This window comes from Salinimicrobium sediminilitoris (assembly GCF_020866905.1).
GTDB lineage: Bacteria > Bacteroidota > Bacteroidia > Flavobacteriales > Flavobacteriaceae > Salinimicrobium > Salinimicrobium sediminilitoris.
The window spans coordinates 333,708-391,378 of sequence record NZ_JAIVCC010000001.1 but is presented as its reverse complement, the minus strand read 5'-3'; the positions used below and the strand labels follow the sequence as shown (position 1 = coordinate 391,378).

Annotated in this window: 54 protein-coding genes and 3 tRNA genes (2 of these 57 cut by a window edge); 26 read left to right on the top strand and 31 right to left on the bottom strand. The window is 41.5% G+C overall.

From position 1 onward, the window contains the following. Positions 1-567, bottom strand: the 5' portion of a protein-coding gene (locus LA313_RS01700; RefSeq protein ID WP_228912874.1) for an FKBP-type peptidyl-prolyl cis-trans isomerase. It extends 339 nt beyond the left edge of the window; only the first 567 of its 906 coding nucleotides appear in the window; its start codon is at positions 565-567; its stop codon lies off the left edge, out of view. Positions 568-644: 77 nt separating this feature from the next. On the opposite strand from LA313_RS01700, the gene LA313_RS01695 reads away from it, so the two are divergent. Next, positions 645-1,025 (top strand): RNA-binding S4 domain-containing protein, encoded by a 381-nt coding sequence (locus tag LA313_RS01695; RefSeq protein ID WP_228912873.1) that lies wholly within the window; start codon positions 645-647, stop codon positions 1,023-1,025. A gap of 42 nt (positions 1,026-1,067) precedes the next feature. Further along, positions 1,068-1,571, top strand: a complete 504-nt coding sequence (locus tag LA313_RS01690) for a phosphoribosyltransferase family protein (protein ID WP_228912872.1) — start codon at positions 1,068-1,070, stop codon at positions 1,569-1,571. On the opposite strand, the gene LA313_RS01685 is transcribed toward LA313_RS01690, so the two are convergent. After that, positions 1,563-2,084, bottom strand: a complete 522-nt coding sequence (locus LA313_RS01685) for a shikimate kinase (protein ID WP_228912871.1) — start codon at positions 2,082-2,084, stop codon at positions 1,563-1,565. The genes LA313_RS01690 and LA313_RS01685 overlap by 9 nt on opposite strands. Positions 2,085-2,216: 132 nt before the next feature. Here LA313_RS01685 and LA313_RS01680 point away from each other — a divergent pair. The 4 genes from LA313_RS01680 (at position 2,217) to LA313_RS01665 (ending at position 3,330) form a co-directional block, all read left to right on the top strand. Then, positions 2,217-2,289 (top strand) — tRNA-Lys (locus tag LA313_RS01680). Positions 2,290-2,309: 20 nt separating this feature from the next. Continuing rightward, positions 2,310-2,382, top strand: a tRNA-Lys gene (locus LA313_RS01675). Between the two features lie 252 nt (positions 2,383-2,634). After that, a tRNA-Leu gene (locus LA313_RS01670) sits at positions 2,635-2,718 on the top strand. Between the two features lie 189 nt (positions 2,719-2,907). Then, positions 2,908-3,330 carry a hypothetical protein gene (locus LA313_RS01665; RefSeq protein ID WP_228912870.1) on the top strand — a complete coding sequence of 141 codons (423 nt, stop codon included), beginning with the start codon at positions 2,908-2,910 and terminating at the stop codon, positions 3,328-3,330. A gap of 198 nt (positions 3,331-3,528) precedes the next feature. Here LA313_RS01665 and LA313_RS01660 read toward each other — a convergent pair whose 3' ends face one another. Further along, positions 3,529-5,796, bottom strand: a complete 2,268-nt coding sequence (locus LA313_RS01660) for an aconitate hydratase (protein WP_228912869.1) — start codon at positions 5,794-5,796, stop codon at positions 3,529-3,531. Positions 5,797-5,971: 175 nt separating this feature from the next. Between LA313_RS01660 and LA313_RS01655 the strand changes: the two genes are divergently transcribed. Then, positions 5,972-6,133: a hypothetical protein gene (locus LA313_RS01655; RefSeq protein ID WP_228912868.1), complete on the top strand. Its 162-nt coding sequence runs from the start codon at positions 5,972-5,974 to the stop codon at positions 6,131-6,133. 181 nt (positions 6,134-6,314) lie between these two features. On the opposite strand, the gene LA313_RS01650 is transcribed toward LA313_RS01655, so the two are convergent. Genes LA313_RS01650 through LA313_RS01640 form a run of 3 tightly spaced genes read right to left on the bottom strand, consistent with a single transcriptional unit; the run spans position 6,315 to position 9,556 of the window. After that, a complete protein-coding gene (locus LA313_RS01650) occupies positions 6,315-7,268 on the bottom strand; it encodes an AAA family ATPase (protein WP_228912867.1) in 954 nt (317 codons plus the stop codon). 16 nt (positions 7,269-7,284) lie between these two features. Continuing rightward, a complete protein-coding gene (locus LA313_RS01645; protein WP_228912866.1) occupies positions 7,285-8,733 on the bottom strand; it encodes a peptidylprolyl isomerase in 1,449 nt (482 codons plus the stop codon). Further along, positions 8,696-9,556, bottom strand: coding sequence for a peptidyl-prolyl cis-trans isomerase (locus tag LA313_RS01640; RefSeq protein WP_228912865.1), 861 nt, complete (start codon positions 9,554-9,556; stop codon positions 8,696-8,698). The genes LA313_RS01645 and LA313_RS01640 overlap by 38 nt, the downstream gene beginning before the upstream one ends. Before the next feature lie 137 nt (positions 9,557-9,693). Here LA313_RS01640 and LA313_RS01635 point away from each other — a divergent pair, with 137 nt between their 5' ends. Beyond that, positions 9,694-9,939, top strand: coding sequence for a hypothetical protein (locus LA313_RS01635; RefSeq protein WP_228912864.1), 246 nt, complete (start codon positions 9,694-9,696; stop codon positions 9,937-9,939). A gap of 72 nt (positions 9,940-10,011) precedes the next feature. Continuing rightward, positions 10,012-10,521, top strand: a complete 510-nt coding sequence (locus LA313_RS01630; RefSeq protein ID WP_228912863.1) for an OmpH family outer membrane protein — start codon at positions 10,012-10,014, stop codon at positions 10,519-10,521. 275 nt (positions 10,522-10,796) lie between these two features. On the opposite strand, the gene guaB is transcribed toward LA313_RS01630, so the two are convergent. From guaB to LA313_RS01590, 8 genes are all read right to left on the bottom strand, one after another. After that, positions 10,797-12,269 carry an IMP dehydrogenase gene (guaB, locus tag LA313_RS01625; RefSeq protein WP_228912862.1) on the bottom strand — a complete coding sequence of 491 codons (1,473 nt, stop codon included), beginning with the start codon at positions 12,267-12,269 and terminating at the stop codon, positions 10,797-10,799. Between the two features lie 101 nt (positions 12,270-12,370). Beyond that, a complete protein-coding gene (locus tag LA313_RS01620) occupies positions 12,371-14,803 on the bottom strand; it encodes a TonB-dependent receptor (RefSeq protein ID WP_228912861.1) in 2,433 nt (810 codons plus the stop codon). Next, positions 14,781-16,145, bottom strand: a complete 1,365-nt coding sequence (locus LA313_RS01615; RefSeq protein ID WP_228912860.1) for an HTTM domain-containing protein — start codon at positions 16,143-16,145, stop codon at positions 14,781-14,783. Before LA313_RS01615 ends, LA313_RS01620 begins: the two co-directional genes overlap by 23 nt. A 3-nt stretch (positions 16,146-16,148) precedes the next feature. Next, positions 16,149-17,264, bottom strand: coding sequence for an imelysin family protein (locus LA313_RS01610; protein ID WP_228912859.1), 1,116 nt, complete (start codon positions 17,262-17,264; stop codon positions 16,149-16,151). A gap of 115 nt (positions 17,265-17,379) precedes the next feature. Beyond that, entirely contained in the window at positions 17,380-18,591 is a 1,212-nt protein-coding gene (locus tag LA313_RS01605) for a DUF4856 domain-containing protein (RefSeq protein ID WP_228912858.1), read from the bottom strand. Between the two features lie 128 nt (positions 18,592-18,719). After that, on the bottom strand, positions 18,720-19,583 hold the full coding sequence (locus LA313_RS01600; RefSeq protein ID WP_228912857.1) for a hydroxymethylglutaryl-CoA lyase: 864 nt from the start codon (positions 19,581-19,583) through the stop codon (positions 18,720-18,722). 535 nt (positions 19,584-20,118) lie between these two features. Then, a complete protein-coding gene (locus LA313_RS01595; RefSeq protein ID WP_228912856.1) occupies positions 20,119-20,736 on the bottom strand; it encodes a LysE family translocator in 618 nt (205 codons plus the stop codon). Further along, positions 20,733-21,755 carry a quinone-dependent dihydroorotate dehydrogenase gene (locus tag LA313_RS01590; RefSeq protein ID WP_228912855.1) on the bottom strand — a complete coding sequence of 341 codons (1,023 nt, stop codon included), beginning with the start codon at positions 21,753-21,755 and terminating at the stop codon, positions 20,733-20,735. Before LA313_RS01590 ends, LA313_RS01595 begins: the two co-directional genes overlap by 4 nt. Before the next feature lie 110 nt (positions 21,756-21,865). Here LA313_RS01590 and pepT point away from each other — a divergent pair, with 110 nt between their 5' ends. Next, the gene (pepT, locus tag LA313_RS01585; protein WP_228912854.1) at positions 21,866-23,113 is read left to right on the top strand and encodes a peptidase T; all 1,248 of its coding nucleotides are present in this window, start codon (positions 21,866-21,868) and stop codon (positions 23,111-23,113) included. 132 nt (positions 23,114-23,245) lie between these two features. Further along, positions 23,246-23,836 (top strand): YdeI/OmpD-associated family protein, encoded by a 591-nt coding sequence (locus LA313_RS01580; RefSeq protein WP_228912853.1) that lies wholly within the window; start codon positions 23,246-23,248, stop codon positions 23,834-23,836. A 166-nt stretch (positions 23,837-24,002) separates the two neighbouring features. Here LA313_RS01580 and yajC read toward each other — a convergent pair whose 3' ends face one another. The 4 genes from yajC to LA313_RS01560 form a co-directional block, all read right to left on the bottom strand. Further along, positions 24,003-24,299: a preprotein translocase subunit YajC gene (yajC, locus tag LA313_RS01575; RefSeq protein WP_228912852.1), complete on the bottom strand. Its 297-nt coding sequence runs from the start codon at positions 24,297-24,299 to the stop codon at positions 24,003-24,005. A gap of 28 nt (positions 24,300-24,327) precedes the next feature. Beyond that, positions 24,328-24,780, bottom strand: coding sequence for a DUF1573 domain-containing protein (locus LA313_RS01570; RefSeq protein WP_228912851.1), 453 nt, complete (start codon positions 24,778-24,780; stop codon positions 24,328-24,330). 49 nt (positions 24,781-24,829) lie between these two features. Further along, complete coding sequence (locus LA313_RS01565) at positions 24,830-25,768, bottom strand: transcription antitermination protein NusB (RefSeq protein ID WP_228912850.1); 939 nt, start codon at positions 25,766-25,768, stop codon at positions 24,830-24,832. Positions 25,769-25,855: 87 nt separating this feature from the next. After that, positions 25,856-26,953, bottom strand: a complete 1,098-nt coding sequence (locus LA313_RS01560; protein WP_228912849.1) for a Glu/Leu/Phe/Val family dehydrogenase — start codon at positions 26,951-26,953, stop codon at positions 25,856-25,858. A 124-nt stretch (positions 26,954-27,077) separates the two neighbouring features. On the opposite strand from LA313_RS01560, the gene LA313_RS01555 reads away from it, so the two are divergent. The 3 genes from LA313_RS01555 (at position 27,078) to LA313_RS01545 (ending at position 31,895) form a co-directional block, all read left to right on the top strand. Continuing rightward, positions 27,078-28,835, top strand: coding sequence for an ABC transporter ATP-binding protein (locus LA313_RS01555; RefSeq protein ID WP_228912848.1), 1,758 nt, complete (start codon positions 27,078-27,080; stop codon positions 28,833-28,835). 75 nt (positions 28,836-28,910) lie between these two features. After that, positions 28,911-29,300: a PUR family DNA/RNA-binding protein gene (locus tag LA313_RS01550; RefSeq protein ID WP_228912847.1), complete on the top strand. Its 390-nt coding sequence runs from the start codon at positions 28,911-28,913 to the stop codon at positions 29,298-29,300. 81 nt (positions 29,301-29,381) lie between these two features. Then, positions 29,382-31,895: a M14 family zinc carboxypeptidase gene (locus LA313_RS01545; protein WP_228912846.1), complete on the top strand. Its 2,514-nt coding sequence runs from the start codon at positions 29,382-29,384 to the stop codon at positions 31,893-31,895. 331 nt (positions 31,896-32,226) lie between these two features. On the opposite strand, the gene LA313_RS01540 is transcribed toward LA313_RS01545, so the two are convergent. The 5 genes from LA313_RS01540 to LA313_RS01520 form a co-directional block, all read right to left on the bottom strand. Next, positions 32,227-32,871 (bottom strand): cation transporter, encoded by a 645-nt coding sequence (locus LA313_RS01540; RefSeq protein WP_228912845.1) that lies wholly within the window; start codon positions 32,869-32,871, stop codon positions 32,227-32,229. A 297-nt stretch (positions 32,872-33,168) separates the two neighbouring features. Next, entirely contained in the window at positions 33,169-35,352 is a 2,184-nt protein-coding gene (locus tag LA313_RS01535) for a TonB-dependent receptor (RefSeq protein ID WP_228912844.1), read from the bottom strand. Between the two features lie 55 nt (positions 35,353-35,407). After that, positions 35,408-35,704, bottom strand: a complete 297-nt coding sequence (locus LA313_RS01530) for a DUF6660 family protein (protein ID WP_228912843.1) — start codon at positions 35,702-35,704, stop codon at positions 35,408-35,410. Between the two features lie 28 nt (positions 35,705-35,732). After that, complete coding sequence (locus LA313_RS01525) at positions 35,733-36,074, bottom strand: tRNA-binding protein (protein WP_333473541.1); 342 nt, start codon at positions 36,072-36,074, stop codon at positions 35,733-35,735. A 387-nt stretch (positions 36,075-36,461) separates the two neighbouring features. Beyond that, entirely contained in the window at positions 36,462-36,920 is a 459-nt protein-coding gene (locus tag LA313_RS01520; RefSeq protein ID WP_228912842.1) for an Mpo1 family 2-hydroxy fatty acid dioxygenase, read from the bottom strand. An 88-nt stretch (positions 36,921-37,008) separates the two neighbouring features. Between LA313_RS01520 and LA313_RS01515 the strand changes: the two genes are divergently transcribed. After that, positions 37,009-37,578 (top strand): thioredoxin family protein, encoded by a 570-nt coding sequence (locus LA313_RS01515; protein ID WP_228912841.1) that lies wholly within the window; start codon positions 37,009-37,011, stop codon positions 37,576-37,578. A gap of 207 nt (positions 37,579-37,785) precedes the next feature. Continuing rightward, the gene (locus tag LA313_RS01510; protein ID WP_228912840.1) at positions 37,786-38,421 is read left to right on the top strand and encodes a peroxiredoxin; all 636 of its coding nucleotides are present in this window, start codon (positions 37,786-37,788) and stop codon (positions 38,419-38,421) included. Between the two features lie 93 nt (positions 38,422-38,514). Here LA313_RS01510 and LA313_RS01505 read toward each other — a convergent pair whose 3' ends face one another. From LA313_RS01505 to LA313_RS01495, 3 genes are all read right to left on the bottom strand, one after another. Beyond that, positions 38,515-39,447: a peptidylprolyl isomerase gene (locus tag LA313_RS01505; RefSeq protein WP_228912839.1), complete on the bottom strand. Its 933-nt coding sequence runs from the start codon at positions 39,445-39,447 to the stop codon at positions 38,515-38,517. Positions 39,448-39,641: 194 nt separating this feature from the next. Further along, on the bottom strand, positions 39,642-40,103 hold the full coding sequence (gene tnpA / locus LA313_RS01500) for an IS200/IS605 family transposase (RefSeq protein WP_228912838.1): 462 nt from the start codon (positions 40,101-40,103) through the stop codon (positions 39,642-39,644). Positions 40,104-40,447: 344 nt separating this feature from the next. Further along, the gene (locus LA313_RS01495) at positions 40,448-42,649 is read right to left on the bottom strand and encodes an ATP-dependent DNA helicase RecQ (protein ID WP_228912837.1); all 2,202 of its coding nucleotides are present in this window, start codon (positions 42,647-42,649) and stop codon (positions 40,448-40,450) included. An 85-nt stretch (positions 42,650-42,734) separates the two neighbouring features. Here LA313_RS01495 and LA313_RS01490 point away from each other — a divergent pair, with 85 nt between their 5' ends. From LA313_RS01490 to lptB, 5 genes are all read left to right on the top strand, one after another. Further along, positions 42,735-43,700, top strand: a complete 966-nt coding sequence (locus tag LA313_RS01490; RefSeq protein WP_228912836.1) for a KpsF/GutQ family sugar-phosphate isomerase — start codon at positions 42,735-42,737, stop codon at positions 43,698-43,700. Further along, on the top strand, positions 43,700-44,533 hold the full coding sequence (gene tatC, locus LA313_RS01485; RefSeq protein WP_228912835.1) for a twin-arginine translocase subunit TatC: 834 nt from the start codon (positions 43,700-43,702) through the stop codon (positions 44,531-44,533). The genes LA313_RS01490 and tatC overlap by 1 nt, the downstream gene beginning before the upstream one ends. After that, complete coding sequence (locus LA313_RS01480) at positions 44,530-44,889, top strand: carboxymuconolactone decarboxylase family protein (RefSeq protein ID WP_228912834.1); 360 nt, start codon at positions 44,530-44,532, stop codon at positions 44,887-44,889. Before tatC ends, LA313_RS01480 begins: the two co-directional genes overlap by 4 nt. A 90-nt stretch (positions 44,890-44,979) precedes the next feature. After that, positions 44,980-45,351 (top strand): four helix bundle protein, encoded by a 372-nt coding sequence (locus tag LA313_RS01475; protein WP_228912833.1) that lies wholly within the window; start codon positions 44,980-44,982, stop codon positions 45,349-45,351. A 142-nt stretch (positions 45,352-45,493) separates the two neighbouring features. Next, positions 45,494-46,234 (top strand): LPS export ABC transporter ATP-binding protein, encoded by a 741-nt coding sequence (lptB, locus tag LA313_RS01470; RefSeq protein ID WP_228912832.1) that lies wholly within the window; start codon positions 45,494-45,496, stop codon positions 46,232-46,234. A 402-nt stretch (positions 46,235-46,636) separates the two neighbouring features. Here lptB and LA313_RS01465 read toward each other — a convergent pair whose 3' ends face one another. Next, positions 46,637-47,410, bottom strand: a complete 774-nt coding sequence (locus tag LA313_RS01465) for a CDP-alcohol phosphatidyltransferase family protein (RefSeq protein ID WP_228912831.1) — start codon at positions 47,408-47,410, stop codon at positions 46,637-46,639. A gap of 408 nt (positions 47,411-47,818) precedes the next feature. Between LA313_RS01465 and LA313_RS01460 the strand changes: the two genes are divergently transcribed. From LA313_RS01460 to lnt, 3 genes are all read left to right on the top strand, one after another. Continuing rightward, positions 47,819-48,118 (top strand): GIY-YIG nuclease family protein, encoded by a 300-nt coding sequence (locus tag LA313_RS01460; protein WP_228912830.1) that lies wholly within the window; start codon positions 47,819-47,821, stop codon positions 48,116-48,118. A 555-nt stretch (positions 48,119-48,673) separates the two neighbouring features. After that, entirely contained in the window at positions 48,674-48,973 is a 300-nt protein-coding gene (locus tag LA313_RS01455; protein WP_228912829.1) for a GIY-YIG nuclease family protein, read from the top strand. Between the two features lie 507 nt (positions 48,974-49,480). Continuing rightward, positions 49,481-51,070, top strand: a complete 1,590-nt coding sequence (gene lnt, locus LA313_RS01450) for an apolipoprotein N-acyltransferase (protein WP_228912828.1) — start codon at positions 49,481-49,483, stop codon at positions 51,068-51,070. 1,570 nt (positions 51,071-52,640) lie between these two features. On the opposite strand, the gene LA313_RS01445 is transcribed toward lnt, so the two are convergent. Further along, positions 52,641-54,119: a sugar transferase gene (locus LA313_RS01445; protein ID WP_333473540.1), complete on the bottom strand. Its 1,479-nt coding sequence runs from the start codon at positions 54,117-54,119 to the stop codon at positions 52,641-52,643. A 663-nt stretch (positions 54,120-54,782) separates the two neighbouring features. Beyond that, complete coding sequence (locus LA313_RS01440; protein WP_228912827.1) at positions 54,783-55,646, bottom strand: glycosyltransferase family 4 protein; 864 nt, start codon at positions 55,644-55,646, stop codon at positions 54,783-54,785. A 577-nt stretch (positions 55,647-56,223) separates the two neighbouring features. Between LA313_RS01440 and LA313_RS01435 the strand changes: the two genes are divergently transcribed. Together LA313_RS01435 and LA313_RS01430 are read left to right on the top strand one after the other, a co-directional pair. Continuing rightward, positions 56,224-56,475, top strand: a complete 252-nt coding sequence (locus LA313_RS01435) for a ribbon-helix-helix domain-containing protein (protein ID WP_228912826.1) — start codon at positions 56,224-56,226, stop codon at positions 56,473-56,475. Beyond that, a complete protein-coding gene (locus tag LA313_RS01430; protein ID WP_228912825.1) occupies positions 56,462-56,629 on the top strand; it encodes a type II toxin-antitoxin system RelE/ParE family toxin in 168 nt (55 codons plus the stop codon). The genes LA313_RS01435 and LA313_RS01430 overlap by 14 nt, the downstream gene beginning before the upstream one ends. A gap of 240 nt (positions 56,630-56,869) precedes the next feature. On the opposite strand, the gene LA313_RS01425 is transcribed toward LA313_RS01430, so the two are convergent. Both LA313_RS01425 and LA313_RS01420 read right to left on the bottom strand, forming a co-directional pair. Next, positions 56,870-57,250, bottom strand: a complete 381-nt coding sequence (locus LA313_RS01425) for a four helix bundle protein (protein WP_228912824.1) — start codon at positions 57,248-57,250, stop codon at positions 56,870-56,872. 336 nt (positions 57,251-57,586) lie between these two features. Next, on the bottom strand, positions 57,587-57,671 hold the 3' portion of the coding sequence (locus LA313_RS01420; protein WP_228912823.1) for a glycosyltransferase family 4 protein. Its footprint extends 932 nt past the window's final position; 85 of the gene's 1,017 nt are visible here — the last part of the coding sequence; the start codon falls outside the window, past its right edge; the stop codon is at positions 57,587-57,589.

Below are 57,671 nucleotides of genomic sequence, written 5' to 3'. Positions count from 1 at the left end.
ACCAATACCGTAATCATTGCTCCATTCCACGCTATTATCCGGCAATACCTCAAAACTTGAGGCGCCACGAAATTCGGTCATGGCCTGTCCAAAACCGGGAATTGTCTGGGTGAGATCGAACCAAACAGGACTTTGAGAAGAATCGAAAGTCTCCCTGTTAAGTAAAGACCCTTCATAGGAAACATAAGTTGAATCACTGAATTTTGGTTGCGGCTGCTCACTTGCACCTTCACGTACCTTTAGAACATAGTAAGTATACTCTACTCCTTCATAATTAAACTTCTTTGTCTCCAGCAGCGGTGACTCGCTTAAAGGAGTTTTACCGGCATTATCGGCATTTATGGTATCAATTTCTATCCTGTAGTCGAAACCTTCGGGGGCGTTCTCAAACTCCTCGTAATTATAAAAATGCGTATCAAGATATTCATCCAATGCGGCCTGATCTGTCAACTCCTGTTCTCCCCTGTCTCTTGGAGGAACAACTTCGGGACCATCATCATCCTTATCACATGAAAGCATAAACACAGCTGCAAAAAGATATAAAAACAAAAATTTATTCAGTTTCATCAATAGGTAATTTAGGGCCGCAAGATACAATATTCTTGTATTTTTGCTGAAGATAGACCGATTTTTACTGTACAAATATGAGAGTAGATAAATTTTTATGGTGTGTGAGATATTTTAAAACCCGAAGTGTTGCCACAGAGGCATGCAAACAGGGTAAAGTAAGAATGAATGACGCCATAGTTAAGCCATCCAGGGAAGTTTATCCTGCAGATAAGATACAGGTAAGGAAAAATCAGATCAACTACCAGATAGATGTACTGGATCTTCCAAAGAGCCGGGTGGGAGCAAAACTGGTGAATCTATATATCAACGATATTACTCCCAAGGAAGAACTTGAGAAAAGAGAGCTCCTTAAATATTCACAGGATTATTACCGGAAAAAGGGAACGGGAAGACCAACCAAAAAAGACCGCAGGGAATTGGATGACTGGTTCGATCCCGAAGCTGATGAGGATTGATAAAATTTCATGTCCAATTACTATCTTTGAAAAAAACACCCCATGGAGAATAATTCTGTTTTAATCCTGAACAATGAGCAGATCAACCATAAAATCAAGAGGATCGCTTACCAGATCTACGAAAGCAATGTAGACGAAGAACAGATTATCTTAGCTGGGATCGCTAAAAGTGGTTTTGAGCTTGCACAAAAACTACAGGCAGAACTTGAGAAGATCTCAGACCTTGAAGTTTTGCTTTGCGAGGTTAAAATAAACAAGAAGAAGCCGTTAGATCCCATTACCACCAGCCTGCCGCCAGAGGATTACCGTGACAAGGCTCTTGTATTAATTGATGATGTACTCAACTCGGGTACAACTTTGATCTATGGAGTAAGACACTTTTTGGATGTTCCCCTTAAAAAATTCAAGACTGCAGTTCTCGTGGACCGGAGTCATAAAAATTATCCCGTAAAAGCCGACTTTAAAGGTATCTCTCTCTCCACATCTATTCACGAGACGGTTAAGGTGCATTTCAATAAAGATGCCGCCAGAGTGGAACTAATTTAGCTTTTCGCTTATTTCCTGCACTACCTGTTCTATAGATTTATCATCGGTGGAAACCGTAAGATCATTTTGGTTATAATAGAAGGTGCGCTCAAATAAATGTTTCCTGATAAAATCTTCCAGGACCTCGGGAGTCTTAAGATCCTTTATTAATGGTCTGCTATCCTTTTCTTCAGTTAATCTTGCCTTTAGCTGTAGCAAGCCTGTTTTAAGATATATTAAAGTAGTTTCGGATGCATCTTTAATAAGCTGAAGATTCTTTCCATAACACGGGGTTCCGCCTCCCAGGGCAAGAATGAAACTTCTTTCCTGCTCCAGCAGTTTTTTTAGCACTTCTGCTTCCCTTCTTCTGAAGTAAATTTCACCCGATGCCGAAAAAATTTCGGGAATTGTTTTATTTTCTTCTACACTTATTTCATTATCCAGATCAATAAAATCCATCGACAAATGAGCGGAAAGAGCCTTTCCAACCGCTGTTTTACCGGATCCCATATAACCTGCAAGAATTAATTTCATACTTAAATATATGATTTATAAGGAGTTTAATCTCAAGTTTAAATTGATGGTCAAATTTATGTCAATTTGTTCTTGAAAAATAAATAAATGTGGGTATATTTGCACCCGCATTAGCAAAAATGCAACAAAGAAGATCTGGTAGCTCAGTTGGTAGAGCATCTCCCTTTTAAGGAGAGGGTCCTGGGTTCGAGCCCCAGCCAGATCACAACAAGTTCTTTACATATTGACCTGGTAGCTCAGTTGGTAGAGCATCTCCCTTTTAAGGAGAGGGTCCTGGGTTCGAGTCCCAGCCAGGTCACTTATTTAACACAAGATTCTGTAAGATATTTCACGACTCACTATTCGAGCACGCTTTTAGTTATAGAAGATCTTCTGGAAGGTAAACCTCCAGATCTTTAGGTGAAACGAAATGATCTTTTATGAATCAATTTACTCTAGTTGTTTTACAAATCTCCTTTGTTTTTCAACTAAAAAAGTTCAAGGTCACTTTATTTATTATTTGATTTCTTAAAAATACCCCTACGGGTTTGTTAATGAAATCTTAAAGAATGCCCAGGTGCTGGAACTGGTAGACAGGCATGGTTGAGGGCCATGTGTTCATTAGAGCGTGCGGGTTCGAGTCCCGCTCTGGGCACTTTCTACAGATTAAAAATACTCCCCCCTTTTCTTAATGGATTTTCTTCAATTCGTTAAGATTTTCACGTTTCTTACTCAACTTCTCACACAAAGCATAAAATTCTGTTAATCACATTATTAGCATCTTCAAGAGAAGAAATAAAGATTACATTTATCATAGATAATTTACTCTTTTAAGTAAAGGAAGATGCAATTTCAATTATACTCTCAGCTATTAAAATTAGATCTGTCAAATGATGATCTACTTCAAATGTATTATGTTCTTTATTACGACCTGAAGCAGGAAGATAAAGACATGGCCGAGAATATTGCGAAATTGATAGAGATTAGAGAAAAAGCCAAACTGGAGTTAAGAAAGCTTCTTTTTAATATTAAAAATTCAATCCAGACATCCACTGTTGGAACTGCAGTATTAAATTTTTTACCTGTCTTTCTTAAGCTGGATTACCTGGCCCGCAACACCTTCAATAATTTAAATTTGAAGGCATGTTATGAAAAAGAGAAAAAAAATATTAAATTGTACTACGAAACACTTTATAATCAGGATATTCCATCCTCAACTCTTGATGTTCTTTTTAAACACAAGAATAAGCTGGAATCCTTACCATAAATTAAATAGATGAGAACAAATAGTAATTTTTACTGGGGGGCAAAAATTACTTGATGAATCCTCCGGAATTAAACCTCCGGAGTTCTCATCTACTTTTTAAAAGCAATTCTTCGGAGTTGCTTTTTTCTTTTATATACTTTTTAAAAAGAAAAACTCCCGCGGTGACGGGAGTTTTGTTTATATCCTTAAATCATCTTCTTAAGCAGCATTCTGCTTTTTAATAAGGTTAAGGGCAGATCCTTCCTTGTACCACTCGATTTGAGGCAGGTTGTAGGTATGATTCGCCTTTATAGTATCCTTTGAGCCATCGGCATGAACGATCTCAATCGTTAGTTGCTTATCTGGCGCAAAATCTTCAAGATCTATGAAGTTGAAGGTATCATCCTCCTGGATAAGGTCGTAATCACTTTCATTGGCAAAAGTTATCCCGAGCATACCTTGCTTTTTAAGGTTGGTCTCATGTATCCTGGCAAAAGATTTCACCAGCACTACTTTTACTCCCAGGTGCCTTGGCTCCATCGCGGCGTGCTCTCTGGAAGATCCCTCTCCATAGTTGTGATCTCCAACTACTACAGTCGGAATTCCTGCTGCTTTATATTTACGCTGAGTGTTTGGCACTCCATCAAACTCGCCGGTGATCTGGCTCTTTACGAAATTTGTTTTCTTGTTAAAAGCATTTACAGCTCCAATCAAACAATTATTTGAAATGTTATCCAGATGTCCTCTAAAGCGTAACCATGGTCCGGCCATAGAAATATGGTCTGTCGTACATTTTCCAAAGGCTTTGATAAGGAGTTTAGCCCCCATCAGGTTTTTACCGTCCCACGGCTCAAATGGCTCGAGCAACTGTAACCTTTCAGAAGTTGGACTAACTTTCACCTCAACACTCGCACCATCTGCCGTTGGGGCAAGATAGCCGGGATCTTCAACATCAAATCCTTTTGGTGGCAATTCTAATCCTGTCGGCTCATCAAGCTTGACATGTTCCCCATCTTCATTAAGTAAAGTATCTGTAGTTGGATCAAAGTCCAGTCTACCCGAAATTGCAATTGCCGCCACCAGCTCAGGGGAGCCAACGAAAGCGTGAGTATTGGGGTTTCCATCTGCTCTTTTTGAGAAGTTTCGGTTAAAGGAATGCACAATAGTGTTCTTTTCCTCTCCCTTACGGTCGCTTCGATCCCACTGTCCAATACAAGGTCCGCAAGCATTTGTGAAAATAGTAGCATCAAGATCTTCGAAAATTTTCAAAAGACCATCTCTTTCCGCAGTAAAACGAATTGTTTCAGATCCGGGATTGATCCCAAAATCAGACTTTGCTTTTACTTTCTTATCTACTGCCTGTTTGGCAATAGAAGCGGCACGGGTAAGATCTTCGTAAGAGGAGTTGGTACAGGAACCAATTAGTCCCCAGTCTACATTGATAGGCCAGTCATTCTTTTTAGCTTTCTCTCCCATTTCTGAAATTGGAGTAGCAAGATCTGGAGTGAAAGGTCCATTAAGGTGCGGTTTCAATTCTGAAAGATTGATCTCGATCACCTCATCAAAATACTGCTCAGGGTTTGCATAAACCTCATCATCTCCCGTAAGGTGTTCCTTTACTTCGTTGGCAGCATCTGCAACATCTGCACGATTGGTCGCTCGCAGATATCTCGCCATTGACTCATCGTAACCAAAAGTAGAAGTGGTTGCCCCAACTTCTGCCCCCATGTTACAAATAGTACCTTTTCCTGTGGCCGACATTGATTGTGCGCCTTCCCCGAAATATTCTATAATTGCACCGGTTCCTCCTTTAACGGTAAGGATACCCGCAACTTTTAAAATAACATCTTTTGGAGCAGTCCAACCAGAAAGTTTTCCGGTAAGCTTCACCCCTATTAATTTTGGAAATTTAAGTTCCCATGGCATTCCTGCCATCACGTCAACAGCATCTGCACCACCAACACCAATAGCGACCATTCCAAGTCCTCCGGCGTTAACTGTATGCGAATCTGTACCAATCATCATTCCTCCCGGAAAAGCATAGTTTTCCAATACTACCTGGTGAATGATTCCAGCTCCCGGCTTCCAGAAACCAATTCCGTACTTATTTGAAACAGACTCAAGGAAGTCAAAAACTTCATCACTGGATTTTTTTGCACTTGGCAAGTCAAATTGAGCTCCAAGTTTTGCCTGGATAAGGTGATCACAATGAACGGTGGTAGGAACTGCAACATTCTTCTTTCCTGCCTGCATAAACTGCAGTAAAGCCATTTGTGCGGTAGCATCCTGGCAGGCAATCCTGTCTGGTGCAAATTCTACATAATCTTTACCCCTGGTAAATTTCTGAGAAGGTTTTCCATCCCAAAGATGGGAATAAAGGATCTTTTCTGAAAGAGTCAAAGGTTTTCCAACGATCTCACGTGCAGTGTTCACCCGCTCGCTCATCTGGCTGTAAACCTTCTTGATCATATCAATATCGTAAGCCATATCTTGTTTAATTTTTTATTCTGAAGTGTTGCAAAATTACAAATTCCCGCCCGAATTAAAAAATCATTACAAAACATGAAAATTACCTAAAGATAATTTAATGATTCCTGAAAATAGGATGCAGAAAAATAAGCTAATGACACAAAATTAGCATTAAAATAAGAAAATGATAAAAATGAAGAATTATTTAATCTTTTCTAAAGATCGAAGTTCTAATATGCTGCAGCTTTTTCCGTTGAAAGAGATATACAGCAGGCGCAATCCATGGCATGATAAGCATAGAGATCAGCCAAAAGGTTTTGTTGAAGATTTTAGTATTGATCATGTCGAACAATAGAAAAAGCCAAAACCCGGTGAGAAAAATAAAGCTCATTGAGGATAGGAAGGTGAAACTTTGCCAATCAAGAAAATTGGCGCCAGATCTATACCACAAGAACTGGCAGGCAAAGAAAACTACGATCACAGGTATTTTAAACTTCGCCAGAAAATTTATCATGGAATAAATATAATAAAAGATCTTAAAATAAGCTCTTTATGATCTCTTCTTCAGAAATTCCTTCTGCTTCGGCCTTGTAATTCTTGATCACCCGATGCCTTAGTATTCCGTAAGCCACTGCCTGTACATCTTCAATATCGGGAGAAAATTTACCATGAACCGCTGCATTTGCTTTGGCTCCTAAAATGAGGTTTTGAGAAGCTCTTGGCCCCGCACCCCAATCCACATACTCTTTTACAAGCGCCGTTGCTCTTTCTCCTGCAGGACGCGTTTTCCCAACAAGGTTAACCGCATACTCCACCACATTGTCGGCTACGGGAATTCTTCTAATCAAATGCTGAAAATCCACGATTTCCTGAGCGGTAAAGAGGGAGTTGATCTCTGTCACCTCATCACCGGTAGTACTTTTCACTACCTCTATCTCCTCTTCAAAAGAGGGATATTCAAGCTTGATCGCGAACATAAATCTATCGAGTTGAGCCTCGGGTAATGGATAAGTCCCTTCCTGCTCAATAGGGTTTTGGGTAGCCAATACGAAGTAAGGAAGATCCAGCTTATAATGTTGTCCCGCTACCGTCACTGCCCGTTCCTGCATGGCTTCCAATAATGCCGCCTGTGTCTTGGGAGGAGTCCTGTTGATCTCATCGGCAAGGATAATATTACCAAAGACAGGACCTTTTATAAATTTAAAATGCCGGTTTTCATCCAGGATCTCAGATCCAAGGATGTCGCTCGGCATTAAATCTGGTGTGAATTGAATTCTTTTAAAGTCAAGTCCCAATGCCTGTGCAATGGTATTGACCATAAGGGTTTTTGCAAGCCCGGGTACTCCAATAAGCAACGAATGACCACCTGAAAAAACAGATAAAAGGATCTGATCTACCACCTCCTGCTGACCCACAATCCTTTTGGCAATTTCCTGCCTTAATTGTTGGTGCCTGTTGACCAGATTCTTTACTGCCTCTACATCTGTCATAATTGCCAATAGTAGTTTAGTTCTTTAGCCAGTTGCTGGAGAATTCGCAATTCCTGTATTCCCCGTTCACCTTCACATAAGTTTCTTCAATCTTCTCCTTTTGCCATTTTTCAATAGCTTCCAATTGCTTGTCCCTTAAGGCAAGTTCCTTGATCTTGTTGTAATCCTGTGCATAATTAGCCTTATGTTCAGAATACCTGTTGGTCACGGTGATGATCTTGTAAAAAGGGCGACCGGTATTATCTTGATCTGTCAGAATGGTTGAAACCTCTCCTTCTTTTAGGTTAACGACCTTCTCATAAAGCAAAGGATCAATTTTAGTAAGTTCAAATCGCGTATCTCCGGTGGTAGGATTTACTAATTTTCCGCCACTCTCACGGGTTTCCTTTTCATCGGAAACTTCTTTTGCTGCATCGGCGAAAGAGATCTCATCATTAATGATACGTTCTCTAACATTATCGATCTTGTCAAAAGCCTCTTGTTTTGTTTCTTCGGTAACATCGGGAATTAAAAGGATGTGACGTACATCTACCTGCTGTCCACGAATCTTATCTACGGTTAAAATATGATAACCAAATTCTGTTTGGAAAGGTTTACTTACCTCTCCTTCCTGCATTGAAAAAGCAGCATCTTTAAATTCCTTTACAAAAGGATCCTTACGGGTTAAAGAAATTTTTCCTCCGGAAGATCTTGAACCGGGATCCTGAGAATATAACACAGCCTTAGTAGCAAAACTGGCTCCATTCTCAACAACATCTGCCCTCATTTTATTGAGGCGGTTTAGAATCTCCGTAATTTCTTCCTGCGGAATTTCAGGCTCTACCACAATTTGAGAGATCTCAACCTCATCTCCAAACACCGGAAGTTCATCTTCAGGTATATCGGTAAAAAAGGCTCTCACTTCTTCAGGAGTTATTTCCACTGCATCAACAATTTTGCGTTGCATTTCTGAGGCAAGTCTGTTTTGCTTATTGATCTCAAATAGTTCGGCTCTAAATTCAGCTTCACTATCCTTCTTATAGAATTCAAGAACTTTTTCAAGAGAACCTACCTGCTGGGTCATGTAAGCCAGCTGTTGATCTATATTGGCATTGATCTCGGCATCAGAAACCAGGATACTGTCCTGTATTGCATGATGTGCATACAGCTTGTTCTCCATTAAACGTCCCGCAAGATTACAGTTAGTAACATCTTCGGTGGAAACACCCTGGCTTTGAAGTTCAAGGTACATCTTGTCTATATCGCTTTCAAGAACCACAAAATCTCCTATCACCGCTGCCACGCCATCTACTTTAAAGCGACCGCTCCTGTCATTTATTTTTTCCTGGATCTCAGCTTCGATCCCAATAGAAGTACTATCGGTAACTATCACTTCCTGCGCCTGTATGTTGCCCCCGCTAATAATAAGCAGCAACAGTCCTAATGATTTAATTATAGATTTCAAATTCGTCATTTTTAATAGCATCTTGTGTAATGTCTTTTTCTAATTTCTTAATAAGATCCAGCTTTCTTTTATTAAGCAGTATCTGTTTTATACCCGGCAAAGAATATTCTATCGGCGCCTGTTCATTGCGCAGTCTAACATCCTCAACAGAGATCAAATATACTCCTAATGAGTCTTCAAGCTGCATAAAATTCTTATTTTTTAAGAATTCGGGATCGTCCTGAGGGGTCAAAGGTCGTATTTTATCGTAAACCTGTTTTGTCTTCACCCAAACCGAATCATTCAATGAATAGGAATTAAACTGGATGGCCATTTCGAGAAGGGCTCTTTTATCCTCCTCATCAAACCTGCGGAAGCGGGTTTTAATGGTTTCAAAATCACTGTTATTCTTGGTAATATTGATATATCTCACTTTTACAAGGTTCTCATTGAGAATAAAATTCTCCCCATTCTCCTCGTAGTATGCTTCGGCTGCGGCACGGGTTATATTGGTATCCAGTTCGCGTCCCACAATCGCATCTGTATAAGCCTTTGCATATAGTTCATTCTTATAGTTCTGCACCAGGCGATCAAATTCGGCCTGCTGTTCTCCGCTAAGGTTTACCCTGGCCCTGTCAAGAAGTAGCTTCTGAGTGGCCCAACGGGTAATAAAATTATTTATAAGTAAGGTGCTGTCTTCGGGTGAAGTATTTTCGGAAACCAGGGGGGCAACATCATCCCTGTAAAGATAGGCATCATTCACGCGAGCGATCACTTCCTTTTCCTCGGGTTCATTCAGGAAATTGCAGCTTCCGGTCAAAAAGCCCAAAAAAACAAGTGAGAAAATTCCTTTTTTTATTAACAAAGTATTTAGAAATATTGTGAATTGCCAAAAATACAAATTCCAAAGAGTATACCAACCTGCACGTCAAACGAAAGAAAATTAGAAAAAGTATATTTTTGGCCCGGCTTTGGTAGAGAAGCAAACCTAAAACAACAGCAATGCCCGAAGAAAGAAAATTAAAACTCATCTGGGATTTTCGCGGACCCGATGCCGAATCGACTGCCGCCCATCACGCCATTCACCTGCAGGAATTTGTAAATACCTCTCAATTAACAATGAATGTTGTTGGTTCAGAAAAGATCTCTGAAGCTCATGTCATTGCTTTTCTTGTAGTTACCGATAGTGAAATGCCTCCTGTACGGGATGCTTTAAAACCCCATCGCGGACAGCTATATGAAGAATAGAAAAAAAATAATTTCTTAAAATCTTCATAAATGCCTCTGCTCCTTTATATTTGCGAAAATCAAAATCAAACCATGAAAAAATATCTTTTAGTTTTAAGTTTTGCCTTTTTAAGTATTTCAGCTTTTGCCCAGTCAAAGATCGGAACCATAGATGCCGAGTACATCCTTAACCAAATGCCCGAGATGGCCCAGGTTAATGAAGGCCTAAAGACCTATAATACCGACCTTCAAAAAGAGCTGGAATCGAACGTTGCAACATATGAAACCCTGGTGACGGATTATCAGGCGAACAGCACCACCCTTTCTGAAGAAGATCGAACAGCCAAAGAATCTGAGATCATTAATCTTGAAAATGATATTAAGAATTTTCGGCAAAAAGCCACTGTAATGATCCAAATGAAGAGAAATGAACTTACCCAGCCTCTTTACGAGAAGATCAATGAAGCCATGATGAAGGTGATCCAGGAAGAAAACTATACGCAGATCTTCCATGCCGGCGGAAATGACCTGGCTTATTCTTCTCAGGATTCTGATATCACCCTTAAGGTCCTGAATATTTTAGGAATTGAAGAAACGGAATAAATTTAGTAGTCAGTGGTCAGTGGTCAGAAGTGAATGATGTGCAGGCCAATAACTGAAAGTAAACTATTGCAATCAGTGACATTGCTAAAAAAAGGAGGGTCTCAAAAATGGCATTTTTGAGACCCTCCTTTTTTATTTTCTTAAAATTCGCTCCTGGTCAGATCAACTTCGATAGAGGAGATTTATCACTACTACCGTATCAAAAAACCCAAAACAAACTTCAAATATTTAAGTCCTGATTCTTGGCTCTTGGCTCTTGGTTCTTTATTCTTAAACTACCTGCTGTAGTTTGGAGATTCTTTAGTGATAGTCACATTGTGCGGATGACTTTCATTAATACCTGAAGCAGTTATCTTCACGAATTTTGCAGTTTCCTGAAGCGTGGCGACATCTTTTGCACCGCAGTAACCCATTCCGGCTCTAAGGCCGCCAATGAACTGGTGAATACTTTCATAGAGGTCTCCCTTATATGGAACGCGTCCCACGATCCCTTCGGGTACCAGCTTTTTAATATCATCTTCCACATCCTGGAAGTAACGATCTTTAGATCCCTGCTTCATGGCTTCCACAGAACCCATTCCGCGGTAGGATTTAAATTTTCGTCCTTCGTAGATAATGGTTTCTCCCGGGGATTCTTTTGTACCAGCCAACAGCGATCCAAGCATCACACAATCTGCCCCTGCAGCAAGAGCCTTGGGAATATCACCGGTATATCTTATTCCCCCATCGGCAATCACAGGAACTCCACTTCCTTTAATAGCTGCTGCTACTTCAAGTACAGCTGAGAACTGTGGAAAACCAACTCCCGCCACTATCCTGGTTGTACAGATAGATCCCGGTCCTATTCCAACTTTTACGGCATCTGCCCCGGCTTCTACAAGATATTTGGCAGCTTCGGCAGTTGCGATATTTCCAACAATAACTTCAAGGTTGGGAAATTTTTTCTTCACTTCTTTCAGCACAGTAACCACGCCCCTGGTATGTCCATGAGCAGTGTCGATTACTATAGCGTCCACTCCGGCATTTACCAAAGCTTCAGCTCTTTCAACAGCATCACCGGTCACGCCAATAGCGGCTGCAACACGAAGCCTTCCGTAGGTATCTTTATTGGCAATTGGTTTTTGAGTGAGTTTAGTGATATCCCGGAAGGTTATTAGCCCCACCAGTTTATCTTCAGAATTTACTACGGGAAGTTTTTCGATCTTGTTCTGTTGTAATATCACTTCGGCCTCTTCAAGGGAAGTCCCTTCGGCTACAGTAACAAGATTTTCAGAAGTCATCACTTCTGAAATTGGCCGGTCATTGTTCTTTTCAAATCGAAGGTCACGGTTTGTAACGATGCCCAACAATTTTCCTTCTTTGTCCACAATAGGAATTCCCCCAATGCTGTGCTCCCGCATATTTTCCTTTGCATCACGCACCTTTGCAGTTATAGGCAAAGTTATGGGGTCTATGATCATCCCGCTCTCGGCGCGCTTCACTTTTCGCACCTTAAGCGCCTGCTCTTCGGCAGTCATGTTCTTATGAAGTACTCCAATTCCTCCTTCACGCGCCATGGCAATAGCCATACGTGACTCGGTAACTGTATCCATAGCTGCGGAAACTATAGGCACATTTAACGTGATGTTGCGGGTGAATTTCGACTGGATTTTAACTTCGCGGGGAAGGATTTCTGAAAAGGCAGGGACTAAAAGTACGTCATCGTAGGTAAGTCCTTCGCCCAGTATCCTGGAGGTGTGTGCGATCATAGCAATTAAGATTTAATTGCGTGCAAATATACACCCTTTCCGGCACAAAGTAGAAGTAATCTAATTTTAATTTGCTTTTATTCAACCGGAAACAGAAGTCACTACAACTTCATCTGCAGAGAAGTGTACCAGGTCAAGGGTTGCGCCGGAATAATTCCCGGGCCCGGGTATCCTGTCGCCCTGTTTGTAAAATAGGAATTATCGAGCAGGTTGTTAATTCCTGTTTCCAACCTGAAGATCTTATACTTATAAGATAGCGATAAATCCAAAATACCATAAGCAGGAATAGCTCCTTCGATCCCTCTCTGGGAGTCACTCTTTACCTGGGGCGCATTGGTAGCGTCTGTAAATTGTTTCGACAAATAGGTATACTGAAGGCTTCCCAGAAAATTCCTAAACCCAAAATCCACTCCTGTTTTAAGGTTTACGGCAGGTATAAATTCTACCTGTTTTCCTTCCACATTGTTCCTTTCTGAACTTGTATATTCAGATTCGGTAAAAGCCGCATTCAAAAATGCTCCGGCTATATAATCATCTGCCCCCTTAAAAAAGGTGTTTTTGATGTTCCAGTCTGCAAAAGTTTCAAGCCCGTAAATAAAGGCATCTCCAATATTTCCGCGGAAACGTACCGCTGTTGCAGGCACAAAATCTTCGCCTATCCTTTCGTTGTATTGAAGGGCAAAGACACTAAGATCATAGGAAAGATATTCTTTCAATCTCCCCCGCACCCCAATATCGGCCGTAAAGCCTTCTTCATCACTAATATCCGGATCCAGTTTAAAAACCGGATTTACCACCCGGATATCATTAAAAGTCACAGATCGATAATTTTGAGAAATATTCCCGTAGATCTCTGCTCCCTCCAATTCATAACTGGCTCCAAGTCCCAGCAAAACAAAACTCCGTTCAAACTGTCTGTTGTCCTGCAGCGTTTCATTCTTTAAAATATTCCCGGCAAGGTCCAGCTGAATATCTTTGTAGCTTCCTTCGCTTTGAGTGTTTATATACTCAAACCTAAATCCAGGAGTTACAGAGAATTTTCCGGTTAAGTTGAAGATGTTCTCTCCAAAAAACGCAATGTTCCTGTTTGGGAAAACAAATTCGGATTGTCGTGTGTAATTAGGAAATTCTTCTGCTGCGAAGGTAAAATCCGGACCTGAAGCTGCAGTTCCCGGGCCTTGCCGCTGCTCATTTTCGGCAGTGTAGTATTTACTTCCTAAAAGCAGAACCGACTCCTCATCAAAAAAGTCATATCTCGTGAGAATTCTTGCTTCTGCCCCCCAATTGTTGAAATTGTCTGTCAACAGCTCTCTTGGCTCCACCGGATCATCTGCCTGGGAAACCCTGTTTTGGCGAAAACCAAGAGCCATTCTCGAAGCATCCAATCCGAAAAAATTCAGTGTGAAATCGGTTTTTTGGGAGAATTTATGTTCAAATTTAAGAGCCCAGAGGTTCCAGTTAACATCAAACCAGTTTCTCTCCCTGTTACTGAAATCGGGATCTTTATAAAATTGAAAATCGGTCAAACCTCCTGGTTGTTGCGCGAGATAATCGAGAAAAGTGTACTCAAAAGAAACTTTTGTATTCTTGCTGAATTCCCATCCCAGATGGGCAAATGCGTTGTGGGATTCATAACCTGAATTCTCTCTAAAGCCATTCCCGGACTTGTAGTTGTAATAAGTATAGTAACTGAATTTCCCAACAGTCCCGCTAAGGCTATTAAAGCTGGTGAAGAGGTCATAGGAGCCGACAGATTGCCGCGTCACCAGCTCGATCTTTTTATAAGGGTTGGGCTTCCTGAATTTGAAATTTATAAGTCCGCCGAACTGCGTTCCATACTGCAGGGAAGCGGCGCCACGAATCACCTGGATTTCACTGAGGGCTTCTGCGGGAGGAGTGTAATAACTTTCGGGGTAACCCAAAACATCTGCAGAAATATCATAGCCATTTTGCCGGGTATTGAAGTTCTGGGTTCGATTGGGATCCAATCCCCGCCCTCCAATATTCAGCTGTAAACCGGCGTCTCCATTGTCATAAATATTAAGTCCCACCACCTGATTGTAGATCTGCCGGGAGTTGTTGGCAGCAAGATTTCCGGTGATCTCTTCCATAAGGACAACTTCAGATTTCTTCCCTGCATAAATGGCTGTACCTTCAACCTTTTTAAGATTACGAAGCGCAAAAATCTCCTTTCGCCTTTCTATGAGGACTACTTCAGAAAGAGTTTCTGCCAGGGGAGCAAGTTCGAAAACAATCTCCCTGTCTTCTGAAAGTTCAATTTTTCTCTCCAGTACTTGAAATTGATAACTAAAGATGGCCAGATCATAATTCCCGGCGGGTAGATCTTCAATAACAAACCTTCCGTTTTCATCGGTAGAAATAAGATTTCCTGTAGTTCGGTTATAGATCTCTGCATCGGGCACAGGAGCCTGGGTTTCTGAAGAGATAATTTTTCCGCTTAAAGAAAACTGCGCCACAGCACTAAGGGAAAATAGTGAACAAAGTAAAAAACTAAAGACCTTTGATGGTATCATTAAATGGTAAAATAAAGGTCTTTTGCCTGAACGTGTCCTGATGTTCAAGCAAATTGACCCGGGGGTTTATAAAGGGGGTACTTTTTCTTCCATTGAGGGCGACGTGGCTATCCACATAAACCTCAACCTGCTCAATTCCTTTTTTTCTATAATGATCGCCAAGAAAATGAGCGTACTGAAGAATAAAATCGGGCTGAAAAGACATTTGTTTTTCCTGGAAAGGAGTTAGAAAATTGCCATTATTGACATAGAAGCTTTTTCCATTCTCCCTGTCGATGATCCTAAACTGAGCATAACCGGCTTTTTCCATCAACATCACTCTCCAGGAAAACCTGAAGCCTTCTTCTGTCCAGAACAGCTCTCCCGGATATAACAGGTAACGCCACGGGAAAAGGAACTGGATCAAAAAGAACAGGCTGAGAAAAGAAAGCAAAATTTTTCGCTTTTTTGGAAGGTATTGGAGGCTTTTGGCATTGTCAAAACGAGCTTTAGAAATTTTGATCAAGCCAGAAATTTTTTGAAGGATCTTATGGTGTAAACCGGCATCAAAGAAGATAAGGGCACTCACGATCATGATATACGGAAACATACCAATTGGAAAAAGGATCCTTGTTAATACATGGAAAATAACGACCAGCACAAATGCAAGACGCCGTGTCTTCCTAAAAAATAAGAGAAAAGGAATGGCCAGGTCGTAGATCATCCCTGTCCAGCTAAAAAAATAATGAACCCATTCCTGCTGCAAAAGATCACCCAGGAGAGGAAGGTCGTAATTTGACGGAAGCCAGATCTTTAAAGGCATAGCCCTAAAAAGCCAATCTGAATTTATTTTCGCCAGCCCGGCATAAAAGTACACCATGGCTAATAGTAATTTGATGCTGTCGATGCACCAGGAAGGCACCCTCTGAAATGCCTTTTTTGGATCTCTATAAGCGTCTACTGAAAAATATGAAGCTGCAGGTAAGAATATCAGAAGAAATCCAAGGATACTTATAAAATAGTAATGATTGAGGTAAGTGGTCTTATCCATGAGCTCGATATAGGTGAAGCTCAGGAAAAAAGTAATTGCGGCTAATCTGTATTTATAGCCGAAAGCGATCATCAAGGCAGAGATCGCACAAAGGAGGAAGAGAAGATAGGTGAAATACCCCAGCGGCTTAACCCATTCAAAGCCGTAGTAAGAAAAGAAAAAATCGGGAGCGATATAAAGTTTTTCGATCCACCCGTTAAGCCAGAACCGTAGGATACTGCCAAACATCATGATCCCAAAAAAAATTCGGAAAACCGCTAAAGGAGCGGCTTCCGAATCTTTTCTTAAATAATTTGAGATCAAATTGTTCATTACCTAATCACCGTCGGAATCTACGTAATCAATACTTATATCCAGGGCTTGCAGCATGTCGATCTTTAGCAGAATCACATTCTTTTGAAGTGCATCAAAAACCTGCAGCATGAGCGTGTTGTTTGTTCTCACCTGCTCAGCAAGATCAGGATCCAGACCTGAAGATAATTCCCTGATGTTTTCAAACTGCTCATTGATAAGGATACTAAGGTCGGCTCCACCTTTAACCGTGTTCAGGTAATCCAGGTACTGCTTGTAGCTGGGGCCAGATCCACTGCCGTTAAAATGCTTTCCGTTGAAAAAGTCCTGTACCGTAGTTAGGGCTTTTAAATATAATTCTTTGGAAAGACCATCAGAGTAGTACGCTTCGGCAGTTTCAGGTGCAGGGTTTCCGGTAAATGCACCGGCGGGAATCCCAATTTTACCTGACCTTAGCAGCATTTCATAGTACATGATATAGTCATTTGTAAATATATCTACAGCCCCAGTACTGGAGGAACTGGTATTATTCACAAAGACGTCTCTATAGGAGGTCTTCCAGTCATTCAGAACCACATCTGTAAGAGCATCAATCCTGGTCGCCACATCAAGAAGATATTGTTGGTAAACTGCGGCATTCCCATTCGAGGTGTAAAATTCTACGGTAGCGGCATCTGTAGCTCCCAGACCATTAATAAGAAAATCAACAGCAGGAAAACCCTGCTCATCTACAGAGCTCGGCAGTTCCAGATTGTAGCTGTTACTTTCAATATTATTCTGGATCGTTGCTGCACTGGCAGGATAAATATTGAGAAAACGGTGATAATTTGTGGATTCTGCTTTTCCTATGCGGAATGGTGCAACAGTTTGATAAGCCAGATAGGCTTCTTCATAAGCAGCTCTTAAACTCTCCAGGTTTTCTGCGGAAGGATCCTCATTAAAAACAGCAACAGAGCCTTTTAAATCCTCTGTAGTTTCGGCAAAGGCTTCATATGAAGGTATAATAATATTATCTGCCCAGTTAACTAACATCGCTCCGCGATCAAAAGAACCTTCCGGACTCTCTTTCCCTCCGTCATCAGAATTACAGGACATTACTCCCACTACTACGAAAAAAATAAAACCTAATTTCTTGAACATATAATAAGGTTGAAAATACTGTCCAAAAAGTTTAATTTTAAAAAGATCCTGAAATAAATTCAGAATGACGATTTAGTTACTTTTTGGACAGCCTCTGTTAATTTTAATTCTCTGTTTACTCTGCCGCCTCGGCAACAGTAAAGTCAAAAGCTTCTGCAATACTTTCAGAAATGGCGTCAAGAGTTGCAGGCTCTACATCCCAAAGACCATTCTCTCCTGCTAAAAGTTGCTCCTTAAAAGTATCCAGTTCAGATTTGCTAAGGTAAGGTGCATTCGTAACAGGATCATGAGTAAATCTCAAGCTATAAAGGAAACCGAATCCTTCAGACAGGTCGTGAAAGGCAGAACCCATCTCTCCATTGGCGATAGCTTCTTTTCCACCCTGCAGGTAATATACTGCACGCACCGCGATTACTTTTGAAATATTCTTCTGGATGATGGCTGTTTGCTCGTCACGAAGTTCATAGTCTCCTGCGACAATGGCAGCACGTCCTGTTTTAAAAGCTTCAAAAACATCTTCAGCAATTCCGGCAAAATCATCATCAGCATCAACTCTACCCAAATAGTTGAATAGAAGCTTGTCATTACTTTCACCCAAAGCATTGTTAGGATTATCTGTAGGGATAGAAGGATCTCCATAAAGATATCCATATGCCTCATCCCACTTGTGCTCCATGGTTGTGTAGTTCTTTCCATCTTCCAGAACTTTCGCATCGTTGTTTGCTATATTATCTCCCTCATCAAGCACTGCTGTTGAAAGATAATTATTAAGCATTTGATCTGCGACCAATCCGCCAATAAGGCTTTTGGCAAAAACCTGATTTAACTCAAGTCCCTGAGCATTTACGTAACGCACATTGGAACCATCGGCAATTTGTCCTGCCACTCCCGCAGCAGCAACCTGGTCTTTATTTGGAAAAACCTCATTTACCTGCTGACTAATCCAGCCTTCAAATTCATTTTTGATATCATTGCTCTCCACAGAGTTACCAGAAAAGTAGGCCTGTGAAGCTGCCACTTTGCTTTTTACGCTTTTTGAACTTGAATTTAAATCGTCGGAAGAAAAAGGATTATTCTCATTCGCAAACATATTGGAGAGGCTTTCTTCTGTAGCGTTGTCAAAATCATTAAATGCAGTAAACAACTCTTTTGACATTTCCAGCCTGGTTGTCTGGCCGCTATAACTTACTGATGTGCTCCCTTCCCTGGAAAAGGAATAACTGGTTGGAATTTCAACAGTAGGCTCAACAACTGTGATATCATCATCTGAGGAACAAGATGAAAGCGCCAAACCTCCTAACAAGGCTGCGAATAAAGATTTTTTCATTTCTATTTTATTTAGACTTATTTAAAATAACACCGCAAATATAAAGGACGGGCTTCAGCCACCAAACCTTATTTGGAATTATTTTAAATAATAAATAATTATAGAATTATTAAAAGTTATTGAGAAACTTAATGATAAACTGAAAAAATCTTTGTCGCCTCATTGTGAGACGCTTCAAAGCTCATCATTTTTACATTCGTGTCCATTTTCTTCGAAGTGAAATAGGAAAGTAATTTTTCTGTGGGCATATTACCGGTTAATTCGTCTTTTGCCATAGGGCAACCCCCAAAGCCCTGGATGGCACCGTCAAACCTTGTGCAGCCAGAACGCGCAGCCGCGTCGACCTTTTCGAACCATTTAGTGGGAGTAGTATGAAGATGTGCCCCAAATTCAATTTTCGGATACTTCGGGATAAGGTTGGAAAAAAGATATTCAATAACTTCGGGAGTGGAACTCCCAATAGTATCAGACAGGGAAAGGATCTTAACCCCCATTCCTGAAAGCTTCTCGGTCCACTCCCCTACGATCTCCACATTCCATGGATCTCCATAAGGATTACCAAAGCCCATGGAAAGATAGGCAACCACCTCTTTTCCTGAAGCATCTGCAATATTGAGAATTTCCTGAAGCGTTTCCACAGATTCGGCTATGGTTTTATGAGTATTACGCATCTGGAAATTTTCTGAAATAGAAAAGGGATAACCCAGGTACTGTATCTCGGGATGTTGGGAGGCATTTTCGGCACCCCTCGTATTGGCAACTATAGCAAGCAGCTTGCTTTGGGTACGGGAAAGGTCAAGCCTTGAAAGAACTTCAGCTGTGTCTGCCATCTGCGGAATGGCCTTAGGCGAAACGAAACTTCCGAAGTCGATAGTGTCGAATCCGCAACGCAAGAGGGATTGTATGTACTGAACTTTTTTTTCTGTAGGAATAAATTCTTTTATTCCCTGCATCGCGTCCCGCGGACATTCAATAATCTTGATTTGCGCCATAGGCCAAATATAGAATTTAGATTTGAGATATGAGAATTGAGATATGTTTTGAACATCGACACCGATTAGAAATCTGCGCCAGCGGATGGGATTTAAGAGTCAAAATTTAAAATTTAAAAATTGTTCTGCGTAGATCTGCGGGATCAGCGGGAAATAATTTGATAACCCGGCACGGATTGCAAATCCGCGCCATCGCTCATTCAAAAGAAGTCAAAAGACAACAGCTAAAAGCCAAAAGCTTTTTCTCAATACTCAATACTAACTACTCTATACTAAAATAAATATACCGATCCCTACAAACACCACCTAGTATCCCGGCACGGATTATAGATCCGCGCCATCGGCTTCATCGCAGTACCCACTACTCTATACTAACTACTCTATACTAAAATAAACATTCCGATCCCTACAAACACCACCTAGTAACCCGGCACGGATTGCAAATCCGCGCCAGCGCTTATTCGAAAAAAGTCAAAAGTCAACAGTTAGAAGCCAAAAGGATTTTCTCAATACTCAATACTCAATACTAACTACTCTATACTAATATAAATATCCCGATCCCCACAAACACCACCACCTGCAGCCACTTGAAGACCTTTCCGGAATTTGGATGTTTCTGAAGGTAGAGAGAGATCTTTCCTGCCAGAATTGCCACGGCCGAAAAGATGAGGAAAGCCTGCAACATAAACAGGAATCCCAAAATATAGAACTGCATTACAGTATTACCATTGGGCTCCCACAGAAATCCGGGAAAAAAGGCAAGGAAGAAGATAGCGACCTTAGGATTTAAAACATTCATCAAAAATCCCTTTTTATAGAGGGATGTTAGCTCCTTCCTATTGTTGCTAATATCTGTATCAACATTGATTGCAGGTTTACTCCTGTAGACCTGCCACGCGAGGTAAAACAAATAAGCTGCTCCAAAAGCTTTTATTAGGAGAAATAAAGTTTCAGATTGTTTAATTACAGCCGAGATCCCAAAAGCTACCAGGCTGGTGTGAATTATAATTCCCGAAATTAATCCTAAAGCAGTGACAATTCCATATTTCTTCCCATTTGTCATCCCCTGCACCAGCACATAAATAATATCCGGGCCGGGAGAAAGCGTCAGCAGGATCGAGGCGGTGAGAAATGGAATTATTTCTGAGATCACTTAGACCGATTTAGGATTTCCAGGTTGATATTTTTCACCAATTGCGGTCCTTCATATATAAACCCTGTATATAGCTGCACAAGGCTGGCCCCTGCTTCCAGTTTTTCAATGGCATCTTCGGGGGTCATGATCCCGCCCACTCCAATGATGGGGAAAGCTTTGTTACTCTTTTCAGACAAAAATCGAATCACCTCTGTAGCACGTTTAGTGAGAGGTTTTCCGCTTAAGCCACCTGACTCTTCTTTATCTTTTGATGTTAAGCCTTCTCTGGATATTGTAGTATTGGTGGCTATGACACCTGCAATACCGGTTTCTTTGATAATGTCAATAATGTCGAGCAGTTGAGAGTCGGTAAGATCTGGAGCTATTTTAAGCAGGATTGGTTTGTGACCTGGACGCTTCAGGTTTTCCTGTTGTAAGGTGTTTAATAGTTTCGTGAGTGGCTCCTTATCCTGAAGCTCCCGAAGATTCGGCGTATTTGGAGAACTCACGTTGACCACAAAATAATCTACATGCTCAAAAAGGGCATTAAAGCAGATCAAATAATCATCTACTGCATTTTCATTCGTGGTGATCTTATTTTTTCCAATATTTCCCCCAATTAGAACTCCGTCGTTCTTTTTCAGTCTTTCAACAGCTTCGGCCACCCCGCCGTTATTGAAACCCATCCTGTTAATGATCGCCTTATCCTCCTTTAGCCTGAAAAGTCTTTTCTTCTCATTGCCCGGTTGAGGCTTAGGAGTAAGCGTACCTATTTCAATAAATCCAAAACCAAAATTCGACAGCTCCTTATATAGTTTTGCATCCTTATCGAAACCTGCAGCCAATCCTACAGGATTGGGAAATTTTATTCCGAAGACTTCCCTTTCCAGCCGTTTATCTTGAACAACAAACTTTTCTCTTACCAGTTTTTGGCTCCACGGAAGCAAAAACAATTTCCGAAGGAGGGAAAAGGTGAAGTAATGGACTTTTTCAGGATCAATATTAAATAGGAGTGGACGGATGATCTTTTGATACATGAAGGATATTTTAAACAAAATTAACACAAAGCTGAATAAAATAAGAGGAAAAGAGAAAAGGTTTTGAACCTACTTTTTATATCGCTATTTTTGAGAAAACTTCAGCAAAAATGACGAATAAGCAGGATATTATTGACCGCTTTTTAAGCTACGTAAAGATAGATACTCAAAGTGATGAAACCAGCGAATCCACTCCCAGTACAGAGAAACAGTGGGATTTAGCAAACAAACTTAAGGATGAATTGCAGGCAATGGGCATGCAGGAAGTAAGCATAGATGAAAATGCTTACGTCATGGCTAGCCTTCCTTCAAATGTAGATCATAATGTGCCGGTCATTGGTTTTGTTTCCCACTTCGATACCACTCCGGACTTTTCAGGAACAAATGTGAATCCACAGATCATTGAAAATTATGACGGAAAGGACATCGTTTTAAATAAGGAAAAGAATATTATCCTGTCACCGGAATATTTTGGTGATCTCCTGCAGTATGAAGGACAAACCTTAATAACTACCGACGGAACCACTTTACTCGGTGCCGATGACAAAGCCGGGATCACCGAAATCATGGAGGCCATGAAATACCTCCTGGAAAATCCCCAGATCAAACATGGTAAAATTAGAATTTGCTTCACACCCGACGAAGAAATTGGACGGGGGGCACATAAATTTGATGTTGAGAAATTTGGTGCAGAGTGGGCTTACACTATGGACGGCAGCCAGATTGGCGAACTCGAATTCGAAAATTTCAATGCCGCAGGCGCAGAAGTGAAAATCAGCGGGAAAAGTGTACATCCGGGATATGCGAAAGACAAGATGATCAACAGCATGTATATCGCAATGGATTTCATCAATTCGCTGCCACGCCTGGAAACACCGGAACATACTGAAGATCGACAGGGATTTTTCCACCTAAACGGCATGGAGGGCGATGTAGAGGAAACTACTTTACATTATATCATTCGGGATCATGACAGGGAGCATTTTGAGGCAAGGAAGCTTATGATGAAAGACCTGGCAAAGGAAATTTGCAGTCAGCAGGATCGGGATTGCGTGAAAGTGGAGATCAAGGATCAATATTTCAATATGCGCGAAAAGGTAGAGCCGGTGATGCACATCGTGGACATTGCCGAAGAGGCTATGAAACAGGTGGATGTAACCCCGCTTATTAAGCCAATTCGGGGTGGAACCGATGGAGCACAATTGAGCTTCAAAGGACTTCCCTGCCCTAACATCTTTGCCGGCGGCCATAATTTCCACGGCAAGTATGAATATGTACCGGTAGAAAGCATGCAGAAAGCTGTGGAAGTGATCGTGAAGATTGCCGAACTGACAGCGGAGAAGAATTCAAAATTATAAATTCAAGATTTCCGGATCTTCAGGTTACGAGCTGCGAGTTCCGGGTTGCAGATCTGTCAAACCCTGTCAGGGTTTAAAACCGCTGACAGGGTTAGCCCAATTAACTATTCACCAATCACTAATCACTAACCAATGGCAGTACAATCGGCAGAAGAGTACTTTGCAGCTCATCCTTCCTGGGAAAAGGAGCTAAGGGAGCTACGGGAAATGATCCTGACTACAGATGTGGAAGAAACCATTAAATGGGGTGCGCCGGTTTTTACAGTCAATGGCAAAAACGTAGTCTCCATTGCCGCATTTAAAAATCACTGCGCAATTTGGTTCTATAATGGTGCATTATTATTGGAAAATACTGCGCTTCTAGAGAATGCACAGGAAAAAACAAAAGGGTTAAGACAGATCAGATTTGAAAAGGGTGAAAAGATCCCTGTTCAGCAACTCCGGCCTTATATCTTGGAAGCAATCCGGAATCAAAAGGAAGGAAAGGAAATTAAACCTGATAAACCTAAGATAACAGTTATTCCTGCGGAACTTAATATTGCTTTTGCCGAAGATCCAGCTTTGGAAATGGCTTTTAAGAACCTTACCCCTGGCCGGCAAAGGGAGTATTGTGAATATATAGCTGAAGCCAAAAGGGAAGCCACCAGGCAAAACCGATTAAAGAAGATCACACCAATGATCAAGGCCGGACAGGGACTGCATGATAAATACAAGAATTGTTGAAGTAGAGAAACAGGATAGTCACGTCATGCTGAACTTGTTTCAGCATCTTTTGGTTATGTATCAGAATAAAAAAACCTGACAGGTTTTGAAAACCTGTTAGGTTTGGTCAATAAAAAAGCTCCCGCCAAATGACGGGAGCTTTTTTATTTGATCCAGGAATTAGGACCTATTTGGTTTCCTTTACTGCCGGTTCATTTAACTTTCGGCTCATCTCCATTGATATGGAAGACCTGTCAAAAGTGATCTTTCCGGCACCGGTTTCAATAATTACTGCGTTTTGTTTATCACTGAAATCAACTATTTTTCCGTGCATTCCGCTTTTGGTAACAACTCTGTCTCCTCTTTTAAGTTCAGACGAGAACTGTTTTTCTTTCTTGGCACGATTCATTTGTGGGCGTATCATAAAAAAATACACCACAATGAACATTAAAATAATTGGGGCAAACTGGGTTAATTGATCCATAGATATTTCCGTTGCTTTTTGCTTAGGCTTAAGACTGTGCCTTGGGCTCTACAAAAGCTTTAATTTTGATTTGCTCTTTCCCGGCTTCGGTATTAGCAGTTATATTTACTGTTTTGGTAACCTGGTTTTGACCACTACCGTTGAACTTCACAAGCATTTCACCTGTTTCTCCCGGAGCAATAGGCTCTTTTGTCCATGTTGGAACTGTACATCCACATGAGCTGGAAGCATTTGTAATAACAAGAGGTGCTTTCCCTGTATTGGTAAAGGTAAAGGTGTGCTCTACGTTAGTACCCTGATCAATAGTTCCAAAGTCGTGCTCTGTATTTTCAAAGGTTAATTTAGGATATACAACATCCTGTGAATCACGTAGTGCAGCTTCTTCTACGTTTTCTGCCTGTACTTTTTCGGCTGCATTCTCCTTGCAGGAAGTAAAATTGAAGGCAGCAATTAATGCCAGTAATAAAATTCCTTTTTTCATGATTTACAATTTAAAGTTAAAGTGGATAAAATTAAGAAAATTTGCAGGACTACATAAGACCCCTGCCTATTTTATTCAGTTTGCCGTTTTCCCTGTACTCTTTTGAAAGCTTATCAAGGATCCCATTAATAAAAATACTACTTTTAGGAGTACTATATTCTTTGGCAATTTCTAAATATTCGTTAATAGTTACCTTAACGGGAATAGATGGAAATTTAAGGAACTCGCAAATAGCCATTTTAATTAAAATGGTATCGAGATCGGCAATTCTTTCCTTATCCCAGTTTGGTGTCTTCCCTACCATTTCATTAGCAAGGCTTTCATCGTTAAGCAAAGTCTTCCTGAATAACTCTACCGCATACTCTTTGTCATCTGAACTTTTGAAAAGCTGAGTAAGCGCCTGCTCTTTACCTGCAGATGATTTTTGCAACATCTTTACTATTGCTGTGTTCACAAGCGGAAGGTCATCTATCCAGGTGATCTTCTTATCTTCTAGGTAATCGTAAAGTTTTTCGTTTGGAGCAATTATTTCTCTAAAGATGGCTATGACGAATTCTTTATCTTCCTTAAAACTGGAAGTACGGGTAGCCATATAATTTTCGTAGAGTTCGCTCTTTTTGATCTCAGACCAAAGGATCTCCACATACTCATCATCATTCTTCCAATTATTGAGCTTACGGGTTTCCAGCGCCAGGTCAAGAGATCTGTTCTTGCCTATCTGTGAGATCAACTCGTTATCAACAAACTTGCGGTTGGGGTCTACATCTTCTACAGAAGGCAGATGCTTTTGCTGGGATTTCTCCATGTAATTCTCTGCATAATCCTTGATCTCAACAAAGAGATCCAGCATTATAAGATACAGGTCATACATCTCGTCCATGCTTTTAAGCAGGAATTTCTCCTCTGCTTTTAAATTGTCATTTTCGCTTTGGGAATAGGCGTACAGTGACTGCATTACTTTAACCCTGATATGTCTTCTGGTCAACATAGCTGTAAAAGAACTTTAAAAAATTAGGGCGAAAGGTTTTTCCCTTTCGCCCGGCAAAAATACTATTTAATTAAAAAACCGCTGGGGTTATTTGCTATTTTTTCTATCGGCAATTCGCTGCTTTGCTACTTTAAGCGCAGCTTCATGAGTTGAAATGTCGTTATCCTCGGCAGCAGTAAGGATTTCAAGAGTTGTATTATAGATATTCTGGGTTTTCTCCATGATCTCTTTTCTTCCATAGCCTTCCAGTTCAGCATATACATTGATGATACCACCGGCGTTGATTAGAAAGTCGGGAGCGTAAATAATTCCTTTTTCTCTAAGAATGATTCCATGCTTTGTATCATCGGCCAACTGGTTATTCGCAGCTCCTGCAATAATGGAAGCCTTGAACCTGTCAATGGTCTGGTCGTTTATTGTCGCCCCAAGAGCACATGGGGCGTAGATATCAACATCTGCACCATATACATCTTCCCCACCATAGATCGTTGCGTTATAGCGATCCCGGACTTCAGTTAATTTCTGCTGATTAATATCGCTTATGATAACATCTGCACCTTCTTTTGCAAGATAATCTACCAAAGATTCTCCAACGTGGCCAATTCCCTGTACAAGAACGGACCTTCCCTGCAGATCATCTGTCCCGTAGCGGAATTTAGCTGCGGCTTTCATTCCCATGTAAACTCCATAGGCTGTAACAGGTGAAGGGTTTCCTGCGCCACCTTTATCTTCAGAAATTCCTGTAACGTATGGCGTCACCTCACGTACAGTATCCATATCGGCAGTTTCCATCCCTACATCTTCGGCAGTGATATATTTTCCGCTTAAAGAATGAACGAATTCTCCAAACCTACGCATAAGCTCGGGAGTTTTCTGGGTTTTGGCATCTCCAATGATCACAGCTTTACCGCCACCAAGATTAAGTCCTGTAATAGCACTTTTAAAAGTCATTCCGCGGGAAAGTCGCAAAACATCATTAACGGCGTCCCATTCACTGCTGTAGTTCCACATACGTGTTCCTCCCAGGGCAGGACCTAAAACTGTGTTGTGAATTCCGATAATTGCCTTTAATCCTGTATCTTTGTCGTTGCAAAAAACCACTTGTTCATGGTCATCAAAAGAAAGCTGCCCAAAGACCGGAGCGGCTTTTTTAAGTTCATTTGCCTTTATAACATCCACTGTCATTAGTTTAAAAATTAAATTAATTTCGTTATTCGAAATATTTCAAGGCGAAAATAATGAATATTTCAATTTAATGCCATTTGCCTGAACAAAAATGTGAAATTGAAAATGCAGCCGGTGCAACCTTATGAAAGAACTTAAGCATTTAAACAAATACTTCTACAAATATAAATGGCACCTTATTGGTGGTATTTTCATTACAATCCTGGCGCGAATTTTTGCCATACTTACTCCCCGTTTCATTGGAGAATCCACTACCGCCATTGAACAATATGTGAACGGCGAAATAACTTCGGAAGCTGCCCTGCGCAACGAGCTTATGAATAACATTCTCCTTATCCTGGGCGCGACCTTAATGGCTGCTCTTTTTACTTTTTTAATGAGACAGGCGATCATCGTCGTCTCAAGGCATATCGAGTATGATCTTAAAAATGAAGTTTACCGAAAATACCAGGACCTTTCCCTGAATTTCTACAAGAAGAACCGAACGGGAGATCTCATGAACAGGATAAGTGAAGATGTTTCCAAAGTACGAATGTATGCCGGGCCCGCTTTTATGTACAGTGTTCAAACCGGGATCCTGTTCATCGTGGTGATCCCTTATATGTTCCTGCAGGCGCCGGAACTTACACTTTACGTGATCACTCCCCTCCCCATCCTCTCCTTTGCCATTTATAAGCTGAGCGTGGCCATCAATAAACGGAGTACAATAGTTCAGCAGTATTTGTCAAAGCTCAACACCTTTACCCAGGAAAGCTTCAGCGGAATTTCAGTAATAAAATCTTACGGGATCGAACCGCAAACAAATGCTTCTTTCGTCACACTTTCGAATGAGAACAAAGAAAAGAACATCGATCTGGTCAAGGTACAGGCATTCTTTTTTCCGCTTATGATCCTGCTTATTGGAGCCAGTAACATACTGGTGATCTATATTGGGGGCAGGAAATTCATCAACGGGGAAATTGAAAATCTTGGAGTTATTGTGGAATTTCTGCTTTACGTAAATATGCTCACCTGGCCCGTTGCTACGGTAGGATGGGTCACCTCTATTGTGCAACAGGCCGAAGCTTCACAGAAAAGGATCAACGAATTCCTTAAAGAAAAACCACAGATCCAGAATCCTTCCAACAAACCTGAAGACGTGCAGGGCTCAATAGCATTTAAGGATGTAACCTTCACTTATGAGGATACCAATATAACAGCCCTCAAAAATGTCACTTTTGAAGTGGAAAGTGGAGAGACCCTGGCGATCATTGGAAAAACAGGTTCGGGAAAATCTACTATACTGGAGTTGATTGGCCGTTTGTATGACGTTGAAAAGGGAGAGATCACCATTGACGGTGAGAACGTACAAAATATGAACCTTAAGGAGCTTAGAGAAAGCATAGGCTACGTGCCGCAGGACGCATTCCTGTTTAGCGACTCCATCAGGAACAATATTAAATTCGGAAAAGCCGATGCTACTGAGGAGGAGATCATTGAGGCTGCCAAAAATGCTGCCGTTCACAAGAATATCATAGGCTTCAGCAAAGGATACGACACCGTCCTGGGAGAAAGGGGAATCACCCTCTCTGGCGGACAAAAACAGCGGGTGTCTATTGCCCGGGCCATTGTACACAATCCTAAAATCCTGCTTTTTGACGATTCTCTTTCCGCAGTAGATACAGAGACAGAGGAGGAAATCCTTAACAACCTCTTCAAGATCAGTAAAGACAAAACCACCATAATCGTTAGCCACAGAATCTCTTCAGTAAAGAATGCCGACAAGATCATCATCCTGGAGGACGGCAGGATCGTGCAGCGCGGCACCCATCAGCAACTCCTTGGAACAGAAGGTTATTATAAAGAATTATACCTGAAACAACTCAGTGAAAAAGAAATGTAAAAATTTGTTGTAGAATGTTAATTTTTTTTGGATTTTTGAACCTATGATTTACAAACCGTAAAAGATAAATTGATTATGAGCGACAATGGAACGATTGAAAAAGAAGAGATTTTTTCCAAGGTCTTAAGAGCCGGAAGACGCACCTATTTCTTTGATGTTAGGGCAACTAAGGCAAACGATTATTACCTGACGATTACCGAGAGTAAAAAATTCACCAATGATGACGGGTCTTTCCACTACAAGAAGCACAAGATCTATCTTTACAAAGAGGATTTTGCCGGTTTTAACGAGATCCTCCAGGAGATGACAGATTATATCCTTAATGAAAAAGGAGAAGAAGTCATAAGCGAGCGCCACCAAAAGAACTTCAAAAAAGAGTATGAAGAGGAAGAGGAAAGAAAGGTAGAAGCGACCGCTGCTCCATCTGCCGCTGCCTTTACAGATATCAGTTTCGAAGACATATAATATAATTATACTTCAACTAAAAAAACCGTCCCGGGCAATTGGGACGGTTTTTTTTATATTGGGGTACCAAAAATGGTATTTATGAGATCCTTTATTATTGCCCTTTTTCTTCTTTTTAATCTTAATTTATTTGCACAGGAGGACCTTGACCTCTCCTATTATTTGCCCCAGGACGTAACTTATAATCCCGAAATTCCTAAGCCGCAGGATATCCTGGGCTATATTCCCGGGGAAAGGCATGCCAGCCATGACCAGATCCTTAACTACATGAGAGCTTTAGCCGAAGCTTCTCCAAGGATCACCCTGGAGAATCGCGGACGCACCTTTGAGGGCAGGCCGCTTATTCTTCTCACAATAACTTCGGAAGATAATCACCAAAACCTGGAAGAGATACGTCGTCAACATTTGGCTTTGACAGAACCCGGTTCCGAAGATCTGGATACTTCTGAAATGCCCGTGGTTGTAAATCAGGGCTTCTCCATTCATGGTAATGAAGCCAGCGGTGCAAACGCTGCGCTTCTCGCGGCATATCACCTTGCTGCTGCGGAAGGTCCCGAAATAAACGAACTTTTGAATAACACCATCATCCTTTTTGATCCTGTTTTCAATCCCGATGGTCTACAGCGTTTCGCATATTGGGCCAACACCAATAAAAGCGAAAATATCAACCCCGATCCTCAGGACCGCGAATACGATGAAGTGTGGCCGGGAGGGAGAACCAACCACTACTGGTTTGATATGAACAGGGACTGGCTGCCGGTACAATTGCCCGAAAGTCGTGCGAGAATAGAGACTTTCCACAAATGGTATCCAAACATCCTGACAGATCATCATGAAATGGGATCAAATTCTTCCTTTTTCTTTCAGCCGGGAATTCCTTCGAGAACGCATCCTTTAACGCCAGATCTTAATCAGGAGTTGACTAAAGAGATCGGGACCTACCATGCTGCAGCTTTGGATGATATTGGTTCGCTTTATTATTCTGAAGAGAATTACGACGACTTTTACTACGGAAAAGGATCTACTTTTCCCGACATTCAGGGAAGTATCGGGATCCTTTTTGAGCAGGGAAGTTCCCGCGGACATGCGCAGGAAACTGATAATGGGATCCTCACCTTTCCATTTACCATCCGCAACCAGTTCACTGCAGCGCTTTCTACTCTTGAGGCTGCAAAAGAGATGCGGGTGAAAATCCTGAATTACCAGCGCAATTTTTACCAGAACGCCCGAAAGGAAGCCGAAAAAGGAGCCTACGTCTTTGGAAGCAGCAAAGATGCTTCTTCGGCATATCACCTGGCCGAAATTCTAAAACGTCACAAAGTTGAAATACACGAACTGCAGGAGGAATTCAGCAAGAATGGGGAAACCTTCAATCCCGGGAGCAGCTATGTAGTACCCAAAAAGCAAAAACATCAGCGGCTTGTAGAAGCCATGTTTGAAAGAAGAACAGAGTTCCAGGACAGTCTTTTCTATGATATTTCAGCGTGGTCCTTTCCATTGTCGTTTAATCTTGATTTCACAGACGAAGCTAAAATGAATGTTGCCGGAGAAAAGATCGACAGTCTTACAAGACCTGCAGTTGATCTTCCAGAAAAGAGCGAATATGCATACCTCATGCAGTGGCATCCCTACGAAGCTCCCAAAGCGCTCAACAGCATTCTGAACAAAGGATTACGGGCGAAAGTGGCAATGCAGCCTTTCAACACCGGAAACAAAAAATTCGACTACGGAACCATCTTGATCCCGGCACAGAATCAAAAAATGGATTCCGAAGAGATCTATGACTTTTTAAGAGAAGTTTCCAAAGATTCCCAGGTGGAGATCTCTGCAGCCGACACCGGTCTTACAGGCGGCGTTAACCTGGGAAGTAACCAGTTTCGCGCCCTGGAACCTCAAAAAGTTGCTTTACTGGTTGGGGAAGGAATTACACCTTATGACGCAGGGGAGATCTGGCACCTTTTTGACCAGCGGTATGATATGAAGATCACCAAGCTCGATCTTTCCAATTTCTCCCGAACAGACCTCAGCCGCTATACCGACATTATTCTTTCCAACTCCTGGGGCAGTGTTCTTGAAAAAGAAGATGCAGAAAAACTAAAGGAATGGGTCCGCAATGGCGGAACTTTGATCGGCTATAAAAACGCTGCAACCTGGCTGGACAAAAATGAGTTTCTTGACCTGGAATTCAAAGATAATAAAATACAGGCGAAAAACATCACCTTTGAGCAGCGAAGGGATTTTAGAGGCGCGCAAGGAATTGGCGGAGCTATTTTTGAAGCCAAACAGGATCGTTCACATCCTATCAACTTTGGTTATAAAGATGATAAAATTGCCCTTTTTAGAGATACTACATTATTTGTGGAAGCAGACTCCACTTCCTATAAGAACCCAATCCGTTACACCGAAGAACCTTTGTTAAGCGGATACATTAGTGAAGAGAATCTGGCACTGTTACCCGGCACCGTGCCTTTCAAGCACAATTCAATGGGAAGAGGTAATGTAATCCTGTTTACAGACAACACGAACTTCCGGGCGTTTTGGTATGGAACTAACAAGTTGTTAATGAATGCTATTTTCTTTGGGGATGAAATGTAGATTTAGTATTGAGAAGTTAGTATTGAGTAGTGAGAAATAGAAGTTAGATCGGTTTGCTGTCGCAAACCTTCTAGAGTCTAGATCCTAGACTTTATAAAATAAGAGGTTCCAAAAATGACCATTTTGGAACCTCTTATTTTTTTTGGCTAAAGCCCTGCCTTTACTACCCCTTTAACCTCCGGCTAAAGCCGGAGGCAATTTATGGATAGACTATGCAATCCAAGATTTTGAATTGCCACTGCCTTTAGGCAGTGGTTAAGAATCTCATGAGTCAGGGCTTTAGCCCAACATTAACAGAGACTAACTGCTCAATTCTCTGTACTCAATACTATTAGCAACAATGACTACTACAACTCAGGCTTTTAGATCTTGCATTTTCAAAAGCTTCTTTACCTTCTTTCCAGGCATACCATGCAATACCCAAACTTCCCAGGGCATCGACATAGGGGATTTGCCACAGCTCATAAAGCAGACTGGAGGCAAGTAAAATGAAGGACAGGTAAAAACAGGTTTTGGTGCATTTGGCATCCGAAATGATCGGCTGACTGCCTAGCTTCTCTCCTACCTTTATCTTTTCCCTGTACAGGAAGTACATGGTGAGAATAGATAGCACTGCGATTATAATTCCCGCCAGTGTAGTATCGGGTTCCGACTTGTTGATAATAGCCAGCACAGCTCCCACCACTAATCCTGCAGTAAGTAGATAAAGCGTCGTTCCGGTAATTTTTAGGGCGGTGACCTCAAAACTGTCCCTCTCCTTTACAGGACTTCTTTTCATCCTGTAGATCATATGTGCAATTCCTACGCCCGAAAGCACCTCCACAAAACTATCAAGTCCAAATCCGAAAAGTGCAAGCGTATCATCACTGGCTCCAAAAAAGGTGGAAACTACTCCCTCAATCAAATTGTAGCCAATAGTGATGAAACTGAGGATGAGCGCGTAATGCAGTCTCTTTTTATATTTTTCGCTTTCCATATCTGTAAAGTTAGAAGTACGATTTTAGAATTGAACTTTTTGGAATGTAAATACATTGGGCTAAAGCCCTGATCTAATATTCTATTCTAAATCCTCCGGCTAAAGCCGGAGGCAATTCAGGTTCTCACAAAATAAATCATTGTTGACTAGCCACCGGCTCCAGTCAGTGGTTACCAATGTACCGCTCTCATGACTTCAGCCTAACTTTCCTGCTGTCCTAATATAAATTAGCAGAATCAGTAATTCTTGTCCACTTTTTTCAACGGTTTCAAACCGGCAACCCGCAACTGGTAACTACTAAAGGTTAATTTTAATCCCACCATTAATTACAAACCCGTCAACGGGTGCATAAATATCGCGGAACTGAGGATCTGAAATTGAACCGGTATAGATATCATCAAATCTGGTCTGACGCGTATCGGTAAAGTTCTCGAAGTTTAGAAATAAAGAGAAATTATCCCATTTTTTTTCGGTCATCAACCCAAAGATCCAGTAATCCTGTCCGGTCATGCCTCCTTCAAGCTTTTGCTCTCCAAAATAATAACCTTCCAGTCCTATCACCAGCTTTTCATGAATTTCATAAACCAGCACATTGTTAAGGCGGTGCTGCGCCACCAGGGGAGCTTCATAGGTTTCGCCATTATAGTGTTGATTCACATCGGCCAATGTATAACCTGTGAAAAGTTTAAAGTTCCCATACTTGAACCGGAAATTCGCTTCCACTCCCTGAGTGTCTAAATAACCATCAGGTTGGTCATAAACATAATGCGGATTAAATCCATTTGAAAATGCTGTTGTCAGCATAATAGGATCATTAACTCTGGTATAGAAAAATAGTGTGTTAACGCTAAAGTCTATTACCTCGAAAAGATCGGTCCGGTAGTTAATATCAAAGTTTGCTCCAAGGGAACGTTCGGCTTCAGTTTCAGAAACATCTATTGGCATTACGTTTTGAAACTGAATTCTTTCAGCATCTTCAGTAAAGATGGTCGGAGTTTTATAACCGAGTCCGCCGCCGACTCTCATGGTCCAGGCATCAGAAAATTCGATCAAAGCAGAAAGTCTTGGCAACACAAACCAGCCGTACTCGTTCTGGTAGTCGGTTCGCAATCCACTTTCCAGGCTGAACATATTTGAGATACGCCAGTTATTCTGAAGGAAAGCCCCATAAGTAATGTGGTTATAATCTACCACTTCGGAAGTTCCTAAAGGATCCTGCTGAAATTTATCGGATACCAAATTTAAACCTGCTACCCACTCCAGGTCAACATCCCCAAAGTTGTAGGCGATCTCACTGAAAGAAGCAAGCTGATCTCCCGAAAAAGTGAAGTCGGGGATTTCGATCTTCCGCTCGAAAAAACTGAAGCTATTCTTTATCATCAATGAACTTCCGTTCTCATAAAGCTCGGTATAGCCGGCACGGGTGGTGATCCTTTCGGTGTTGTTCCTTTCAAAATAAGGATCTGCGACTTCCTCACCTTCCAAAAAGGCGATATTCCCGCCTGTTCTTTCTTCAATGACTGTATTCACTCCCAGCTCTAAAGTGGCATTTTCAGAAGGGTAATAAAACAGCTTCGGATTCACGGTCACACGATTTACTTCAGGAATGGCAGTAAGGCCAATATCGGCAGGATCATAAGGATCACTGTAATTGTAGGAAGCAAATAAAGTAGTACCAAACTTTCCGAAGGTATCGGAATAAAATCCGCTAACATCCAGGCCCAGAGCAGAAGTTCCGTTAAGCAGGAAATTGATCTCCCGTTCCTCTCCCGGAGTTTTGGAAACCAGGTTCACGAGTCCGGCGATCGCTCCCCCACCATAAAGTGTTGAAGATGCACCTTTCACCACTTCTACCTGTTGCAGGTCAAGCGGTACAATTTGCAGTAAACTCAATCCTCCGGAAAAGCCAGAGTACAAAGGATAACCATCCTTGAGCAGCTGGGTATATTTTCCATCCAGCCCCTGAATACGGATACTGGAGTTATAAGATGTCGCCGAAGTCTGTTGGGTTTGGATCCCGGTGGTTTCATTCAGCAACATTCGGATATCTCCCGGTTTCATGTTGCCTTTTTCGCCCAGTTCCTCGCCCGAGATGACCTCCACACGGGTAGGCAGATCGGCAATGGTGCGGCGGGAACGGGTGGCAGAGATGATCACCTCTTCCATGTGTTCCCCTTCAGGAGCAAGTTTTATTGTGATAAATTTCTCTTCAGAAAGAGGAAATTCCATACTGAGTTCCTGTGTGGCAAAGCCCACATAACTTATCCTGATTATTTGAATCCCATTGGGAATATTTTCAAGGGTGATCACCCCTTCTTCATTTGCAGTAGCACCAATAGTAGTACCTGCTATGGAAGCATTGGCGCCATAAAGAGGTTGATCTGTCTCGGCGTCTATTACTTTAATTTTAAGCACGTTCTGTGCGTTTGCTGCCAGGCCAAAAAAACAAAGGGCCAGCAACAAAAATATCTTTTGTGTCATTATATTAAATTGGATTTGAAAAAATAGCTCTAGGAAGAATTCCGTGCGAAGTTGTTCAGCTGTTCTTTGGGGGCTGCCAGATGCGGAAAGTAAATTCTGAAATCAATCCTTCCTCTGCCTCAATATATTCTCTGCCCAGCACGGGTTCTGAAAATGGCATTTCTGAGGGCTTTTCCTGAAGCACGACCGCATTACAGGTACCGCAGTTTAAAAATGGAGAACAAAGTTCACTGCTGTGTGTTTCGGATTCCTGTTGTTCAGAAACAATTTCATCGCTGCAGTCATCTGCACAACACGGAATTCCGTTCAAAACGATCACCAGGAGAGAAATAAATACAGCTAAAATTTTCACGCTGCAAAGTTAAAAAACTGAAATGAAACTAGCCTACTCTCAACCCGTTTTCAACTCTGGATCCCGGCTGGAGCAGCACAATATCGTTTTCATCACCTACAGACCCCAGCACCAGGCATTCGCTCATAAAATTGGCGATCTGTTTTTTCGGAAAATTTACCACAGCAATGATCTGTCTTCCCTCCAGGTCTTCCTTCGAGTATCTTTTTGTGATCTGCGCTGAAGATTTGAGGATCCCTATCTCAGGACCAAAATCGATCTTTAGCTGATAAGCGGGAGTGCGGGCTTCAGGAAAATCTGAAACTTCTAGAATAGTCCCCACACGCATTTCCACTTTTTCAAAATCTTTCCAGGTGATATGGTTATTCACTTTTGATCTGTTTTAGAATATTACTTCCCTAAAATAGTATTTTTAAGAAGCGTTTTAATGGTTTTTTTGCCACGAATTCACGAATTAAATCTTTTTATGCAACAATCCCCTAGCTCTTTCGCGGCAAAGGAAAAGAACTTGTTCGTTTTACCCCTGCCCTAAAGGGAGCCGAAAAAGTTCACATTAAGTACACAAAATTTGAAAAAATAGCACAAAGAGGTGTACCCCTATTAGCTTTCCCATAAAGACTTCCAAAGAGAGGGTAAAAAATAGCGTTAATTGATTAGAAAAAAACGTGCAACCTGAAACCTGCAACCTTGAGATACTTTTAAACTCGTACTCCTAAGTCTCACTTCTCAATACTCAATACTCAATTCTCAATACTAACTACCCGAACACCTTCTTGATCACCCATGCGGGGCCGATGAGGAGGAATTGAATATCCTTAAGAAATGAAGGCTTTTTGCCTTCCACCTTATGTCCATAGAACTGCCCGGCCCATGCAACTGCAAAAATGATCAGCGAAACAAGCCAGAGGGTGGCGACCTGGGAAATGAAATAATTTCCTGCGATGCAGATCCCGGCGAAAATGAGGATCTTAATTCCCATGGAAACAGATAGCCTCATGTAAAATAGCAGGACAAGGATGAGAGCTACCACTGCCCAGTTCTCTAAAAACGGAATGTACATTGGAAAAATTTCTGTTAGAGGCCCCGGCGGAATGCTCATTAACAAACCCACTATAGAAAAGAAGATCGCCGGCACACAGATGTAATGTATCAGCTGATTCGTCTTATTCTGGTGGCTTACGGCATATTCAGAGAACCATTGATCTAAGGTGCGCATAGAATTTTATTATGGTTGAACCAAGATAGTAATTCTGAGAATATTCCGCAGGAAATTTGTATTTTCAAGGCGGAAATGAATTAAAAAAATGGCTGAAACTGCTTCTAATACGCTCCCGCTGGGAACGGAAATAATAGATTTTGAATTACCCGATGCTGTCACGGCAAACCTTTATTCACTGGTTGACGTAGAAGGAGAAAGGGGAACTGTGATCATGTTTCTTTGCAACCATTGCCCGTATGTAAAACATGTGGTAGATGAAATTGTACGTGTAGCCAATGATTACCGGGTGCTGGGTTTCGGTTTTGTAGCCATAAGCAGTAATGATGTGGAAAAAGTTCCTGAAGATCATCCCGATCTCATGTGGAAATTTGCCCGCAAGCACAACTTCACATTCCCTTATCTCTATGACCGCACGCAGGAGGTGGCCCGAAATTATAAAGCAGAATGCACCCCCGATTTTTACCTTTTTGACGGGGAGCAAAAGCTGGTCTACCACGGGCAGCTGGACAGCTCCCGCCCGGGGAATGGACATTCTCTAAACGGTAGGGAATTGCGGGAAGCTCTTGATGCTTTGCTTGGCAGCCGACCTGTACCGGGTCCGCAAAAGCCCAGTGTGGGATGTTCTATTAAATGGAAATACACCCCTAAAGATTAATGCCTAAGGTTTAAGGGCTAAGGATTATTGATGGCAATATTTAATATTCAATATTGCTGTTTAATAATTAATAACCAATAACTTCTCAAGTCTCAGATCTAAAGTCTCAGATCTAAAAAGATTAACTCAGATTTAACTGCGGGTCGCTTCCAAGCATTTAATATTCAGTAAATTTATAGTGTTTATTCACTCTTAAATTCTTTAATCATGAGTACATTACGACTTGGAGACAAAGCCCCAAACTTTGATACCGAAACTTCTCAGGGAAAAATCAACTTTTATGATTTCCTGGGGGATAGCTGGGGAATACTATTTTCCCATCCGGCAGATTATACCCCGGTTTGCACCACCGAACTCGGCGCAGCAGCCAAATATAAGGATGAATTTGAAAAGCGGAATGTGAAGGTGATGGCGCTAAGTGTTGATGGCGTGGAGTCACATAAAGACTGGATAAAGGATATCAATGAAACCCAACATACTACGGTGAATTTCCCCATTATTGCCGATGAAGACAGAAAGGTAGCCGATCTTTACGATATGATCCACCCTAATGCAGATGATACTCTAACTGTTAGATCTGTGTACGTTATTGCACCCGATAAAACCATTAAACTTATGATCACCTATCCCGCAAGCACCGGAAGAAATTTTGAGGAGCTGTTACGGGTAATAGATTCTTTACAGCTTACCGCTTATAAGAAAGTTGCAACACCCGCCAACTGGAAGTCGGGAGAGGACGTGGTTATAAGTCCATCTGTAAGCAATGAGGAGGCAGATAAGCTATTTCCGAAGGGATATAAAGAAGTGAAGCCTTATTTAAGAATGACCCCTCAACCGGACTAACAAGGTTTAAGGTTTAAGGACCAATGGCTAAAATAAAAACCTCAGTTTCCATTAGGAGACTGAGGTTTTCTTATTACAATTGATTTGAAGTATTTACTTCACCTTTACCAGCTCTACATCAAATACAAGAGTAGCATCGGGAGGGATCACTCCCCCGGCACCACGGGAACCGTATGCAAGATTGGATGGAATGACAAATCTTGCCTTATCTCCTTCCTTGAGCAACTGGATACCTTCATCCCAACCCTCTATCACATGACCTTTCCCTAAAGGAAATTCAATAGGTTGTTTTCTTTTATAAGAAGAATCGAAGACCGTACCGTCGGGTAACATTCCTTTGTAGTGAACAGAAACAGTTTGTCCCTTTTCAGCTTTTTTTCCATTTCCTTCAGCGATCATTTTATATCGCAATCCGCTGTCAGTTTTTTCAAAACCCTGAGCAAGTTCCCCCATCATTTCTTCCTGCTGCTTTTTGGCTGCCGCTTCTCTTTCGGCTTTTGCTCCATTGAACTGGCGGAAAGACTCTACTGCATTGTAGTTTTTAGCCGACTCCCCTTCGCGGATAATTTCGACTTTGTCTATGGTGTCTCCTTGTTTAATAGCGTTAACAACATCCTGACCTTCCACTACGTGGCCAAACACAGTGTGCTTTCCATCGAGCCATGGAGTGGCAACATGTGTAATAAAGAACTGGCTTCCATTAGTTCCCGGTCCGGCATTGGCCATAGATAAAATCCCGGGGCGATCGTGTTTAAGGTCGGGGTGAATCTCGTCTTCAAATTGATATCCCGGTCCACCTACACCGGTTCCCTTAGGATCTCCTCCCTGAACCATAAAGTCCGGGATTACACGGTGAAATTTAAGTCCGTCGTAGTAAGGTTGTCCCTGTGGCTTAGCTTCATTTTCCAGGTTTCCCTCTGCCAGTCCTACAAAATTCCCTACGGTTCCGGGTGTTTTTTCGTGATCAAGTTTTATTGTTATCTCTCCTCTTGTAGTGTGGAGTTTTGCGTATAATCCGTCGTTCATGTCGTTTTTTTAAGTTAAAACGCAAAGATAAAGAAATGAATAATGTTTATTAATTAATGTCTGCGGAAAGAGGAAGAATTAGGAGAATGTTAAGGAAATAATTTACTTTGTGCATAGAAGTAGTCCCGGCAGGGACGATAGTTTGGTAAGATCATGATCAACGGCAAAATTATAGCCCCTTAGGGGCGACAGGTTTAATCCGGATCTTTGAATAAATACTGGGGGTTATATTCCACCTTCTGTTCTTCAAGAATTTTCAAATACTCCTCCTGAAACGTCTTTTTCGTATGATATTCTTTTTGATTCTCAATATATGAAATCAGGCGGGGCAATTGAGATTTTGAGTATGTAAAAGCTCCGTAGCCCTCTTGCCATGGGAATTTCCCTTTTATAAAATTCTGTTCATTGATCCATTTCGAAGAATTGCTTTTTACATCTTTCATAAGATCTGAAATTGATTGTTCAGGCCTTAACCCAATGAGCGAATGAACATGATCTGGCATTCCATTTATGATCAACATTTTGTGGCCATTGTTCTTCACAATGGCAATGATGTACTGGTACAGCCTATCTTTCCATTCCTTTTGAATTAGGCCCTGCCTAAATTTAACGGCAAATATAAAATGAACGTGAATCTGGGTGTATGTGTTGGCCATTGTCAAAATTCTTATTTCGAAATTTAATGAATAGGGACGGATTTTATATCGTCACTACGGGACTTTGTTCCTTCAAATCACTTCGGGGTTATTTTGTACCTGAATTTTTCTTTTTCTACTGAACTCTCGTCATAACTGAATTGTCGTCACTATTCTACCGAACTATCGTCCCGATGGGACTTTGTTCCTGCGACCTACCGTTTTTCGCATCTACTAACGGGCTGCCCCCCCTACGCGGCTATTAGAAAACATTCGTGTATTCGTGGCCAAAAAGCAAAACCCCATGAACAAAAAAAAGCCGAAACTCTCGTTCCGGCTGTAAATTCAAATTATTGAGCTCTTCTTTAATTCGCTACTTCACTAATAAATTTGATCCTGTATAACCGTAATTCTTCTTCATCGTAATCGCCTTCAAATTCATCGAGGGCATCTTCGATCTTATCGGTTTGGGCATCGAGAAAATATTCATGTATCTCTTCCTGCTGATCTTCATCGAGGATCTCGTCGATCCAATAATTGATGTTCAGCTTGGTACCGCTGTAAACAATGGCTTCCATTTCTTTAATAAAAGTGGTCATTTCCATGCCTTTTGCTGAGGCAATATCGTCAAGCGGCAGTTTACGGTCTACGTTCTGAATGATATATAACTTAAGGCCACTGTTGGCTCCGGTAGTTTTTACTACCAGATCATCGGGACGGGTAATATCATTTTCCTCAACATAATTGGAGATGAGTTCAACAAACTTCTTACTGTATGGTTTGGATTTTTTTCCTTCCCCTACTCCGTGAATATTACCAAGTTCCTCAAGAGAAACAGGATACTTCAGGGCCATGTCTTCCAGAGAAGGATCCTGGAAAATGAGATGGGTAGCGAGGCCGAGATCTTTAGCGATTTGTTTACGCAGATCTTTCAGCATTTTTAGAAGATTTTCATCGGTACCCCCGCCAGATTTGGCTGCAGTAACTATTCCGTCGTTGCCGCCCACTTCATAGATGTGATCTTCGGTCATCATGAAAGAATCCGGCTTTTTCAGGAATTTCTCTCCTTTATCGGTAAGCTTCACGACTCCGTAGGTTTCAATATCTTTCCGCAGAAATCCTCCAACCAGTACCTGTCGCAAAAGGGCCATCCAATACTTGGAATCTTTGTCGGCTCCTTTCCCGAAGAGTTCATGCTCATCTGTACGATGCGACTTGATCATGGCATTAGATTTACCTACTAAGGTATTCACCACATCCTTGGACTTATATAACTGTTTGGTTTCCTTAATAGTTCGCAACAACAATTCTACTTCGTCTTTTGCCTCGTGTTGCTTCTTGGGATTCCTTACGTTATCATCCATATCAGCTCCTTCGCCGGTTTTTTCATCGAAGTCCTCACCAAAGTAATGCAGGATAAATTTTCTCCTGGAAACAGAAGTTTCAGCAAAGGCAACCACTTCCTGCAGCAGGGCCTGTCCAATCTCCTGCTCGGCGACCGGTTTACCGCTCATGAATTTCTCCAGCTTCTCAATATCTTTATAGGCGTAGAAGGCGAGACAATGACCTTCACCTCCATCTCTTCCTGCACGACCTGTTTCCTGATAATAACTTTCTATACTTTTTGGAATATCGTGATGGATCACAAACCGCACATCGGGCTTGTCAATTCCCATTCCAAAAGCGATGGTCGCTACTACAACATCTACTTCCTCCATAAGGAACATGTCCTGATGACGGGAACGGGTCTTGGCATCAAGACCGGCATGATATGGTACAGCTGATATTCCGTTTACCTGCAAAGTTTGAGCGAGTTCCTCCACCCGTTTCCTGCTAAGACAGTAAATAATACCCGATTTCCCCTGGTTCTGCTTAACAAACCTTATGATATCGGCATCCACATTTTTCGTCTTAGGCCGTATTTCGTAATATAAATTAGGGCGGTTAAAGGAAGCCTTAAAAGTACGGGCATCTGTAATAGCAAGGTTTTTCAGGATATCTTCCTGCACCTTGGGAGTAGCTGTTGCCGTTAGGCCAATGATAGGAATATCATCTCCAATACGTTTTACAATATGCCTCAGGTTCCGGTATTCCGGCCTAAAATCATGGCCCCACTCACTAATACAGTGAGCTTCATCTATGGCCATAAAAGAAATTTTTACGCTGCGTAAAAACTCGACATTCTCTTCTTTGGTAAGAGATTCGGGGGCAACATAAAGAAGCTTGGTAATTCCATTGGTGATATCTTCCTTCACCTGCTTCACTTCAGTCTTATTCAAGCTGGAGTTTAGCACGTGAGCAATACCATGTTCTGAAGAAATTCCGCGAATTGCATCCACCTGGTTCTTCATCAAAGCGATCAAGGGGGAGACAACAATTGCAGTTCCTTCTTTTATAAGCGCCGGCAATTGATAACAAAGAGATTTTCCACCTCCTGTGGGCATAACCACAAAGGTGTTATGATCATTAACTATACTCTTTATTACCTCCTCCTGGAGGCCCTTAAACTGGCTAAAACCAAAGTATTTCTTAAGCTGTTCGTGTAAATCGATTTCCTGCGAAGTCATTCAATTGTGTTACAATTTTACATACATTTGCACAAAATAAAGATACATTTTTCTTTACTCCATACAATCTTCTAACTCTACAAATTTGACACCTCAAGAAAAAATACTCTCTGTAGCCAGAGAAACCATTTTAACTGAAGCCAAAGCTATAGCGAATTTAGAGCAATTATTAGACCATAATTTTGCGGAAGCCGTACAGGCGGTGTATAAATCCAGGGGTAGAGTCATCATTACCGGAATTGGCAAAAGTGCTGTGATCGCCACTAAGATCGTGGCCACCCTTAATTCTACCGGTACTCCCGCAGTATTCATGCATGCGGCCGATGCTATTCACGGGGACCTGGGTACCATCTTACAGGACGATGTGGTGATCTGTATTTCCAAAAGCGGAAATACCCCCGAAATTAAAGTATTGGTGCCTCTCATCAAGAACTTCGGGAATACTCTTATCGCCATCACGGGAAGTACAGATTCCTTTTTGGGAAAACAGGCCGACTATATTCTCAATTCCTTTGTAGAAAAGGAAGCCTGTCCAAATAACCTCGCCCCTACAACCAGTACCACTGCCCAACTTGTTATTGGGGACGCCCTGGCTGTTTGCCTGCTCGATCTGCGGGGCTTTTCAAGTCAGGATTTTGCAAAATATCACCCGGGAGGGGCATTGGGTAAAAAATTATACCTAAGAGTTAGTGATATAGCCGATCAAAATCAGAAACCATCGGTAGCCCCAGATACTCCCATTCCGCAGGTGATCGTTGAGATCTCCGAAAAAATGCTGGGAGTAACTGCTGTACTCGACAATGGAAAAATTCTGGGCATTGTGACAGATGGTGATATACGCCGTATGCTCCAAAAAAGTATTGACATTTCAGGTTTAACGGCAAGGGACATTCTTAGTCCTAATCCTAAGACCATTGAGTTTGATGCAATGGCTGTAGATGTGATGGATATGCTGGAAGAAAATAAGATCTCACAATTACTGGCCGTAAAAGACGGTAAATATTACGGCGTGGTACACTTACACAACCTAATAAGGGAAGGAATCATTTAATGACGAAAGTAGAAAAATCTGCCGATGAAATGTCATTTTTGGATCACCTTGAGGATTTGCGCTGGCACCTCATTAGGGCATCCCTGGCAGTAGTAGTAGCAGGAAGTGCAGCTTTTTTAGCTAAAGGTTTCATTTTCGACACTTTATTATTCGGCCCCACCAAGGCCGACTTTTTCACCTATGACATTCTTTGTCGCCTTTCAACTTTTGTAGGCCTGGAAGGCGGGTTCTGTTTTGATGATATGCCTTTCACCATACAGTCAAGAACCATGGGCGGGCAATTCTCTGCACACGTATGGACCTCCATTACAGCAGGTTTTATTATTGCTTTCCCTTATATCATCTATGAATTCTGGAAATTTATCTCTCCCGCTATGTATGCCAACGAAAGGAATACATCGAGAGGCTTTATTTTCATTTCTTCAATCCTGTTCTTCCTGGGAGTACTTTTCGGATATTACCTGGTGACACCACTTTCTATTAATTTCCTCGGAAAATACCAGGTAAGTGAACTGGTATTGAACGAATTCGACATCGGAAGTTATATAAGCCTCGTACGTTCCTCGGTAATAGCCTGCGGAATCATATTCGAGTTACCAATAATTATATATTTCCTTACTAAAATTGGATTGGTAACACCTGAGTTTCTTCGGAAGTACAGGAAGTTCGCTTTGGTGATCGTACTAATTCTTGCAGCTATTATTACCCCGCCCGATATTTTGAGTCAGATCATTGTAGCTATTCCGGTGCTTGTGTTATATGAGGTTAGTATTGTGATCTCGCGGATAGTTATAAGGAAGGAAAATCGAAAATTAAGAAAACAAAAGCAATGAAAAACCAGGTAGAAGAATTCAATGAATATCGCCAGAAGATGAATGATAAGATCCTTGGCGATAACAACAAGATCATAAAACGTATTTTTAACCTCGACACTAATGCATTCACTGCAGGGGCGTTGGATGTGAAGACTAAGGAGCTACTTGGTTTAGTCGCCTCAGCCGTTTTACGTTGTGATGACTGCATTAAGTATCACCTTGAAACCAGCTATAAAGAAGGACTTTCAAAAGAAGAAGTAATGGAAGCGCTGAGTATAGCTACTTTGGTGGGAGGAACTATTGTGATTCCACATTTGAGAAGAGCTTATGAGTTTTGGGAAGCTTTAGAGGATACTGCTACAATTGAGAAATAGGAAACTGCTATAGTGGGCAGAGGACAGAGGGCAGAGGATAGAGGACAGAGGACAGAGGACAGAGGACAGAGACTAATTGAAAATACAGTTATGGAGAAGGTGCATTTTAATTTTGAAGATTTAAAAGTTTACCAAAAGGCATTGGATTTCACAGATCATGCTTATTCTTTAACAGCAAAGTTTCCTCAGAGTGAATTGTATGGCCTCACCTCTCAGTTTAATCGTGCCGCAGTTTCTATTGCTTTAAATACTTCGGAAGGATCTGGAAATACCGACGCACAATTTCACAAGTATCTTCAGGTGGCAGATGATTCGTTGAGAGAATGCGTCACTTGCTCTACTATTGCTTTTAGAAGAAATTATATTACTTCTGAAGAAAATCAGAAGACCCGGCTTTTACTCTTAGAAATGTTTAAAATGATAAAAAGCCTGCAAAAGTATTTAAAGTCAAAAGGGAAATAGGTTTGGTTAGAAGATATTGGTTCTATTTAATTGACTACTGTCCTCTGACCACCGACCACCTTTTCCTTTTTTTTATCTTTATCAATTGTTGCACGGTATTTGAAAGTCTCAGCACTCATATCTCACTACTAACATCTAAAAAATGAAGTTATACGCCGAAAGTCTTGTAAAATCCTATAAAGGTCGTGAAGTTGTAAAAGGCATTTCCCTGGAAGTAAATCAGGGGGAGATTGTAGGACTGCTAGGTCCCAACGGAGCCGGAAAAACCACATCTTTCTATATGATCGTAGGATTGATCAAACCAAATGGCGGAAGGATCTTTCTTGACAGGGAAAACATTACCAAATTCCCAATGTACAAACGTGCGCAGTACGGGATTGGATATCTGGCCCAGGAAGCTTCGGTTTTTAGAAAGCTTAGTATAGAAGACAATATTATGAGCGTTCTGGAGCTCACAAAGCTCTCCAAAAAGGAACGTAAGATGAAGATGGAATCTCTTATAGAAGAATTCGGCCTGGGACACATCCGAAAAAGCCGGGGGGATCTTTTGAGCGGAGGGGAACGACGACGTACTGAAATAGCCCGTGCCCTGGCTACAGATCCAAATTTTATTCTTCTGGATGAACCTTTTGCCGGAGTTGACCCCGTGGCCGTGGAAGATATTCAGCGGATTGTAGCCCAACTGAAAAATAAGAACATCGGGATCCTTATTACCGATCACAATGTTCAGGAAACTTTGGCTATTACAGATCGCACATATCTTATGTTTGAGGGGCGTATCCTTAAAGCCGGGATCCCCGAGGAACTTGCCGAAGACGAAATGGTAAGAAAAGTCTACCTGGGACAGAACTTTGAATTGAGAAAGAAGAAACTTTTTCAATAAAGATTCCTGCAGCTTTTTAAAGCATCAAATACATTACAGATAACAGATTTCAGATATTAGCAAGCGAGAGTGTTTCTTCGCTCCGCTAATGCTGGTCTGAATGAGTCGGGTTTATTAAACTCGCGGGAAAAATATGAGGAACGAAAATAAAAAATGTCGCTCAAACAGCAGAAAATTTAAACGTCATCTCACATCAAATTTTACGATCAATTTTCGATAGGCCGATTGAACTCTACTAATTAATTTGTGCTTACTATAATAACACGTTAATATTTATTTCATCTTTCTATATCGCCTTCAGTCACTTCGAGTGTTTTCTTATGAGCGAGAGCGAATAAGAAAATGTATCGAGAAGCGGCTTCACAAAAGCTCCGCTCTGAATGATTTGAAGACTTTTTCAGCCTACCGGCTCTCGACTACCGCCTCTTCGTCTCCTCTATTGGTAACCATAGACACAATCACATAGCTAATGATGATCAAAGGTATTGCAGCGAATTGAAGAAAGATGAGCAGAATAACACAGAAGATAAGGAAAAGGTAACGGACCTTGTTTTCTGAAAAACCCCAGCTACTGAATTTCAATGCGAACAAAGGAATTTCTGCATTCAGCATAAAACAACTGAAAACCGTAAGGGCAGCAAGGAACCAGGGATTAAGGATGATATCTACAAGAATAGGCTGCGGCTGAAAAATAAGGATCAGCGGCAGACTTAGTATCAGCAAAGCATTCGCCGGCGTTGGCAAACCAATGAAAGAATCTGTTTGGCGCTCATCAATGTTGAATTTTGCCAGGCGATAGCCCGAGGCGAGAGTAACAAGCAATCCAAATAATGCAAGAACAGGAAGGTTCCACTCCAGTACGTCCTGTCCCGTGGTCCAGTCTTTAGGTTGAACGGCTGAACCCGGCAGTGCCTGTCTAAAGAGCTGGTACATAACGATCCCCGGCACGAGTCCGCTGGTGACCATATCGGCGAGGGAATCTAGTTGAAGACCGAGTTCAGATTTGACATTCAGCGCCCTTGCGGCGAGTCCGTCAAAAAAATCAAAAAAGATCCCCAGTGCTACGAAGATCGCAGCCATGACCAAATCACCCTGCACGGCAAATATGGCACCTATGCTACCACTTAACAGGTTGATCAAAGTAATGGCATTCGGGACATGTTTTGCTAGGCTCATATTGGTTGGTTTTGTGTAAAAATAGGAAAAAAAGAATGCTTTGCTACAAAGAAACAAGAGCCAAGAGCCAAGACTTTCTCCTCATCATTAACGTCATCTCGACAGAGGTTTCTGACCGGAAGGGAAGAAATCGACGAGGGATCTCATGAATGAAAGTAATTTGCTCCTTTATAAAACAATATTTCCTCCTTCTCAAGAGGCAGATTTCTCAGTCGCCGAAAAGGCTCCTTCGAAATGACCCTATTGATTGTCATCTCGACAGAGCTGCCTGAACGGCAGTGAAGGAAGCGACGAGAGATCTCATCAATAAGAGTAAAATGTTTCTTCCCAAAAAAGGTATCTTCTCTTCTCAAGCGGCAGATTTCTCAATCGCCGAAAAGGCTCCTTCGAAATGACTAAATTTAATTTATGCTATACAATTATTTTCTTTACATAGTCACCAACAAGAATAAAACAACCCTTTATATCGGTGTTACCAATAACATTCAAAAAAGGCTTGCTCAGCATCATTTCGACAGTGAACATTCCCGAAAATCTTTTGCAGGCAAATACAGTTGCTACTATCTGGTGTATTATGAAGGTTTTGAAAATCCTACACAAGCCATAAATAGAGAGAAAGAGATCAAAAAATGGCGAAGGGAAAAGAAAGAGAAGTTAATCAATAACTTTAATCCTGAATGGCAATTTTTGAATTGGGATGTATTTTAGTTAATACTTTTTTACGAGAGGCAGATTTCTCAGTCGCTGAAAAAGCTCCATCGAAATGACTACAAAAGAACATTTTCGGCAGTCATCTCGACAGAGCTTCCTGAACGCAGTGAAGGGAGTGACGAGAGATCTCATGAATAAGAGTAAAATGTTTCTTCCAAAAAATAGTATCTTCTGTTCTCAGGAGGCAGATTTCTCAGTCGCTAAAAAAGGCTCCTTCGAAATGACTCTATTTTTAGTCATCTCGACAGAGCTTCCTGAACGGCAGTGAAGGAAGCGACGAGAGATCTAATGAATGGAAGTAATTTGCTCCTTTATAAATCAATATTTCCTCATTCACAAGAAGCAGATTTCTCAGTCGCTAAAAAAAGGCTCCTTCGAAATGACTCTATTGTAGTCATCTCGACAGAGCAGCCTGAGCGGCAGTGAAGGAAGTGACGAGAGATCTCATGAATAAAAATAAAATGTTTCTTCTCAAAAAAAGTATCTTCTCTTCTCAAGAGGCAGATTTCTCAGTCGCTGAAAAAGCTTCCTCGAAATGACTAAATTTAATTTATGCTACACAATTATTTTCTTTACATAGTCACCAACAAGAATAAAACAACCCTTTATATCGGTGTTACCAATAACATTCAAAAAAGGCTTGCTCAGCATCATTTCGACAGTGAACATTCCCGAAAATCTTTTGCAGGCAAATACAGTTGCTACTATCTGGTGTATTATGAAGGTTTTGAAAATCCTACACAAGCCATAAATAGAGAGAAAGAGATCAAAAAATGGCGAAGGGAAAAGAAAGAGAAGTTAATCAATAACTTTAATCCTGAATGGCAATTTTTGAATTGGGATGTATTTTAGTTAATACTTTTTTACGAGAGGCAGATTTCTCAGTCGCTGAAAAAGCTCCATCGAAATGACTACAAAAAAACATTTTCGGCAGTCATCTCGACAGAGCAGCCTGAGCGGCAGTGAAGGAAGCGACGAGAGATCTCATGAATGGAAGTAATTTGCTCCTTTATAAGTCAATATTTCCTCATTCACAAGAAGCAGATTTCTCAGTCGCTGAAAAGGCTCCTTCGAAATGACTACCAACACCCAATTTCGGCAGTCATCTCGACAGAGGTTTCTGACCGAAAGGGAAGAAATCGACGAGAGATCTCATGAATAAAAGTAACTCGCTCCTTTATAAAACAATATTTCCTCATTTCAAGAGGCAGATTTCTCAGTCGCCGAAAAGGCTCCTTCGAAATGACTCGAAAGAAGAAGCAGAATCTTCAGCAGCAAAAAAGCTCCTTCAAAATGACATTTTGAAAAGGACAGAGGTAGTTCAAATCCATAGTTTTTATACCTTAGCATCCAGATACTATGAAACACTTCCTTTACGCATTACTTTCCGGGATCTTACTGGCACTCGCGTGGCCTACTTATGGTTTTCCGTTACTGTTGTTCTTTGCTTTTGTGCCTTTGCTTTACACAGAACACAAGATTAGGATCGAGCAGGCGCACAACCGTAAATGGAAGATCCTCGGACTCTCCTACCTCAGCTTTTTCATCTGGAATCTGATCACCACTTACTGGCTGTACTTTTCCACACCTTTTGGAGGAATATTCGCTATTACCGTTAACTCCCTGCTCATGTCGCTGGTATTCCTTCTGTTTCATGTGGTGGCAAAAAGGGTGAATTTTAAAGCCTCTTCCTCCTTTTTTATAAGTATTTGGATGGCTTTTGAATACCTGCATCTCAACTGGGAATTTTCATGGCCATGGCTTAACCTTGGTAATGGTTTTTCTGAATTTCCCCATTGGATACAATGGTATGAATTCACCGGCACTTTTGGGGGAACCCTGTGGATACTGCTTACAAATATTGTCTTTCTAAAAATGTTTTTGCTGTATCGCGAGCATAAGGCTAAGGAAATATTATACCGGGGCCTGGTGAAAACCGGACTACTTATTCTTATCCCTATAGCAGTGTCCTATTTTATTCTGTGGAACTATGAGGAGAGTGAACAAACCCTGGAAGCAGTAGTACTACAGCCAAACGTTAATCCATATACCGAAAAATACAACACCAATGATAAGCGTATTGGGGAGCTGCTTACCAGGCTTGCTGAAGAAAGTGTTACCCCCCAGACCAGTATCGTGGTCGCTCCCGAAACAGTTTTTGCCGACGGTACTATTCTGAATCGCTTCGAAGATTCTGAAGCCAACTTCTTTTCCACTCAATTCGTAAACAGGCATCCCGAAATATCTTTTTTAAGCGGGATCTCCATGTATGATCGTTTTAGTGATCCTAATAGAGTGAGAGGTCAAAGTAATCAGCTGGGACCAAATGACTGGTATGATGATTATAATTCGGCATTTATGATCTCTGCCAATGATTCTGTTCACTTTTATCACAAATCAAAGTTGGTTGTAGGGGTGGAAAATTTTCCTTATCAGGAAGTTTTAAAGCCTATCCTGGGCAATGTCATGATCGATCTTGGCGGCACGGTGGCAATGAAAACCACCCAAAAACAGAGGGGAACGTTCCAGGCAACTTCTACTGAGGAAGTGGGGCCGATCATTTGTTATGAATCGGTTTATGGGGATTTCGTCACGGGCTATGTAAATGAAGGGGCAGATTTTCTCGCGATTATTACCAATGATGCCTGGTGGGGCAACACCCAGGGACACAAGCAGCACCTAAGCTACTCCAGGCTGCGGGCTATTGAAAACCGACGGTCCATCGCCCGAAGTGCCAACACAGGAATTTCTGCTTTTATTAATGAAAAAGGAGAAATAACGGCATCCCTGGGCTATGAAAAACAAGGCGCTCTGCTAGGGAAAGTTACCCTCAACGATGAACTTACCTTTTATGCCCGGTTTGGAGATTATATCGCGCGGATTTCCCTATTCCTGGCCTTATTTATATTTCTTTTTGCAATGGTGCCGTGGAAACGAAGCAGAAAGTGAAAAAGGTGGTCGGTAGACAGTGGTCAGTTTCTTTGGAAGCAAGAGACAAGAACCAAGAGCCAAGAAACAAGACTTTTTCTCAGCATGTTATCTTAAGTTACTAATCCGCCCTATCGTCGCGGAATGTCATCCCGACAGAGCGTTCAATTTCCCAGAAAGAGGAGGCGACGAGAGGTTTCTTAGTTTTAGAAAAATTCTGGTTGCCCCAGAAGCAGATTTCTCAGTCGCCAAAAAGGCTTCTTCGAAATGACACTATGTTTAGTCATCTCGACAGAAGAAATCGACGAGAGATCTTATGAATGAAATTAATTTGCTCCTTTATAAAACAATATTTCATCATTCACAAGAAGCAGATTTCTCAGTCACCAAAAAAAGGCTCTTTCGAAATGACATTATTCATTGTCATCTCGACAGAGCTGCCTGAACGGCAGTGAAGGAAGTGACGAGAGATCTCATGAATGAAAGCATTTTGCTCCTTTATAAAACTATGTTTCCTCATTTCAAGAAGCAGATTTCTCAGTCGCCAAAAAGGCTCCTTCGAAATGACTCCATTCATTGTCATCTCGACAGAGCTTCCTGAACGGCAGTGAAGGGAGTGATGAGAGATCTCATGAATGAAAGTAATTTGCTCCTTAATAAAACTATGTTTCATCATTTCAAGAAGCAGATTTCTCAGTCGCCAAAAAGGCTCCTTCGAAATAACTCTATTCATTGTCATCTCGACAGAGCTTCCTGAACGGCAGTAAAGGAAGTGACGAGAGATCTCATCAGTAAGAGTAAAATGATTCTTCCCAAAAAAAAGTTTCTTCTTTTCTCAAGCGGCAGATTTCTCAGTCGCAAAAAAGACTCCTTCGAAATGACTCTATTTATTGTCATCTCGACAGAGCTGCCTGAACGGCAGTGAAGGGAGTGACGAGAGATCTCATGAATGAAAGCATTTTGCTCCTTTATAAAACTATGTTTCCTCATTTCAAGAAGCAGATTTCTCAGTCGCCAAAAAGGCTCCTTCGAAATGACTCAATTTATAGTCATCCCGACAGAGGTTTCTGACCAGAAGGGAAGAAATCGACGAGAGATCTTATGAATGAAAGCATTTTGCTCCTTTATAAAACAATGTTTCCTCATTTCAAGAAGCAGATTTCTCAGTCGCCAAAATGGCTTCTTCGAAATGACTCTATTCATTGTCATCTCGACAGAGCTTCCTGAACGGGAGTGAAGAGAAATCTCATCAATAAGAGTAGAATGTTTCTTCCCAAAAAAATATCTTCTCTTCTCAAAGGGCAGATTTCTCAGTCGCAAAAAAAAGGCTCCTTCGAAATGACTCTATTTATTGTCATCCCGACAGAGGTTTCTGACCGGAAGGGAAGAAATCGACGAGAGATCTCATCAATAACAGTAGAATGTTTCTTCCCAAAAAAAGTATCTTCTCTTCTCAAGCAGCAGATTTCTCAGTCGCGAAAAAGGCTTTTTCGAAATGACATTTTAAGCCTGAGCACTAATCACTGAATACTTACTGCCTACTACCACACTGCCAACTGCATACTGAAAAACTGCCAACTGCTTACTAAAACTACTGTCCTCTAAAAAAAATGACAGTACTCAATGTCTTGGTAAGAATTGTAATATCGAGAAAAATATTACGATGTTTTATATAGTAAAGATCATACTGTAGCTTTTCAAGGCTGTCGGCATGACTGTCGGCGTAATCGCACATGACCTGGGCCCAGCCGGTGAGTCCGGGTTTGACGAAGTGGCGGGTATCGTAAAAGGGGATTAATTCAGATAATTCCTGTACAAAGACAGGGCGTTCGGGCCGGGGACCAATAAGGCTCATTTCTCCTTTTAGAATATTATAGAACTGCGGAAATTCATCCATCCGGGTGCGACGGAGAAATTTTCCGAAGCCCGTAATACGCACATCATTCTTAGTAGCCCAAACGGCACCATTAACTTCAGCATCACAACGCATCGTCCGGAACTTCAGAATAGTAAACGGTTTTCCATGCTTCCCTACCCTCTCCTGTCTGTAAAACAGTTGTCCTTTATTGGCAATTAAATTTCCGAAGAAAACAAAAGGCAACAGAAGTAAACCGAAAATAATTCCGAGGAGGGAAATTACAATATCCGCCGTACGGTGAAAGAACAAATAAAATTTATTGTCATTACTTCGGCTAAGGGGAAAGAACTGGTAAAAATTCCTTTCGATATGCTGCACCGGAATCTTACTCGTCTTATCCTCATAAACTTCATTAAAATCCTTTACCGGAAATCCCCTTTTTAACAATTTTAAGATCTCTTCATATAACTCCCCAACCTTTTCGGCTCCAAGGTTTGAGATAAGGATCTCATCAACAGAATGCTCCCTGACCGTTTCCCAAAGATCCCTGGAAGGAAATTCTTCAAGACTGGCTTTTCCGAAGCTATTATTCTTAACCTCCTGCGGATTCACGTAACCAATAATATTATAATTAGGATCGGACTGCTGCAGGTGAGAGGCCACCAATTCCACTTCCAGCGGCTCGCCCACGATAAGGACGCGACGGTAGAATCTTGGGGATGAAATTAAGGTAATATAGGAATACCGCCACAACAGCAGGGTAATGAGAATAGTGAGAAAGAGGTATAGGATCTTAAAACGATTTTCGGGCAGAACCGGAGTTAATACCGGGGTCATAAGGAAGAACAGGACGGTGACAGAGGTAGCAAGTACTGTATTCTGCAGCACTTTAGTAAAGCTACTGGCTTTTTGTAAATCGTAAAGTTCGAAGATGCCGGCGAATAATGCGAGGTAAGTGGCAAGAACTACACTCCAATACCAGTTTCCGCTTTGGAATTGAAAATAATCCACTTCAAAAAGAATACCTACCACATAAAGCGCAAACAGCACCCACACGACATCAAAGAGGCGGAGAAAGAATTTGCGTTCAGAAATCTCGAAATGTAGATTATTACGGGGCATGTAAAAATTCTTACCGCGCAAAGATAGGGAAGAGTATAGTGAGGATTGCCTGCTCTCACTAACTTTTTCCTGAAGATGTGTCTCTGCCATTTTCTGCTTACTGGTTGGTTATATAAACATGTGAGGAGGGACCAATTATGAGGTTAAAGTAATAAATATTAACCTTCTACAAAATTTTTTTTCGACTTTCGGAAGATTTATATGGAACCTGATTAATACTCTAAAACCTTTCTCACTGCCGGTGATTCCTTTCCTCCGCCTTAAAGGGAGGGAATCACCTATCTTAAAAGAGCTACCATGCCGGTGATTCCTTTTCCCCACCCTAAAGGGAGGAAATCACCTATCTTAAAAGAGCTACCATGCCGGTGATTCCTTTTCCCCACCCTGAATGGAGGAAATCACCTATCTTAAAAGAACTCTGTAATTTTCCCTGATAAAAATTTTTTCCCTCCCCTCCTTCGGAGGGGTGCCCGCAGGGCGGGGTGGGCATGGATTCAAGATTTCGGTGTTTACCCACTAACCGTGAAAGGGGCTAATAAAAAGTTTAAATAAGTAATCTTTTCGCCAGCCGGTGATTCCTTTCCCCCGCCCTAAAGGGAGGGAATCACCTGTTTTTAACAGACCAAGGGAATTATCCTTCTAAAGGAGGCTGAATGAGACGCGCGTCACCCTGAACTTGTTTCAGGGTCTGGTTCTATCAACTTATCCTCACCGCCCTCTCCCAAGAAGAAGAAGCTATGGAATTCCTTGTATTTAATTATTTAAAACATTCTTCCACATCTCCTTCACTCTTTCCCAGTCAAAAGCTTCCACCTTCTTCCTGGCAGCGCGTGTTCTTTCCAGGGAACGTTGAGGATCATTAAGGATGTTCTTTACTGCAGCAGCCATGCGGTCGGGATCATTGGGTGGCACTAGAATTCCGTCGATATCAGCAGAAATGAGGTATGGGAGTCCGCCCACATTAGTAGAGACAACAGGTATACCTAAGGCCATGGCTTCGATCACGCTCACCGGAGTATTATCTATATTGGTAGTGTTGAGAAAAATATAATAGTTGGCGGCAAGAGCTGTCCATTCTTCTTTTGACAACCTCCCGGGGAAGCGAACCGGCAGGCGATGAATTTTCGCGTACCTGATGCACTCTTTCCAGGAATCGTCTTTAACCGGCCCTACCATACAGAGTTCGGCATTGGGATATTCGGAGAGCAGGAGCTCCAGGACCTTTACTGCCTGCAGCGGATTATATATTTCTGCGAAAGCACGCACCCACAGCAGCTTTGGCCGAACTTCTGCTCGTTCTTTAAAATCGTAGTCATCCAGAGAAATACTATTCGGAATATACTTTACATTAGAAAATCCCGCCTGCTGAAAAATGGTCTTAATATACAGAGAGGGGGCTACATTTATAAAAGCCTTCCCAAATAGCTTTTTTGAAGCACCGGGAGAGCGGTCAAGTCGGGCGGGAAGTTCTCCGCCGTGGAGGATGGGAATATATTTTAGATTCAGGCTTTGGCAAAGCCGGGCAACTGCATATGCGTACCAAAAGTTTTGGGTGCTGTAGGTATCGATGAGAACATAACCGGTAGTTTTTCTGTTTCTGTACACCAGCCAGAGCATATCTACCAGGCGAAGGAGTTTGTTCTTTTTAGCTGAGGCTGTTTTTATTTCGAAACCTTCTTCTCTTAGAAGTGGAGCCAGAGTGTCGACGGAAGTTGGTGTTCCACCTCTATCAGATAATTCGTTTCCTATGTAGATTAGGTTTTTCAGTGTCTTGTCTAAGAAGATTTAGTAAAAGTAAATAATTTTATTAGAATGTCACCCTGAGCTCGCAACGCAGGAGCGACTAGCCTGTCCTGAGTTTATCGAAGGATCGAAGGGCATTTATGTAAGAAAACTTATTTTTGGTTTAGTTGCTCCTTTTCCCGTTTACCCCCTCCCTATCCCGATTTATCAGGAGGAGCCTGAAAAGAGCTTCAGATAGGGTTTTAACCAGCCTCTAAAAATTTTACACAAAGCGATCCGGAGACCTGGGAACCAAGGCATACATGATCTTAAGTTTAGCGAAGGATTCGCAGGCGCTACTTTGTTATTTTAGAAAATTTCTTTAATAGATAGAAATAAAAGCTGAATCCTTACAATGTAAAAACCAAAAAATTTGGTGTAAATTTACACCAATATATAATTGTGAAAAGTCATGACAAGACAAAGTATATCCCTCACAAAACCAAATGATGAATGGTTAAAGGAGCAGTTAAAGCAGGAAGAGTACACCAGTAAAAGTGAATTGATTAACGACTTGATCAGAAAAGAACGGGAAAAAGAAAAAGAAATAGAATGGCTTCGATTAAAACTTCTTGAAGGAGAACAAAGTGGTTTTACCAATTTATCTGCTGAAGAAATCCTGACACAATCCAAGGAACAGCTACGCAGAAATGGCAAATTATAAATTAAGCGAAGCTGCAAAGAATGATTTGATCCGTTTGCATCAGTATGGTGTACACAAGTTCGGTGAAACTTTAGCTGATCAATATTTTCATGCTTTTTTTGATCAGTTTGAAAAAATTGCGGAAACAGCCTTACCTTTTCCCCGCAGTAGATGATGTTAAACCAGGATACAGACGCTGTGTAGTTGGGGTAGATAGTATTTACTATCGTGTATTAGATAATTCAATAGGAATAATAAGAATTATTGGACGACAGGATTTCCGACTATAAAATTGCTGCTCCTAAGTTCGAAAATAGATGTTTGGTGCCTGGGATTTGGAGTTTAGAATTTGGTTCGGTTGTCGGTTGTCGGTTGTCGGTTGTCGGTTGTCGGTTAAGGAAGCAAAACTGACAACTCACAACTGAGAACTGAACTTAACTTTCCCATTCTTCTCAACGTATTGGATGAAGGAAAATATCTTACCTCCCAATAAGTCATACTTGCTTCTCAGATCTTTGATTTCAGGGATCTCATAGAGCTCATCGATCATCTCTAACTGAGACAAGCATTCAAGAAGAGAGGCGTGACTGTAAGTCAGGAATTTAATAAAATCCTGTTTATATGTTCTTCTACCGTATCCCTCGACTATGTTATCTTTTATACTCTTAGAGGATCTCCTCACCTGGCTTCCCTGTTCGTACAGTTCGAACTTTGGCAATTTCAGCGAAACTTTATGTACTTCAACAGCATAGGTAAAAGCCAAATTGTAAATATCGAGATCTTTGTAGCTTTTCATGTCTTTCAATTATCGGTTATCGGTTATCAGTTGTCGGTTGTCGGTTGTCGGTTGTCGGTTTTAGAAACTTTGAATTAAATTTACGAAAACTGAGCGAAGCGAAGTTTTTCAACTGAGAACTCACAACTGAGAACTCACAACTGAGAACTCACAACTGAGAACTCACAACTGAGAACTCACAACTGAAACTGAGAACTCACAACTGAGAACTCACAACTGAGAACTCACAACTGAGAACTCACAACTGAGAACTCACAACTGAGAACTCACAACTGAGAACTCACAACTGAGAACTCATAACTGAGAACTCATAACTGAGAACTCATAACTGAGAACTCATTCATTCAAAACAGAGATCCACTCCTCCTTCACGATCTCCCAATCAAACTGCCTGACTTTTTCATAAGCGGCCTGAGCGATA

Coding starts and splice junctions, on each gene's coding strand:
- LA313_RS01600 (WP_228912857.1), bottom strand. CDS start 19,583: ATGGCGCAAATCAAGATTATTGAATGTCCGCGGGACGCGATGCAGGGA.
- lptB (WP_228912832.1), top strand. CDS start 45,494: ATGAAGTTATACGCCGAAAGTCTTGTAAAATCCTATAAAGGTCGTGAA.
- LA313_RS01695 (WP_228912873.1), top strand. CDS start 645: ATGAGAGTAGATAAATTTTTATGGTGTGTGAGATATTTTAAAACCCGA.
- LA313_RS01430 (WP_228912825.1), top strand. CDS start 56,462: ATGGCAAATTATAAATTAAGCGAAGCTGCAAAGAATGATTTGATCCGT.
- LA313_RS01620 (WP_228912861.1), bottom strand. CDS start 14,803: ATGATACCATCAAAGGTCTTTAGTTTTTTACTTTGTTCACTATTTTCC.
- LA313_RS01570 (WP_228912851.1), bottom strand. CDS start 24,780: ATGAAAAAAGGAATTTTATTACTGGCATTAATTGCTGCCTTCAATTTT.
- LA313_RS01505 (WP_228912839.1), bottom strand. CDS start 39,447: ATGAACGACGGATTATACGCAAAACTCCACACTACAAGAGGAGAGATA.
- LA313_RS01645 (WP_228912866.1), bottom strand. CDS start 8,733: ATGCTATTAAAAATGACGAATTTGAAATCTATAATTAAATCATTAGGA.
- LA313_RS01580 (WP_228912853.1), top strand. CDS start 23,246: ATGGCAGTACAATCGGCAGAAGAGTACTTTGCAGCTCATCCTTCCTGG.
- LA313_RS01660 (WP_228912869.1), bottom strand. CDS start 5,796: ATGGCTTACGATATTGATATGATCAAGAAGGTTTACAGCCAGATGAGC.
- guaB (WP_228912862.1), bottom strand. CDS start 12,269: ATGATCGCACACACCTCCAGGATACTGGGCGAAGGACTTACCTACGAT.
- LA313_RS01460 (WP_228912830.1), top strand. CDS start 47,819: ATGCTATACAATTATTTTCTTTACATAGTCACCAACAAGAATAAAACA.
- LA313_RS01495 (WP_228912837.1), bottom strand. CDS start 42,649: ATGACTTCGCAGGAAATCGATTTACACGAACAGCTTAAGAAATACTTT.
- LA313_RS01685 (WP_228912871.1), bottom strand. CDS start 2,084: ATGAAATTAATTCTTGCAGGTTATATGGGATCCGGTAAAACAGCGGTT.
- LA313_RS01560 (WP_228912849.1), bottom strand. CDS start 26,953: ATGACAGTGGATGTTATAAAGGCAAATGAACTTAAAAAAGCCGCTCCG.
- LA313_RS01655 (WP_228912868.1), top strand. CDS start 5,972: ATGAAGAATTATTTAATCTTTTCTAAAGATCGAAGTTCTAATATGCTG.
- LA313_RS01635 (WP_228912864.1), top strand. CDS start 9,694: ATGCCCGAAGAAAGAAAATTAAAACTCATCTGGGATTTTCGCGGACCC.
- lnt (WP_228912828.1), top strand. CDS start 49,481: ATGAAACACTTCCTTTACGCATTACTTTCCGGGATCTTACTGGCACTC.
- LA313_RS01690 (WP_228912872.1), top strand. CDS start 1,068: ATGGAGAATAATTCTGTTTTAATCCTGAACAATGAGCAGATCAACCAT.
- LA313_RS01665 (WP_228912870.1), top strand. CDS start 2,908: ATGCAATTTCAATTATACTCTCAGCTATTAAAATTAGATCTGTCAAAT.
- LA313_RS01435 (WP_228912826.1), top strand. CDS start 56,224: ATGACAAGACAAAGTATATCCCTCACAAAACCAAATGATGAATGGTTA.
- pepT (WP_228912854.1), top strand. CDS start 21,866: ATGACGAATAAGCAGGATATTATTGACCGCTTTTTAAGCTACGTAAAG.
- LA313_RS01455 (WP_228912829.1), top strand. CDS start 48,674: ATGCTACACAATTATTTTCTTTACATAGTCACCAACAAGAATAAAACA.
- LA313_RS01465 (WP_228912831.1), bottom strand. CDS start 47,410: ATGAGCCTAGCAAAACATGTCCCGAATGCCATTACTTTGATCAACCTG.
- LA313_RS01545 (WP_228912846.1), top strand. CDS start 29,382: ATGAGATCCTTTATTATTGCCCTTTTTCTTCTTTTTAATCTTAATTTA.
- LA313_RS01650 (WP_228912867.1), bottom strand. CDS start 7,268: ATGACAGATGTAGAGGCAGTAAAGAATCTGGTCAACAGGCACCAACAA.
- LA313_RS01540 (WP_228912845.1), bottom strand. CDS start 32,871: ATGGAAAGCGAAAAATATAAAAAGAGACTGCATTACGCGCTCATCCTC.
- LA313_RS01440 (WP_228912827.1), bottom strand. CDS start 55,646: ATGCTCTGGCTGGTGTACAGAAACAGAAAAACTACCGGTTATGTTCTC.
- LA313_RS01565 (WP_228912850.1), bottom strand. CDS start 25,768: ATGTTGACCAGAAGACATATCAGGGTTAAAGTAATGCAGTCACTGTAC.
- LA313_RS01515 (WP_228912841.1), top strand. CDS start 37,009: ATGGCTGAAACTGCTTCTAATACGCTCCCGCTGGGAACGGAAATAATA.
- LA313_RS01425 (WP_228912824.1), bottom strand. CDS start 57,250: ATGAAAAGCTACAAAGATCTCGATATTTACAATTTGGCTTTTACCTAT.
- LA313_RS01510 (WP_228912840.1), top strand. CDS start 37,786: ATGAGTACATTACGACTTGGAGACAAAGCCCCAAACTTTGATACCGAA.
- LA313_RS01605 (WP_228912858.1), bottom strand. CDS start 18,591: ATGAAAAAATCTTTATTCGCAGCCTTGTTAGGAGGTTTGGCGCTTTCA.
- LA313_RS01550 (WP_228912847.1), top strand. CDS start 28,911: ATGAGCGACAATGGAACGATTGAAAAAGAAGAGATTTTTTCCAAGGTC.
- tnpA (WP_228912838.1), bottom strand. CDS start 40,103: ATGGCCAACACATACACCCAGATTCACGTTCATTTTATATTTGCCGTT.
- LA313_RS01480 (WP_228912834.1), top strand. CDS start 44,530: ATGAAAAACCAGGTAGAAGAATTCAATGAATATCGCCAGAAGATGAAT.
- LA313_RS01475 (WP_228912833.1), top strand. CDS start 44,980: ATGGAGAAGGTGCATTTTAATTTTGAAGATTTAAAAGTTTACCAAAAG.
- LA313_RS01445 (WP_333473540.1), bottom strand. CDS start 54,119: ATGGCAGAGACACATCTTCAGGAAAAAGTTAGTGAGAGCAGGCAATCC.
- LA313_RS01535 (WP_228912844.1), bottom strand. CDS start 35,352: ATGACACAAAAGATATTTTTGTTGCTGGCCCTTTGTTTTTTTGGCCTG.
- LA313_RS01615 (WP_228912860.1), bottom strand. CDS start 16,145: ATGAACAATTTGATCTCAAATTATTTAAGAAAAGATTCGGAAGCCGCT.
- LA313_RS01520 (WP_228912842.1), bottom strand. CDS start 36,920: ATGCGCACCTTAGATCAATGGTTCTCTGAATATGCCGTAAGCCACCAG.
- LA313_RS01555 (WP_228912848.1), top strand. CDS start 27,078: ATGAAAGAACTTAAGCATTTAAACAAATACTTCTACAAATATAAATGG.
- tatC (WP_228912835.1), top strand. CDS start 43,700: ATGACGAAAGTAGAAAAATCTGCCGATGAAATGTCATTTTTGGATCAC.
- LA313_RS01630 (WP_228912863.1), top strand. CDS start 10,012: ATGAAAAAATATCTTTTAGTTTTAAGTTTTGCCTTTTTAAGTATTTCA.
- yajC (WP_228912852.1), bottom strand. CDS start 24,299: ATGGATCAATTAACCCAGTTTGCCCCAATTATTTTAATGTTCATTGTG.
- LA313_RS01590 (WP_228912855.1), bottom strand. CDS start 21,755: ATGTATCAAAAGATCATCCGTCCACTCCTATTTAATATTGATCCTGAA.
- LA313_RS01610 (WP_228912859.1), bottom strand. CDS start 17,264: ATGTTCAAGAAATTAGGTTTTATTTTTTTCGTAGTAGTGGGAGTAATG.